Raw genomic sequence first — 57,381 nt, forward strand, 5'->3', positions numbered from 1 at the left:
CCCATCGCGGCGCGCACGCGCTCGGGTTCCGCGTCGATGCTCGCGAGGCGGTGGGCGTGATCCGGCTGGGCCGGCGAGACGATGGTCATGAGGGGATCTCCTGGAGGTGCGGTGCGGATCGGGATGGTGGTCAGGCCCGGGCGAGCCCGGTGGTCGACGCGACGGCCGCGCGCCAGCGGTCGAGCCACGCGTCGAGCGCGCCCTCATCCGCGTATGTCCGGTCGGAGAGGTACAGCCCCTGCACCGGCACGACGGCGCCGAGCTCGACGAGCAGCGGCTTGAGCAGCAGGTCGGGAGCCATGAAGTGGGCGGGGCCCGCGCCCAGCATGAGCGGGATCGCGGTGACCCCGGCCATCCCGGTGCCCGTCTCGAACTGGTCGAGGAAGAGCTTCAGGATCCCCGAGTACGTCGCCTTGAAGGTGGGCGATGCGACGATGACGAGGTCGCTCTCCGCGACCGTCGTCACGGCCGCGGCGACCGCCTCGTCGCCCCAGCCGAAAAGCCCGGCGCCGAGGCCGACGACGTCGACCTCCTGCCACTCGGCCGTGAACTCGCGCGCGAGGATCCGTCCGGCCTCCAGCGTGCGCGAGCCGGGCTTGGGGTTTCCGGCGACAACCGTGACGTTCATGGGGTCCTCTCGGTTCGTGACGTCCCCCAGGACACCAGACGCGGGTTGCCCCGGCATATCTGCGGATTTGCGCGTCCATTACGCCGCAGGCGTCGCGGGAGCGCAGGAAAGCGCCCCCGACGATGTCCTGGTCGGGGGCGCTTTCAGAGAGACCGGCGGCGTGTGCAGCTGCGATAACGCCGCGGACAGGCGGGCCGGCCTACGCGTAGTCGCGCAGGTTGTCCCGGAGATGCGCGTGCTTGAATCCGGTGCGGATGAGTCCTCGCCGACGGAGCGCCGGCGACAGCGCGTCGGTGATGGACGCGATGTAGTGCCGGCTCATGGGCTGGTTGTAGATGAGGAACCCGTCGCCGCCGACCTCCTCCATGACCTCGCCCATCCGCTCCGCGACCTGATCGGCCGTGCCCACGAGCGGGATCGAGGAGATCCGGCTGCTCTCGGACGCGGCCTCGCGGATCGTCTTGTCGCCCCACGCCCGCTTGGTGTTCGCGAGCGTCGACTGGTGGCCGTTCGTCGAGACGTCGGCAGGCAGCGGCTGATCGGGGTCGAAGACCGACATGTCGATCTCCTGCGTGGCCTCGAAGTGGGCCATGTTCACTTCGAAGTTGTAGTCCTTCGCGTCCGCCCACGCCTGCTCGATCGCCTTCGCCTCCGCCTCGGTCTCGCCGATGATCGGGAGCACGACGAAGAACACCTTGATGTCGTCGGGGTCGCGCCCGAAGCCCTCCGCACGACGGCGGATGTCGTCGCGGAACTCCTTCATGCCCTGGACGCCGTGGGGGATGTTCAGGATGAGATCGGTGTTCTTCGCCGCGAAATCGCGTCCCTTGGGCGATCCGCCGGCCTGGCAGTAGACGGGAGTGCCCTGCGGGCTGCGAGGGACGTTGAGCGGCCCCCGCGACTTGAAGAACCTGCCCTCGAAGTCCGCGCGCTTGACCTTCGTGTAGTCGGCGTAGTAGCCCGTCCTCGGGTCGGCGACGATCGCGTCCTCATCCCACGAGTTCCACAGCGCCTCGACGCACTGCTTGAACTCGTCCGCCATCTCGTAGCGCAGATCGTGCTCCGGCAGCTTGTCCATCCCGAAGTTCTGGGCCGCGCGGTCCTCGGAGCTCGTCACCATGTTCCAGCCGATGCGTCCGCGCGTGATGTGGTCGAGCGTCGCGAACTGGCGCGCCAGCTGGTAGGGGTTGTAGAACGTCGTGGAAGCCGTGCAGATGATCCCGATGTGCTCCGTCGCGTACGCGAGCATCGACGCCGTCACGACGGGGTCGAGCTTGGGCGCGTACCGCGCATGCTTGAGCGCCATCTCAGACGTGCCCTGGTACATGTCGGGCACCATGAGCGAGTCCTCGAGCATGAGGAAGTCGAATCCCGCGCGCTCGAGATTTCGCACCTGGTCGATGTAGAAGCGGCCGTCCATCCACGTCGTCGCGTCGTCGGTCACGTAGGGGGCCGTGGGCGCCGGGGCCCACTCGGGAGCCGTCAGGTTGCCGAACCAGCCGAGCTGAAACATGCGAGTACCTCTTTCATAGGGGGCGAGGCGCCGCGCGGGCGCCTCGCCGGAAGGATGGACGATCAGTCCGCGAGCGTGAGGTTGGAGTAGTCCATCCACTGGTCGGAGCGGATCGCGTAGCCCGTCACGTCGGCGCTCAGCAGGACCGGGGGCTGCGTCTGCCCGATGAACACGATGGGCGAGGACTCGATCCAGTACGCCTCGGCCGCGGCCCACGCCTGCCCCGCCTCGTCGGAGAACGAGTCCGCGTAGTCGTACCCCGCGAGCTTGAGTTCCTGGAAGGTCTCGTCGTTCCAGTCGGCGAGGTTGTTGGCTCCGTCGATCACCGTGTAGACGTTGAGCTCGTAGCCCGGCGCCATCGTGATCGCGTAGTCGCGCAGGAGGAACGCCTCCCCCGAGTGGTCGACACGCTGCGCGTTGAACTGCGACTGGTTCTGCTCGTCGATCGTCACCGCGAAGCCGGCGTCGGCCGCGGCGGACTGGATCTGGATGGCCGTGTTGGCGAGGTCGGCGTCGGACGCGCTGACGGTCAGCGTGACCTCGACCGGCGTCGAGATGCCCGCGCTCTCCAGCAGCTCGAGCGCGGCCTCGGGATCGTAGGAGTACTCGGGGATGCCCGCGTCGGAGTAGCCGGGGGCCTCCCGGTCGAGGAAGCCGGATCCGTTGCGCACGGCACGCCCGTGGAAGACGTTCTCGATGATCTGGTCGTACGGCACGGCATAGGCGAACGCCTGCCGGACCGTCGCGTCGTCGAAGGGCGCCTTGTTGGTGACGAGGGGCATCATGACGTAGGTGTTCGAGTTGGTCACCGTCGGGACGACGACGTCGGGGTTCTCGGCCGCCTCGGCGAGCGCCGCGGGGTCGACGTTCTCCGCGATGTCGGCGCTGCCGCTCTCGACGGCGGTCACCCGCGCACCGCTGTCGGGCACGATCCGCACGATGACGGTGTCGACGTCGGGCACGACCGGGAGCCCCGTGTCCTCGCGAGCGACGAGCGTGGCGCCGGTGGCCGGATCCCAGTCGGTGACCTCGTACGGCCCGAACCCGAAGTTCGGGTTCTGCGCGGAGAACTCGACGGCGTACGGGTCGTCGTCGGTGGCGTTCTCGGTGAGCCAGACCGAGTCGTACACCTCGCCGAGCACATCGGAGAGGAGCGCCTGGAACTCGGTGCCGTAGCCGGCGTCCGTCAGGGTGAACGACACGGTGCGCTCGTCAATCACCTCGATCATCTCGTCGGGGTCGTACCAGACCGGCCCTGCCGCGCCGTACGCCACCGAGGTCGGCGTCTCGAACTTCCGCTCCCAGGACCACCGCACGTCCTCGGCCGTGAGCGGATTGCCGTGCGCGCTCGTGACCTCGCGCAGCGTGAAGGTGTAGACGAGGCCGTCGTCGCTCACCTCGAGGGATTCGGCGAGGTAGGGCTCGAACGTCGCCATGTCCTGCGCCTGGACGCCGGCCTGGTCGGTGTCGACGTACGGCTTCTTGAGCAGCGTCGCCTGCGTGTTGACCGACTGCTCCATGCCGCTGAACGTGTAGTCGAGCGACCATCCCATGTTGTTGTCGGGCTGCACGATCGTCACGACCGTGCCGTCGGCGGACTCGTCGGCGGTCGTGGCGGCGCCGCACGCCGCGAGCGCGAGCACCCCGGCGGCTGCGGCGGCAGCGGTGGCGAGGCGCATGAGGCGCCTGCCACAGAGAGAGGCGGTGGGGAGGGAAGAAGGCATGGCTGTACTCCTCGGGTGGGGTGGAGTGATGCGGGATGCTCCGGGACGGAGCGAGGGGAAAGTCAGCGGGTGAGGCGCATGAGGCGCCGGTTGAGTGCGACGAAGAAGACGGTGACGAGCAGCATGGCGAGGGCGGGGAAGAGCACCGGCCACCACTTGCCGGTGAGCACTCCCGACACCTCGGTCGAGATCATCGATCCCCATTCGGGGGCCGGCGGCGCGAGCCCCACGCCCAGGAATCCGAGGCCCGCGACGAGGGCGATGGACGACGCGAACACGAGCGTGGTGTTCTCGAGCGCCGGCCAGGCGGCGTTCGGGAGGATGTACCGGAACGCCGTCGACGTCGCCGATTCCCCCGATACGCGCGCGTTCTCGACGAACACCTCGCCGCCGACCTGGAGCGCCTCAGCGCGGACGAGGCGCGCCTGATTCGGCGTGAGAGCGACCACCATGGCGAGCGTGAGAGTGACCATGCTGACGCCGAAGAAGGCGACGAGCACGAGACCGACGATGACCGCGGGAAGCGCCTGCAGCAGGTCGAGGATGCGGAAGGCCACCTGGCCGAGGACGCGCAGCGGGCGCGATCGGGAGCGCTCGAACAGCGCGGCGGCGAGCCCGATCACCATCCCGAGCACGGTGCTGACGACCGCCGTGGCCAGGCCGATGACGACGTCGATGCGGAACCCCGCGAGAGTGCGCGAGAACACGTCCATGCCAGCCGAATCGGTACCGAACGGATGGGCGGCGCCCGGCAGGAGGTAGGGCTCGGCGACGACGCGGATCGCCGAGTAGGGCGCGAGCGCCTCGCCGAAGAGGCACAGCGCGACGATGATCGCGATGCCGCCGAGGGAGAGGATGCCCGTGATGCGGGACGCAGGGGATGCGCGCTTCGCGCGTGCTCCTGTCGCCGGTGTCGTGGGGCCGGCCGGCGGCGCGGCCCTCTCGGACGTCCGGGGCGAATCGACGAGCGCGGTCATGAGATCTCCAGACTCCAGGCGGGTCACGATGCGATGGTCGAGACGCGACGGCGGGGGTCGATGATCCCCGTCACGATGTCGACGGCGAAGAAGACGAGCAGCGAGATGAAGGCGATGGCGAGCAGGATCCCCTGCAGCGCGACGTAGTCGGAGCGGTTCACGGCGTTGACCGCGTACTGCGCGCTCCCCTGGAGCGCGAACAGCTGCTCGATGACGACGGCACCGCCGAGCAGGAAGCCGAAGATCGTGCCGAACATCGCGAGCGCCGCGGGGAGCGCCCGCCGCCACACGGATCGCAGCACGGCACCCGTGCGCTGCCCGGTCGAGACCGCGAACTTGGTCGAGTTCGCCTCGGCCGCCTCCTGCAGCGCGGGGATGAGGACCTTGAGGAGCATCGGGCCGTAGGCGGCAGCGAGCGTGAGGGTGGGGAGCCACAGATGCGCCCAGATCGAGGCTTCGACATCCCACCGGCCGGCGAGTGCGGCATCGACGATCGCGAAGCCGGTGACCACGGGAGGGGGCGCGAGCGTGACGTCGTAGAGGCCGATCGGCGCCGGCGCCACGCCCAGGACGACGAAGAACACGAGGATCCCGAAGATGCCGAGGACGAAGTCGGGCACGGCGCCTGCGGTCCGCGCGACGAACGCGCAGACGCGCGCGACGGCGCCCCCCGGCCGGATCAGGACGGCCATCCCTGCGCCGAAGGCGAGGAGCAGGATCGCCGCCGCGGCGACGACGGCGTTCTGCACCGTCCCGGGGATCACCCGCAGGAGGTCCTCCGCGACGGGTGCGCCCGAGCTGAACGAGGTGCCGAGATCTCCCTGCACGAGCCGCGCGAGGTACGCGCCGAGCTGTTCGGGGAGGGAGCCGCTGAGTCCCATCGCCTCCTGCATGTCGAGGTACTGCTCCTCGGTGATGTTCTGCCCTCCGGCGGCGTTGACGACGGGATCGCCGGGGATGACGCGGACGAGGAAAAACACGAGGATGACGAAGACGAAGAGGTAGACGGGGATGAGCGCCAGCCGCTGGATCCACCACAGGTGCGTGCGGCGCAGGGAGATCGTCCAGGACATCAGGCCACCTCTTCGTATCGGTAGGCGCCGACGAGGGCGCGCGTGTAGTCGTCCTGCGGGTCGCCGAGCACGTCGGCCGTCGGCCCCCGCTCGACGACGCGCCCCGACTTCATGACGAGGACCCGCGAGGTCATGAACGCGGTGGTCGGCAGCCCGTGCGAGACGAACATGAGGGCGCACCCGGCCTGGTCGCAGTAGTCGCGGAGGAGGTTCAGCACCACGCCCTGCACGGAGACGTCGAGGGCGGAGACCGCTTCGTCGGCGAGGAGGAGGCGCGGTTGCGGCAGCACGGCGCGCACGATGGAGAAGCGCTGCCGCTGTCCGCCGGACAGTGCGGAGGGCCGGCGGTCGAGGAGCACGGGGTCGAGGCCCATCTGCCGGGTGAGCTCCTCGATGCGCGCCGTCGCGGCGCGGCGGTCGAGGCCGCCGAGCTTCGCGTTGACGCGCATCATCGTGGCGCGGATCGTCCAGCGCGGGTTGAACGCTCCCCCCGTGTCCTGGCCGATCCACTGCACGGCGCGGCGGAACGCGAGCCGCGCCTTCGGGTCGTGACCGTCGACGGGCGCTCCGTCATAGAGCACCTCGCCGGAATCGGGGCGGTCCAGCCCGAGCGCGAGGCGGACGAGGGTCGACTTCCCGGAGCCGGACTCCCCGATGATCCCGACGCGCTCGCTGCTGCCGACGGCGAAGCTCACGCCGACGAGCGCGGGATGGTCCTCTCCGGCGACCCGGAAGGTGCGGGTGACGTCGCGGAACTCAAGCACGGACGGCCTCCTGCTCGATCGTGGCCAGACGGGCGGTGTCCCAGTTCTCGAGCGTGGGGATCGCGTCGAGGAGCCCGCGTGCGTACGAGGAACCCGGCTCGCGGGCGGCGAGCTCCGCGGGTGTCAGCCGGTCGACGACCGCGCCGCCTCGCATGACGACGAGATGGTCGACGTAGTGCCGGCACAGGGCGATGTCGTGCGACACGATGAGCAGCGCCGCTCCCGTCTCGACGGTGAGCCGGCTGAGGACCTCCATGGTCTCGCGGGCGACCGACGCATCGAGGGCGCTCGTCGGCTCGTCGGCGATGATGAGGCGGGGCTCCGCGGCGAGCGCGAGCGCGATCATGACCCGTTGGCGCATGCCCCCGGAGAGCTTCTGCGGAGTGGATCCCCAGACCCGGTCGACATCGAGGAGGCCGACCGAGCGGAGGAGGCCGGCTGCCCGCTGACGAGCGCCCTCGCGCGAGAACCGTCGGACGCCGGTGAGGACGGCTCGGAACTGCCGGCCGACCGTCGCGACGGGGTCGAGAGACGACATGGCGTCCTGGAAGATGGTGACCACGCCCGGGACCCGGGGCGCGATGAGGGTCTTCTGGCGCGCGGCCCCGATGGGGATGCCTTCGAAGCTGCGCTCGTCCGCGATGATCGTCGCGGATCGCGGGAGGAACCCGGCGGCGGCCATGCAGACCGTCGTCTTACCGGATCCGGATTCGCCGATGAGCGCGACCCGCTGGCCCCGGGGGACGTCGAGCACGACGTCGCGCACGGCGAAGGCGCCGTCGTAGGCGACCGACAGATTGCGGAGGACGAGCCCGGGGGCCGGGACGGGTGCGCTCATGATCAGAAGGACCTCAGGTTGTCGCGGAGGGTCGTGTGGTCGTATCCGTCGCGGATGAGCCCGCGGCGGCGCAGCGCGGGGCTCAGGCCGTCGGCGTACTCGGCGATCGAGCGCCGGGTCACCTCGGGGTAGAGCAGGAAGCCGTCGCCGCCGACGGCGTCCATGAGCTCGCCCATCTTGACCGCGACCGTGTCGGGCGAGCCGATCAGGCCGAGATCGTCGATCTGGCGGATGGTGGTGACCACTTCGCGCAGCGTCTTGTCCTCGTTCCCGACGACGTACTGCCGCATCGAGCTCTGCTCGCCGTTGCCGACGATGTCGGGCATCTTCGCGTCGAGGTCGAAGGAACTGAAGTCGACCTCTCCCCCGCTGATGTACGACATCTGCCAGAGGATGTGCTCGATGGAGGCGTCGGACGCCGCGTAGGCGAGACGCTGCGCCTCGCGCTCCCGTGCATGCGCATCGGTCTCGCCGAGCATGGGCGTCACGAGGAACATGACCTTGAGGTCGTCGGGGTTGCGGCCGTGCGCCGCAGCACGGGCGCGCATGTCGTCGCGGAACGCCTTCATCTGCTCGACGCTCTTCCCCATCGCGAGCATTGTGTCGGCGTGCTGTGCGGCGAGCTCTCGACCGGGGATGGAGTTGCCGGCCTGCGCGACGACAGGGCGACGCTGCGGACCCGGGATCGTGTTGAGCGGCCCGCGCACGGAGAAGTGCTCGCCGCGGTGGTCGATCGTGTGCACCTTGGACGCATCGGCGTAGCGCGGCGTCGCCTGGTCGAGGACGAGGGCGTCGTCGTCCCAGGAGTTCCAGAGCTTGCCGACGACGTCGAGCCACTCGGCGGCGCGGGCATATCGCTCGTCGTGGGGAGGGAGCTTACCGTAGCCGAAGTTCTGCCCGACCCGGTGCGTGACGCTCGTGACGACGTTCATCCCGTAGCGGCCCTCGGTGAGGTGGTCCAGCGTGACGGCCTGCCGGGCGGCGAGATACGGCGGGTACTGCGTCGTCGATGCGGTGGCGATCACGCCGATGTGCTTCGAGTGCTGCGTCATGAGCGGGACGAGGGGCATCGGATCGTTCTTGGGCGCCATGAAGCCGCGGGCGAGGGTGAGATCCGCCGATCCGCCGTAGGTGTCCTCGATCATCGAGGTGTCCTCGATGAAGACGAAGTCGAACCCGCCGCGTTCGAGGGCGCTCGTCATGTCCCGGTACATGTCGGGCTTCATCCACTCGGTCATGCCCCGGCCCGTGAAGGGGCCATGCCAGGGCTGAATGCCGAAGCCGTTTCCGAGAAACCAACCGAGGTGGAACATCGTGACTCTTTCTGCGGTGCGGGAGGGTGTGGCATCCAGTGTCGACGGCAGAGGGCACGGTCGGTTTTCCGTGGATTTACGCGTCGTTTACGCGGTGACGCCCCCCGGATTTCCGCGGCGGCGGCGGCCATAACGCGGCGGATGCGGTCGAGCGGAGACCGCGGGCGAGCGCGCGGACAGTCGGCCTGCGCGCGTGTCAGGAGGCGGCGCGGTCGTGCGTGCGGTGCGAGGAGAGATCGGGCGTGTCCGCGCGGTCGGCGAGGAGGGACGACAGCCGCCCGTCGCGATCGCGGAGCGGGAACGACACGCGATCCGCCCGGTAGTGGGCGAAGCTGTACTCGTGGACGACGCCGTGCACGTCGCGGAGGCGCTGCTCGCGCATGAGCACGGGCGCGCCCGGCGCGATGTGGAGGATGCGGGCCGTGTGCTCGTCGGCTGCGGCCGCGTCGATGACGGTCTCGACCTCGCCGAGCGGCACTCCGAAGACGAACTCGAAGGCGAACTGGAGGCTCGGGCAGGTCGGCCAGGAGGCGGGCTGCCGGACGGACGTGCGGTAGTACGCGGTCCGCAGGCCGACCGGCTCGGCGCCGTCGGCGGTGACGTGCTCGAAGATCTGCTCGCACATGCCGATCTCGTCGTCGTCGGTGCCCATGGCTGTGCGGACAAAGGCGACCATCGGCACGCGGCGGTCGACGAGCTTGCGGTACATGAAGCCGGGCGGCGTGTGATTCGGGAGGATGTCGTCGACGGGGATGCGGTACTGGTGCCCGACGACGTGCGTGCCGATGTGACGCTGGCGGGCCACGAGTCCCTCGTCGGCCAACCGCGCGAGGGCGTCGCGGATGCTCGCGCGCGGCAGCCCGGTGAGGGTGACGAGATCGCCCTCGATGAGCGAGCCGTCGCTCTCGACCCAGCCGGAGCGGATCTGGGAGCGGATCAGCTCGTACGCCCGCCGGTTCTGGCCGTCGACGGCGCGGCGTGCGGCAGTGGTCGTGGTGAGACTCCGGGGTTCGGGCATGCTGTCTCCGCTCGCGCGTGGCATCCGTGTGATGTGCTGTCGCTCTCGTCCAGCATCACGCGCGGGTGTTTCGCCCGGATTTCACCCGGACGGTGCGTTGATTTCGACGCATGTCGCGCAAACGGCCACCGGGGAGACGACAGAGGCCCGGATCTCCTGGGGAAATCCGGGCCTCATCTGGAGCCACCTGTCGGAATCGAACCGACGACCTATTCATTACGAGTGAATCGCTCTGCCGACTGAGCTAAGGTGGCGTTCCCGTGCCGCCGGAGCGGCACAAGAGACAAGCATAGCCGTTCGCGACGCGTGCGGCGAACCGGCGGAGACGGCCGGGCGTTTCGCCCGGGCCCCCGCATCAGGAGCAGACGCGGTCGTCCTCCGGCACCGTGCCATCCAGGAAGAACGCCTCGACGGTCTCGTTGATGCAGTCGCTCACGCCGTTGTAGGCCGTGTGCCCCTCGCCCTCGTAGGTGAGCAGCACGCCCGACGTCAGCTGGTCGGCGAGCGAGACGGCCCACTCGTAGGGCGTGGCGGGGTCGCCCGTCGTGCCGATGACGAGGATGGGCGCTGCACCGTCCGCCGCGATCTCCCCGCGCGTGCCCGTGGGTTCGAACGGCCAGTACGCGCAGACCGACGCTCCCGACCAGTACGGCGCGATGGTCGGCGCCTCCTCGGCGATGCGCTGCTCGACCGCGGCCGACGCCTCCTCCGACTCGGCGGGGTAGTCCATGCAGTTGTAGGCGTTGAAGGCCTCGGTCGAGTTGTCGGCGTAGCCGCCGCCCGCGTCGCGGCCGTTGTAGAAGTCGGCGAGGAAGAGCGCCGTCGCCGGATCGCCCTCGAGGGCCTCGGCGAGCGCCTGAGTGAGGTACATCCAGTTGGCCTCGTTGTAGAGCGCCGCGATGATGCCCGTCATGACCGTGTCGGCGCCGACGACCCGGCCGTCCGCCGCCGCGAGCGGGTTGGCGTCGACCGCGGCGAGGAGCGCGGAGAGGTCGCCCATGGCGTCGTCGACCGTGCCCGTGAAGGGGCAGTCGGCGCCCGTCGTGCCGTCGACGCACGCCTGCATATAGGTGCGCAGGGCCGTTTCGAAGCCGATCGCCTGCGTGAGGCCGACGTCCTCCCCCGACGCCGACGGGTCGATGGCGCCGTCGAGCACGAGGCGGCCCGTGCGCTCGGGGAAGTTCTTCGCGTACGTGGCGCCGAGGAAGGTGCCGTAGGAGTAGCCGATGTAGTCGAGCTCGGTCTCGCCGAGCACCGCGCGGATGAGGTCGAGGTCGCGCGAGGACTGCTCCGTGGTGACGAACTCGAGGATGCCGTCGCTGTTCGCGTCGCACGCGTTCGCGAAGCCCTCCGCGCGCGCCTCGAGGTCGGCCTGCCACTCGTCGGAGCCGCGCGCGCCCGCCGGCACGTCGTAGAGATAGGCGTCCATCTCGTCGGCGTCGAAGCAGCGCACGGCCGTCGAGTCGCCCACGCCGCGCGGGTCCCATCCGACGATGTCGAAGTCCTCCTGCAGCGGGGTGCCGGCCGCGTACCCCTGCAGCACGGGGTCGATCCCGCTCGCCCCCGGCCCGCCGGGGTTCGTCACGATCGACCCCTGCGACGTCCCCGAGAGCGCGGGCTGGCGGATGATCGCGAGGTCGATCTCCCCCGCGTCGGGGTCGTCCCAGTCGAGGGGCGCCGTGACGGTGGAGCACTCGAACCCGCTTCCGCACGCCTCCCACTCCAGCCGCTGGTCGTAGATCGGCAGCAGCTCGTCGGGAACGCCGTCGAGGACGGGCTCGGTGCCCGTCGTCGTCGTGCCGTCGGGGATGAGCGCGCTCACGCAGCCGGACAGCGCGGTCGCCGCGACGGCGACGCCGGCGACCGCCACGGCGAGACGTCGGACGAGGGATGTGCGGGCGATCATGGCTTCCTTCCGCTGACGATGGTGACGAGCAGGCTCTCGAGCGCGAGCGTGGGCTGGACGTTCTGCTCGAGGGCGTCGCGGGTCTCGGCGATGTGGTCGAGGACACGCAGCGTGCGCTGCGGTCTCCAGGCCGCGGCCAGCGCGCGGAGGTCGTCGACCAGCTCGACGTTGATGAGCCCGCCGTCACGGCCGAGCTGGAGGAGGACGAGGTCGCGGTACAGCGACTGCAGGTCGGTGAGCACGCGGTCGATGCCGTCGCGGAGGCTGCGCGTCGCGCGCTTGCGCTGCTCGTCCTCGAGCGCCGAGAGCTGCGACCGCACGGCCGGCGGGATCTTCGCGCCGTCGGCGAAGCCGATCGTGCGCAGGAGGGCGCTGCGCTCCGCCTCGTCGCGTTCGGCCGTCAGCGCCTTCGCGTCGTCGGTCGCGGCCTGCACGATCTCGCCCGCGACCTCGACGACGTCGCCGATGCCGCGCACCCGCAGGACGGCGCGCAGCGTCTCGTCTCGGCGGCGGCGAGCGGCCTCGTCGGTCGCGAGCCGCTGGGCCATCCCGATGTGGCGCTGCGCATGGCGCGCCGACTGCTCCGCGACGTCGGCCGAGACGCCCGTGCGGGCCTGGATGAGCCGTGCGACGTCGTCGACCTCGGGTTCGCGCAGGCGCAGCAGCCGCACGCGCGAGCGGATGGTCGGGAGGAGATCGGCGTCGCTCGGCGCGCACAGCACCCAGATCGTCTCGGGAGGCGGCTCCTCGAGCGCCTTCAGCAGCACGTTCGACGTGCGCTCGGTCATCCGGTCGGCGTCCTCCACGACGATGACGCGATAGCGCCCCGTAGACGGCGAGAAGTACGACCGCTCGACGAGCGCCCGCGCCTGCGCGATCGTGATGATGACGCCCTCCGTGCGCAGCGCGGTGAGGTCGGGATGGGAGCCCGCGAGCACCTGGCGCATGGTGTGGACGTCGTCCGGGCCCTGCGCGATGAGGGCCGCGGCGAACGCGTAGGCGAGCGTCGACCGGCCGGAGCCGGGGGGACCCGTGACGAGCCATGCATGCGCGAGGCTGCCGCCGTCGGCCGCCTGCCGGAGGATCGACACCGCCTCGTCCTGCCCCCAGACGTCGCCCCACGGGAGCGCGGGTGCGGCGACGGAGGTCATACTGCCAGCCTAACGACCGCCGCCGACGTCTCCGCCCGGCGCGTCGAGAGCGGGGGCGTCGAGAGCGGTGGCGTGGAGAGCGGCGGCGACGCGCGCGCGGACGGCGCCCGCCAGCTCGGCCACGGGTCGCGAGGCGTCGAGCACGAGGAAGCGGGCGGGCTCGTCCGCGGCGAGCGCGAGGAAGGCGTCGCGCACGCGAGTGTGGAACTCCTCCTTCTCCGCCTCGAGGCGGTCGAAGGGCTTGTCGTCGGCGTCGAGGCGCCGTCGTGCGGCGGCGGGGTCGAGGTCGAGCAGCACCGTCACGTCGGGAAGGGCGCCCTCCGCCGCCCACAGCGACAGCGCGCGCACCTCGCCCGCGTCGAGGACGCGCCCCGCGCCCTGGTACGCGACGGACGAGTCGAGGTAACGGTCCTGGATCACGACCTCGCCGCGCCCGATCGCGGGGCGCACGACGGTCGCGACGTGATGCGCGCGGTCGGCCGCGTAGAGCAGCGCCTCCGCTCGGGGCGCGATGTCGCCCCGGTGGTGGAGGACGATGTCGCGGACGAGCCGCCCGACGTCGCTGCCCCCGGGCTCGCGCGTGCGCACGACCGTCCGCCCCTCGGCCTCGAGCGCCTCTTGGAGGAGGCGCGCCTGCGTCGTCTTGCCGACGCCGTCTCCGCCCTCGAACGTGACCCAGAGGCCGCGGGCGGCGCTCACTGGCCTTCCGCGGCCTTCTTCGCCCGGTTCGCCGCGCGCGTCGCCGCGGCCTTCTTGGCCGCCTCCGAGCGAGACGACGACACGGTCTTCGCCGCCGTCGCCGCGGAGGTCTTCGCGGACGCGGACTTCGTCGACGCGCTCTTCGATGCCGAGCTCTTCGACGCCGAGCTCTTCGACGCCGCGCTCTTCGATGCGGTGGCACGGCCGCGCTTCGGGGCGGGGCCCTTGGCGCGCTTGTCGGCGAGCAGCTGCTTCGCCCGCTCGAAGTCGACGTCGTCGACCGACTCGCCGCGCGGGATGGTCGCGTTCGTCTCACCGTCGGTCACGTACGGCCCGAACCGGCCGTCGCGCACGCGGATGGGCTTGCCGCTGACGGGGTCGGCGTCGAACTCCTTGAGGGCGCTCGATGCGCGGCGCGCGCCGTACTTCGGCTGCGCGTACAGCTCGAGCGCCTTCTCGAGCGTGACGTCGAAGATCTGGCTCTCGGTCTCGAGCGACCGTGAGTCGGCGCCCTTCTTGAGGTACGGCCCGAACCGGCCGTTCTGCGCGGTGATCTCGTCGCCCGACTCGGGGTCGACGCCGACGACGCGCGGCAGCGACAGCAGCTGCAGCGCCGTGGCGAGGTCGACCGTCTCGGGCGACATGCTCTTGAACAGCGAGGCGGTGCGCGGCTTCGGGGCGGCGTCCTTCTTCGCGCCGCGCTTCTTCGGCGCCTCGACGACCTCGCCCGTCGCGGCGTCGGCGGCGTCGGCGGCGTCCGCGGATGGCGGGTCCTGCTCCTGCACGTAGGGGCCGAACCGGCCGTCCTTGACGACGATGACCTTGCCGTTCTCGGGGTTCTCGCCGAGCACGCGGTCGCCCGCGACGGGCGCCTCGATGAGCTCGACGGCCTTCTCGGCCGTCAGCTCGTCGGGCGCGAGCTCCTCCGGGACGTTGACGATGCGCGGTTTGGCGTCGGGGTTCTCGGGATCGGCGACCTCGAGGTAGGGGCCGTACTTGCCCACGCGGAGGGTCGCGGTGTCGGTGATCGGGATCGAGTTGATCGCGCGCGCGTCGATCTCGCCGAGGTTGTCGACGATGTTGCGGAGCCCGGGATGCCCCTCGCCGCCGAAGTAGAACGACTTCAACCAGTCGACGCGCTTCTGCTCGCCGCGGGCGATGGCATCGAGGTCGTCCTCGAGCTCGGCGGTGAAGTCGTAGTCGACGAGCTCGGTGAAGTGGTCCTCGAGCAGGCGGATGACGCTGAACGCGATCCAGGTCGGCACGAGCGCCTGACCGCGCTTCACGACGTAGCCGCGGTCGAGGATGACGCCGATGATGCTCGCGAACGTCGAGGGGCGGCCGATGCCGCGCTCTTCGAGGGCCTTCACGAGGCTCGCCTCCGTGTACCGGGGCGGCGGCGACGTCTCGTGGCCCTTGGCGATCGCGTCGGCAAGCGAGAGCTGGTCGCCCTCGGCCACCTGCGGGAGCGACTGGTCCTTCGCGGCGTCGGCGTCGCCGCGCTTCTCGTCGCGGCCCTCCTCGTAGGCCTCGAGGAAGCCCTTGAAGGTGTACACGGTGCCCGAGGCGGTGAACTCGACCGCACGCCCCTCGGCGTCGGCCTCGATCGTGACGGTGGTCGTCTCGAACTTGGCGTCGGCCATCTGGCTCGCGACCGTGCGCTTCCAGATGAGGTCGTACATCCGCTGCTCGTCGCGGCCGAGCTGGCCGGCGACCTCCTTCGGCGTGCGGAAGCGGTCGCCGGAGGGGCGGATGGCCTCGTGGGCCTCCTGCGCGTTCTTGCTCTTGGACGCGTAGGAGCGGGGCTTGAGGGGCACGGCGTCGGGACCGTAGAGCGAGACCGCCTGCTCGCGCGCGGCGCTGATGGCCTGCGACGACAGGTTCGTCGAGTCGGTGCGCATATAGGTGATGTATCCGCGCTCGTAGAGGCTCTGCGCGACCGACATCGTCACCTTGGCCGACATGCCGAGCTTGCGGCCCGCCTCCTGCTGCAGCGTCGACGTCGTGAACGGCGCGTAGGGCCGGCGCGTGCCGGGCTTCGCCTCGACCTTGGCGACGCGCCCCGCGCCCGCCCGCTCGATGGCGGCGGAGAGCTCGCGGGCGGCCGCCTCGTCGAGGACGACGACGGCGCGCTTGAGCGCTCCCTTGTCGTCGAAGTCGCGCCCGACGGCGAGCGGCGCGCCGTCGACGCGGACGAGACGCACGGAGAAGCCCTCCGTGCCGCGCGCGGCGGTCGCCTCGATGCCCCAGTACGCGGCCGAGACGAACGCCATCCGCTCGCGCTCGCGCTCGACGACCATGCGCGTCGCAGCCGACTGCACGCGGCCCGCGCTCAGCGCGCTGCCCGACGAGCCGGAGCCGATCTTGCGCCACAGCACCGGGGAGACGTCCCAGCCGTAGAGGCGGTCGAGGATGCGGCGGGTCTCCTGCGCGTCGACGAGGGCGAGGTCGAGCTCGCGGGTCTTGTCGACGGCGGCGCGGATGGCGTCGGGCGTGATCTCGTGGAAGACCATGCGCTTGACGGGGACCTTCGGCTTCAGCGTCTCGAGGAGGTGCCACGCGATGGCCTCGCCCTCGCGGTCCTCATCGGTGGCGAGCAGGAGCTGGTCGGCATCCTTGAGCGCCCGCTTCAGCTCCGTGACGGTCTTCGTCTTCCGGTCGCTCACGACGTAGTACGGCTCGAAGCCGTGCTCGATGTCGATGGAGTACTTGCCGTACGCGGCGCGGTCCTTCTCGGGGATGTCGCGCTTGTCGGCGAGATCGCGGATGTGCCCGACCGAGCTCAGCACCTCGTAGCCGTCGCCGAGATACCCCTGGATCGAGCGCATCTTCGTCGGCGACTCGACGATGACGAGCGTCTTGCCTGCTGCCGTCTTGCCTCTTGCCAAGGGGCGTCCTTTCCTCGAAGCACACCATACACAGGGCGCACCGTCCGTCGGCTCGGAGCCCGGATCATCCGCGCGCATGCCGGATCGGCCGCCCTGCGGCGTCCGGAGCGCGGCCGCTTCGGGTGCGGCGGCGCGGTGCGCCCCTCCACGGTACCCGACGGCCGGAGCACGACGGCCACCGCGGGAGCCGGCCGGCCGCCGTCGCACATCCGCGTCTGCGCCGTCGTCCACCCCGCGTCATCCTGCGTCCGCCGGAGGCGGCCCCGCGCGCGCCGTCGCCGAGACGGGGAGGGCACCGAAGGCGGCCGAGACCGACACCGTCGCGACGAGGCCGTCGAGGGCGCATGACGACACCGACGCGCCTCCGGCCGCCGCGACGTCGGCGGCGAGGGCGCACGGATCTCCCGTCACGGCGCCGCTCACGCCGTCCGCCGCGGCGAGCGCCGCGGCATCCGCGATGCTCGCGACCCGCTGGCTCTCCGCGGCCGCTCCACCGGCGAGCACGAGGCCGGCGACGAGCGCTCCGGCCGCCGCGACGACGCCCGCGGCGAGCGCGGTCCCCGCCATCAGAGGCCGCCCGCGAGGGCGCAGCTGGTGGCGGCGAGGGGCACCGCCAGCGATCCGATGCGCGCGTCGGCGCGGGCGGTCGCGCACACGAGGTCGCCCTGGTGCGCGATGGAGAGCGCTCCGCCCGCCGTCGCCACCACGCCAGCCGCGCGCCCCTCGTCCTCGCCGCGCGCGATGAGGCGCGCGGCGTCGGCTGCGGCATCCTGCAGGCGCACCTGCAGCGACGCAGCACCGAGTCCGGCGATGCCGAGGGCCGTGACGAGCACGACTGCCGGGAGCGCGACGGCGAGCTCGGCGGTCACCGACCCGCGTTCGTCGGCGGCGCGGCCGCCCGCCCGCCGTCGCACCCTCATCACGGAACCGTCAGGGCCTTGCGGACGAGGTCGGTGAGGATCTGCTGCACCTCGCCCGACCGCATGATCGCGACGAGCAGGCCCGCGAACGCGACGGCCGCCATCGTGACGATCGCATACTCGGCGGTCGACGCTCCGGACTCGTCGTGCAGCAGCTCGTCGAGCGGCGGAGGGACGGGGATGGATGGGGACATGGCACTCCTTCTCTCTGTGTGGTGTCGTCCTGGGGTCGTGATCACCCGCCGAGGGCGGGCAGGGGCGTCGCGACGAGGACGCCGAGCATCATGGGTGCGACGCCGAGGCAGAGGAACGCCGGCAGGGTGCAGACGCCGAGCGGCAGCAGGAGGCGGGACGCGAGCCGGGCCGCCCGTGTGCGCCCCGAGGTGCGCGCGTCGTGGCGGTCGTGCGCCGCCGACGCACGCAGCAGCTCGACGGCGGGCACGCCTGCCGCCCGCGACAGCGCGAGCACTCCGTCGACCTCGTCGGCACCGCGCGGACCGCCCGGGGCGGTGTCGACGAGGTCGTGGGCGCGTTCGATCGACACGCCGCCCGCGAGGGCGATGGCGAGCAGCTCGGCCGCCATGCCCGGTGTGCCGGGCGGGGGCTGCGCGGAGCGCACGAGCCGGCCCGTCCACAGCCGCGCGCCGGCGAGGAGGACGAGCCCCGCGACGAGGCACCCGATGCCGGCGGGGTGGGTGAAGAGGATCACGAGGGTGTCGAAGCCGAGCGCCCCGCCGATGACGAGGCCGAAGAGCGGCAGCCACCCCATCAGCCGCGCCGTGCCCGCGGGCTCCGCGAGCGCGACCTGCACGTCGTCGGCGCTCTCCTGCGCGTCGCGCAGGGCAGACGCCATGCCCCGCAGGCTGTCGGCGAGCGGAGCGCCCACCGCGATCGACACCTCCCAGGCCGCGGCGACGTCGAGCCATGCCGCGGAGAGGCGTGCCGACGCGGGAGTGCAGGCCGCCGATGCGGCGGACTGCGCCTCGATCGCCTCGACGAGCGGCATCCCGCCGGCGACGCGCTCGACGATCGTGCCCGCCGCCGCGTCGCCCGCTTCGGCGAGATGCCGCCAGGCAGCCGCCGGCGCGGCGCCCGCCTGCAGCAGCACGGCCAGCCGGAGGACCGTCTCCGCGACGGCAGCGGGGCCGCCGTCCGTCCGGCGGCGCCTCATTCCCACGGGCGCACCTCCTCGATCGCGAGGCGGCCGCCGCCATCCGCGAACCGCCCCACGCGCGCGAGCGTGCGCCGCCCCGCCGAGTCGCGCTCGACGTGCAGCACGAAGCCGATCGCGCTCGTCACCTGGCGCGCGACGGCGTGGTCGTCCATCCCCGCGAGCGCGCCGAGCGCTTCGAGCCGGGCCGGCACGTCGTCGAGCCCGGACGCGTGCAGCGTTCCGGCCCCGCCGTCGTGGCCCGTGTTGAGCGCCGTCAGCAGCTCGCGCACCTCCTCGCCGCGGCACTCCCCCACGACGATGCGGTCGGGGCGCATCCGCAGCGACTCGCGCACGAGGCGCGCGAGGCCGATCGCGCCGGCGCCCTCGAGGTTCGGCTGGCGCGCCTCCAGCGCGACGTGATGGGGATGGGCGATGCGCAGCTCGGCGACGTCTTCGATCGTGACGATGCGCTCGTTCGGCGGCGTGTGCGCGAGGAGGGCGGCCAGCAGCGTCGTCTTGCCCGTTCCGGCGGCGCCCGTGACGAGCACGTTCTCGCGGTCGCGCACGATGCGCTCGAGCCATCCGCGGACGGGAGCGGCGAACGCGCCGCCGCGGTGGAGATCGTCGAGGCCCGCCCGCGCGAGGCGCGGGACCCGGACCGACAGCGCCGTGCCCGTCGAGCTGACCGGCGGCAGCACGGCGTGGATGCGCACGCCGCCGGAGAGCCGCACGTCGACGCACGGCGTCGCATCGTCGATGTGCCGGCCGCCGCGGGCGATGAGCGCCGTGGCGAGATCGCGCACCTCGCGTTCGGAGGCGCGCCAGGTGGCGTCGTGCCGCGGGCCGTCTCCCCGGTCGACGAAGAGCCCCGCGGTGCCGTTGACGAAGAGGTCGGTGACGGCGGCGTCGGCGAGGTACGGCGCGAGCGGCCCCAGGTCCGCCCGCGCCGCCTGGTCGCCCTCGCGCGGGGCCCGCGCCTCATCCCCGGCCGCACGGCGGGGGATTCCGCGCGGCTGGACGATGAAGGGAGCGGCCATGCTCCGACGCTACGGACGCGCGCCGTCCCCGCGAGGGGCCGGCGGCCATCCGTGGAGAGACGCGCGGGACGGACGGGCCTGTGGACGGGGCGACCCCCTCCTTTCGGAGGTAGCCGCCCCCGCGACGGCGGGCGTAGCGTCGTCGTGACGGCGATGCCGCCGCAGGACCGCACGCGAAGGAGCGCCCCGAATGTCCAGCCAGATCGACAACCTGCTCACCGAGAACCGGCGGTTCGCGCCGTCGGCCGACTTCGCGGCCGCTGCCGTCGCCGGCCCCGACCTGTACGAGCGCGCCGAGGAGGATCGCGAGGGCTTCTGGGCCGCGCAGTCGCGGGAGCTGCTGCGCTGGCAGAAGCCCTTCACGCAGGTGCTCGACTGGTCGACGCCGCCGTTCGCGAAGTGGTTCGCCGACGGCGAGCTCAACGTCGCCTACAACTGCCTCGACCGGCACGTCGAGGCCGGCAACGGCGACCGCGTCGCCCTGCTGTGGGAGGGCGAGCCCGGCGACGAGCGGCGCGTCACGTACGCCGAGCTGACCGAGGAGGTGAAGCGCCTCGCGAACGTGCTCACGGAGCTCGGCATCGGCGAGGGCGACCGCGTCGCGCTGTACCTGCCGATGATCCCGGAGGCGATCGCGTCGATGCTCGCGGTCGCGCGCATCGGGGCCATCCACTCGGTCGTGTTCGGCGGGTTCAGCGCCGACAGCCTGCGCTCCCGCATCGACGACGCGGGCGCCAAGCTCGTCATCACGGCCGACGGCGGATGGCGCAAGGGCAAGGTCTCGCCCCTCAAGCCCGCGGTCGACCAGGCGCTCTCCGACCGGGGCGACGGCGTGCAGGCGACCGTCGAGCACGTGCTCGTCGTGCGCCGCGGCGAGAACGACGTCGCGTGGACGGAGGGCCGCGACCTGTGGTGGCACGACGTCGTCCCTGCCGCGTCGCCCGAGCACGAGGCGCGCGCCTTCCCCGCCGAGAACCCGCTGTTCATCCTCTACACGTCGGGGACGACGGGGAAGCCGAAGGGCATCCTCCACACCTCCGGCGGATACCTCACGCAGGCGGCGTACACGCATCGCAACGTCTTCGACCTCAAGCCCGAGACCGACGTCTACTGGTGCACGGCCGACATCGGATGGATCACGGGGCACTCGTACGTCGCCTACGGCCCGCTCGCCAACGGCGCGACGCAGGTGCTCTACGAGGGGACGCCGGAGCACCCCGAGCCGGGCCGCTGGTGGGACATCATCGAGAAGTACGGCGTGACGATCTTCTACACGGCGCCCACGGCCATCCGCGGGTTCATGAAGCAGGGGCGGGTCATCCCGCAGGCGCGCGACCTGTCGAGCCTGCGCGTGCTCGGGTCGGTCGGCGAGCCGATCAATCCCGAGGCGTGGGTCTGGTACCGCGACGTCATCGGCGCGGGCACGACGCCCATCGTCGACACGTGGTGGCAGACCGAGACGGGCGCCATCATGATCTCGGCGCTCCCGGGCGTGACGGAGACGAAGCCCGGGTCGGCGCAGGTGGCGCTCCCGGGGATCTCCATCGACGTCGTCGACGAGCAGGGCTCGCACGTCGGGGCGGGCGGCGGCGGGCTGCTCGTCATCACGGAGCCGTGGCCGAGCATGCTCCGCGGCATCTGGGGCGACCCGGAGCGCTACAAGGAGACCTACTGGGACAAGTTCGGCGCGCAGGGCTGGTACTTCGCGGGGGATGGCGCGCGCCTCGACGAGGACGGCGACATCTGGCTGCTCGGCCGCGTCGACGACGTCATGAACGTGTCGGGCCACCGCCTGTCGACGGCCGAGATCGAGTCGTCGCTCGTCGCGCACGAGGCGACGGCCGAGGCCGCGGTCGTGGGGGCGTCGGACGAGACGACGGGGCAGGCGGTCGTCGCGTTCGTCATCCTCAAGGAGAGCTACCTGAAGCAGCACGGCCCGGATGGCCTCGCCCAGCAGCTGCGCGGATGGGTCGGCGAGCAGATCGGGCCGATCGCCCGGCCCCGCGACGTCTACATCGTCGGCGAGCTGCCGAAGACCCGCTCCGGGAAGATCATGCGGCGCCTGCTGCGCGACGTGGCCGAGGGCCGCGAGGTCGGCGACACGACGACCCTCGCCGACACCGCCGTGATGAGCGTCATCTCGGCGCAGGTGCGGTAGCCGGGCGCGCCGGCGGCACCGGGCGTCGCGCCCGGTGCCGCTCGGCAGTCAGCCGACCGCGTCAGGCGAAGAGGAAGGCGACCTCGACCTCGACGGGCGAGTCGAGCGGCAGCACGGGCACGCCCACGGCCGACCGCGAGTGGCGGCCGGCCTCGCCGAAGATCTCGCCGAGCACCTCGCTCGCGCCGTTGATGACGCCGGGCTGACCCGTGAAGGCCGGGTCGGACGCGACGAAGCCGGTGAGCTTCAGGACGCCCGTGATGCGGTCGACGCCGCCGACGGCATCCGCCGCCGCCGCGAGCGCGTTCAGGGCCGACGTGCGTGCGAGGTCCTTTGCGACGTCGGCGGGCACGAACGCGTCGCCATCGCCGACCTTGCCCGTGCGGGGCAGCGCGCCCGCGATCATGGGCAGCTGCCCCGACGTCTGCACGACGTCGCCATGCACCTTGGCGGGGATGTACGCCGCGACGGGCGGCACGACGGCGGGCAGCTCGATGCCGAGCTCGGCGAGACGGGCGGAGACGGTCACTGCGCGCCTCCCTCGAACTGCTTCGCCGCCTCGGCGGCGGCGCCGAGGCCCGCGTTCGCCGCGGCCCCGTCGCTCACGGGCCGCTTGAGGTAGGCGACGAGGCCGCCCTCCGGCCCCTGCACGACCTGCACGAGCTCCCACCCCTGCTTGCCCCAGTTGTTGAGGATGGCCGCGGTGTTGTGGATGAGCAGCGGCGTGGTGAGGTACTCCCACGTGTTCATGGAACTCCTGTCGTCGTGGCCGGGACGGCACTGGGAATGCGGCGAGAGCGCGCCGCGATCGCCGGGACGTTCAGGGAACTCCCTTACGATCAAGCCTATGCCCGGAGGAAAAAGGACTGCGAGCGGTGTCGTCGGTGGGGTCTTGGGACTCGTCGGACTGAGCGCCGTCGCCGGTGTGCTGGTGACCGCCACCGTGACCCCCGCTATCGCCATCGCGGGGAACTCGGCGTCGACCGCGATCGAGCTGTTCGACAGCCTGCCGTCGTACCTCGAGGTCGACACCCCCATGCAGCCGACGACGATCTACGCGACCGACTACGACGGCAGCGACTTCGTCCTCACCTCGTTCTACGACCAGAACCGCATCCCGGTCACGTACGACGAGGTCTCGCAGACCATGTACGACGCCCTCCTCTCCAGCGAGGACCCGCGCTACTACGAGCACGGCGGCATCGACCTCATCGGCACGACCCGAGCCCTGCTGAACAACTTCCAGGGCGGCGATACTCAGGGCGGGTCATCCATCAGCCAGCAGTACGTCAAGAACGTGCTCATCCAGCGCTGCGAGCAGCAGGCCGAGTCGGGTTCGGAAGAGCAGCAGGCCTGCTACTACGAGGCCATCGAGGCCGAGGGCGCAGAGGGATACGAGCGCAAGCTGCAGGAGATGCGCTACGCGATCTCGATCGAGCAGGAGTACTCGAAGGACGAGATCCTCATCGGGTACCTCAACATCGCCAACTTCGGCGGTCAGACCTACGGCATCGAGGCCGCGGCCGAGTACTACTTCAACACACGCGCGTCGGATCTGACGCTCAGCCAGGCCGCGACGCTCGCCGGAATGGTGCAGAACCCGAACCGGTACCGCATCGATCTTCCGGAGGGCTCGTACACCGACAGCGAGGGTACTCCGCGCAACAGCGCCGACGACGGCTATGCGGCGACGAAGGACCGTCGCGACTACGTGCTCGGACGGATGCTTGACGACGGCAAGATCACCCAGGAGCAGTACGACGCTGCACTCGCCGAGGCGATCGAACCGAGCATCAACCCGCGCGAAACCGGATGCGGCGCTGCAGGCGGCTCGGCGTACTTCTGCAAGTACGTCCAGCAGACCATCCTCAACGACACCACCGGAACGTTCGGCGACACGTGGGACGAGCGGTGGGAGCTCCTGCGCCGCGGTGGCCTCAGCATCTACACGACGCTCGACTTCAACGTGCAGATGCCCGCAGAGACGGCCATGAAGACGTATGCCGCGTCGACGATCGAGGGCATCGCGTTCGGCTCGACGGCCGTCACGGTCGAGGCGAGCACGGGACGCATCCTCGCGATGGCCCAGAACACGACGTTCTCCGAGGACGAGGCGATGGCGAACACGCCGGGTTACTCATCGCTCGTCTACGCGGGCGACTACGCGCACGGCTCGTCGATCGGCTTCAACGTGGGGTCGACATACAAGCTGTTCACGCTCATCGACTGGCTCGAGAACGGCCGATCGATCAACGAGGTGCTGAACGGCAACAACCGCGTCTTCAACTGGACGTGCAACGGCGTACAGCAGTACAACTCCACGAAGATCGGCAACTTCGCGAACGGCAACGGATACACCGGCACCGTCACGAGCTTCACGCGGGACTCTCTGAACTCAGGATTCCTCGCGATGGCCGAGCAGCTCGATGTGTGTGAGATCAACGCCGTCGCGGAGCGCTTCGGGCTCACGTGGGGCGACGGCGATTCGATCACGGACCCGCAGGAGCTCCCGCAGCACGCTCAGGTGCTCTACGACATCCTCGGCTCCAAGAACATCGCTCCGGTCGACATGGCATCCGCGTACGCGACCATCGCGAACGATGGCGTGCGCTGCGAGCCCCACGCGATCGACCGCATCGTCGACGCGGAGGGGTCGGAGATCCCGGTTCCCGAGACCGGATGCGAGCGCGTCATCGACTCGAACATCGCCGCCACTGCCGCGGAGGCGCTCAAGTCCGTCATGAACAGCGGCGGAACCGGCTCGGGGGCGAACCCGTTCGATGGGACCGAGCTGATCGGCAAGACCGGCACGCACGAGAACATCTCGACGATGATGATCGAGTCGTCGACCGCGGCGACGACGGCCGTCTGGGTCGGCCAGTCGTCCGGATCCGTCGACCTCCGCACCATCTACAGCAACGGCGTTCTCGGCAACAACGTCCGGTACTCCCTCGCACGCGACATCCAGGCGGCGGCGAACGCCCACTACCCGGGTGGGGCCTTCCCCGACCCCGACCCGAACCTCATCCGCCAGATCAAGAAGGACGTCCCCGACGTCACGGGCATGTCGATCGATGAGGCCACGAGCACCCTGACCGGCGCCGGCTTCCAGGTGAGCGTCGGCGACTCCGTGACAGGAGACCAGGCCGAGGGCCTCATCCAGTCGTACGAGCCGGGCGGGCAGGCCGCCGTCGGATCGGTCATCACGATCCACCCGAGCGACGGCAAGGGCGCGGCGGTCCCCGATGTGTCCGGCCTGTCGGTGCAGGCGGCCTTCGCCGCGATCACAGGGGCCGGATTCGACAACGTCGAACGCGGCAGCTGCACGCAGAAGGACAGCGCGGGCAGCGGCAAGGCGACGGCCACTGACCCCGCTGCGGGCACCGTGACCGACCCGAACACCACCGTGACGGTCGACTACGAGGCGAAGAACTGCAACAGCCAGCGCAGCGAGGGGGACGACGACTAGTGGCGTCGTCTCGCCCGGGCCTCGCGGCCCTCGGCGCCGTCGCGGGCGCCGGGGCCGCGGCCGCTGTGTGGGGCATCGGCATCGAGCGGTACCTGTTCACGGTGCGCCACCACACGGTGCGCGTGCTCGAGCCGGGGGCCGCTCCCCTGCGCGTGCTGCACGTCTCCGACGCGCACATGGCGCCGTGGCAGCACCGAAAGCAGGAGTGGATGGCGCGGCTCGCGTCGCTCCGCCCCGACCTCGTCGTCAACACGGGCGACAACCTCGGTCACCGCGACGGGCTGGACGGCGTCAAGCGCGCGTTCGAGCCCTTCGCGGGCGTCCCCGGCGTCTTCGTGCACGGCTCGAACGACCTCTACGAGCCGTCGCCCCGCAATCCGCTCCGGTACATCCTCGGCCCGTCGAAGCGCGCGCAGTCCGCGCCGCGGCTCGACACCGACGCCCTCGACCGGTTCTTCGTCGACGAGCTCGGATGGACGGGACTCGACAACGTCGCGGCGACGCTCGACGTGCGCGGGACATCCGTCAACCTCGTCGGAGTCAACGATGCGCATCACGGGCTCGACGACCTCGAGGCGCTCCCCCCGCTCGTCGAGGCGCTCCCCCCGGCATCCGTCACGCTGGGCGTCACGCACGCTCCGTACGTGAGGGTGCTCGACGCGTTCAGCGACCTCGGCGCCGACGTGCTCATCGCCGGCCACACGCACGGCGGTCAGGTACGCGTGCCGTTCTACGGCGCCCTCGTGTCGAACTGCGACCTCCCGCCGAAGCAGGCGCGCGGGCTCTCGACCTGGACGCACGACGGCCGCGCCGTGCCGCTCAACGTCAGCGCGGGCCTCGGCCACTCGATCTACTCCCCCGTGCGCTTCGCATGCCCGCCCGAGGTCTCGCTCCTGACGCTGGCGCCGCGGCTCGGCTGACGGCCGCGGCACCCGCCGCCTGGTTCCGGCTCGCTGTCGGCGGCGGGGCTCTCGGTGTGCTCGGATGGGCCTACGGCCTCCGCATCGCCGCCGGCGACGCGAGCCCGATCGACTTCTTCGGCTACTTCACGAACCTCACGACTCTGCTCACCGGGGCGGTGCTCATCGCGACGGGAGCGCTGTCGCTCGGCGGCTTCACGTCTCCGCGCGCGCTCGTCACGGCCCGCGCGGTCGGCGTCACGTGCCTCATGGTCGTCGGCGTCGTCTACAACGTGCTCGTGCCCGGCACCGGCTCGGCGCCGCCGTGGGTGAGCGCCGCGCTGCACGTCGTGGTTCCGCTGCTCGTGCTGGCCGACTGGGTGTGCGTGGGCGACCGTCCGGCGCTGCCGTGGCGCATGCTGTGGGCGGTGCTCCCCTACCCCGTCATATGGCTCGCCATCGTGTTGGCGCGCGGAGTGACGGATGGCTGGGTGCCGTACGGCTTCCTGTTCCCCTCTCGCGGCACAGCGTCGCTCGCCCTGCATGTGACAGGCCTGCTCGCCGCGCTCCTGGCCGCGGGTGCACTCGTCTGGGCGCTCAGCCGCGGACCCGGGGTCGTGCTGCGCCGCAGCGCGTGACCCACGGCGCTCCCGGGGACACGCCGATTCGTCGGATGGCGGGCCGTCGGGTAGACTGGACGGGTTGCCACGGGGTGTGGCGCAGCTTGGTAGCGCGCGTCGTTCGGGACGACGAGGCCGCAGGTTCAAATCCTGTCACCCCGACCAGCAGAAGAAGAGGGATCCGCAAGTGCGGGTCCCTCTTCTTCTTGTCTCTCCTCCACTCCCAGGCCGCGTCCAGAACCGGCATAGGCGGGCCACGTAGCCTCGCCGACGATGTCCGACGCCACACCCCCGCGCCCCACCCGTTCGGCAGCCCGACGCGCAGCACGTCGACGCGCCCGGCTGCGCGGAGCCGCCATCCTCGGCGGCGGCGCCCTGCTCATCGCAGGAGGCGCGGTCGCCCTCGGCATCGCCGTCGCGGACGACGGGACCGGCACGGCCATCCGCTCGGCGCGGGCGGCGCCCGACACCGTCGACGTCCGCATCTCCGGCTCGGCCGCCGACCCCGCCGAGAAGGCCGGCGACGGCGCATCCGACGACGGAGCATCCGACGGGCAGGCCGCGTCCGCCGACCCGACGCCGCACGTCGACGCCCTGAGCGCCACGGAGGGCTCTCTCGTCGCCGGCGAGACGGTCACGATCTCGGGAGCCCGCCTCGGCGGGGTCACCCGCGTCGCCTTCGGCGACGTCGACGCGCAGATCGCCCGCGTCGCCGACGACGGTGTCGACGTCGTCGTGCCGACCGCCGTGGACTACGTCGCCGGCGACGTCCCCGTGACCGTCGAGGCCGACGGCGCCGCACTCGCCGAGACATCCGACCTCGTGTACACCTACGCCGCGCAGTCGGGCGTGGACGCGCAGCTCGCCTACGCGCTCGCCCACTGGGACGACTACAACGTCGCCGAGTTCGGCGACCTCAACTCCATCGGCGGCGACTGCATGAACTTCGCGAGCCAGACGCTGCTCGCACGCGGCTGGACGCAGAACGACGAGTGGTACAACGACGGCACCACCTCGAGCGAGGCATGGCGGTACGTCCCGACGTTCCAGACCTGGATGACCGAGAACGCGGCGACCATCGGCGCGACGGAGCTGTCGCTCGACGAACGCGACCAGGTCGAGGTCGGCGACCTCGTCGTGTTCGACTGGGACGTCTCGGGCGTGCCCGACCACATCCAGGTCGTCTCGGACGTGGTCCGGAACGCCGACGGCAGCACGAGCATCCTCATGGTCGGCCACAACGAGGACTCCGACTACCGCGACCTCGACGAGGCGCTCACCGTCGACCATCCCGGCGGGACGGCCGTCTTCTGGAGCCTCCCCGCGGCGTAGGCGTCGTCAGGCTCCGCGCCGCCGACGCCGAGGCACGGCCTCGCGACGGTGGGCGCGACTCGCGATGAGCGCGCTCACGGCGACGAGCACGCCGCCCGCGAGCGACGCCCCGAGCGCGACGGCCGTCGCGAGCTGCGCCATCTCCTCCGGTGCCATGTCGACCTCCGCAATCTCCCTCTGACCATGAGACGCTCCGCGCGGCCGTTCGTTACGCGAGACGGCCCGGCGACATCCGCACGACCCGCCCCGCACACGGGCTGTTGACGCGGATCGCATAGGCTGGACCGGTTCGCGCCCCTCGGCCACCCGGAGAGACATGCCCGCCACGCCTCGCCTCGTCGCATTCGACCTCGACGACACCCTGGCTCCCTCGAAGTCGCCCATCGAATCGCCCATCGGCGACCTGCTCATCGCGCTCGCCGAGCGCGTGGAGGTGGCGATCATCTCGGGCGGCCAGATCCAGCAGTTCCGCATGCAGGTCGTCGACCGCCTGCCCGCAGCACCCGAGGCGCTCTCGCACATCCACCTGCTGCCGACGTGCGGCACGCAGTACTTCCGCCACTCCGGCGACGACTTCGCGGCCGTGTACGCACGCGAGCTGACCGCCGACGAGAAGAGCCGCGCCCTCGCGGCCGTCGAGGAGGAGGCGAAGCGCCTCGGCTTCTGGGAGGCCGAGACGTGGGGCCCGATCCTCGAGGACCGCGGCTCGCAGATCACCTTCTCGGCGCTCGGCCAGGAGGCCCCCGTCGACGCCAAGAAGGCCTGGGACCCGACGAGCGCGAAGAAGTCGGCGCTGCGCGACGCCGTCGCCGCGCGCGTGCCCGACCTCGAGGTGCGCTCGGGCGGCTCGACGTCGGTCGACATCACCCGCAAGGGCATCGACAAGGCCTACGGCATGCGCCAGCTCGCCGAGGAGACCGGCATCGCCCTCGACGACATGCTCTTCTACGGCGACCGCCTCGACGCCGACGGCAACGACTACCCCGTGCTCGCGATCGGCGTCCCCTGCGTCGCCGTCGAGGGCTGGGAGGACACCGCCGAGAAGCTGCGCGCGCTCATCCCGACCCTCCCCGCGCGCGGCTGAGCCGCCGCTGACGCAGAACGGCCTCCGGATCGCTCCGGAGGCCGTTCTGCATCAGGGCCGCGTCACTCGGCGTAGCCGCGCGGGTTCTTCGACTGCCAATTCCAGACGCTCGCCGTCATGTCGTCGATGCCGTAGCGCGCCGACCATCCCAGCTCCTGCTCGGCCTTCGCCGGCGTGCAGTACGTCGCGGCCAGGTCGCCCGCGCGACGGGGGGCGATGACCTTCGGCAGCTCCTTGCCGACGGCCTTCTCGAACGACGCGATGAGCTCGAGCACGCTGACGGGGCGTCCCGTGCCGAGGTTGTAGGAGGCGAGCCCCGGCTGGGCCTTCTCCAGGGCGGCGACGTGGCCCTCCGCGAGATCGACGACGTGGATGTAGTCGCGCAGGCCCGTGCCATCCGGGGTGTCGTAGTCATCGCCGAAGACGCTGATCTCGGGCAGCGAGCCGACGGCCACGCGCGCGACGAACGGCATGAGGTTGTTGGGGATGCCCTGCGGGTCCTCCCCGATGAGGCCCGACTCGTGCGCGCCGACCGGGTTGAAGTAGCGCAGCAGCGTCACGTTGAGCTCGGGGTTCACGCGCTGCACGTCGGCGAGGATGACCTCGTTCATGAGCTTCGTCTTCGAGTACGGGTTCGACAGCTCGACGAGGTCGCGCGTCCCCGTCTCGGGGAACGGCAGGTCGGCCGGGTTCGAGTACACCGTGCCCGTGCTCGAGAAGACGAACGAGCGGATGCCGTGGGCGAGGCCCACGCGCAGGAGCGCGAACGTCGAGTCGAGGTTGTTGGCGTAGTAGTCGAGCGGCTTCTGCGTCGACTCGCCGACGGCCTTGTGCGCGGCGAAGTGGATGATCGCCTCGAACGGGCCGTGCTCCGCGAACGCACCCTCCACGACCTCGTCGTCCGCCGCGTCGCCGACGACGAGCGCGACGGGCGTGCCCGTGATCTGCTCGATGCGTGCGGCGACCACGTCGCTCGTGTTGGCAAGGTTGTCGAGGAGGACGACCTCGTGACCCGCGTCGAGGAGCGCGACGGCCGTGTGGGCACCGATGTATCCGGCTCCGCCGGCAAGGAGTACTCGCATGCCCTCAGGCTACGCGGCGGGGCATGTTGACGTCAACATGCCCTCACGCGGGCGTGAGCACGTCGCCCGACTCCTCCAGGTAGCAGACGCCGCACAGCGACTCGTAGGTGACGAAGTGCTCGTCGCGCACCGCCGCGCCCTCGGCGTCGATCGCGACCTGGTCGCCGTCGAACACGAACCGGCCGGCGATGCGCCTGCCGTTGAAGAGCGCCTTGCGGCCGCACCGGCAGATGGTCTTCAGCTCCTCGAGCGAGTGCGCGATCTCGAGCAGCCGCCGCGACCCCGGAAACGCCAGCGTGCGGAAGTCGGTGCGGATGCCGTAGGCCATCACGGGGATGCCGTCGAGCACCGCGATGCGGAACACATCGTCGACCTGCCGCGGCGTGAGGAATTGCGCCTCGTCGATGAGCAGGCACGCGACGTCGGCCGGCCGGTCGCCGGGGATGAGGGCATCCGACGCCTCGCGGCGCACGCGCGCACGGTGCGCCTCGAAGAGGTCTCGGACATCGCCATCCGCCGGCACGAGGAAGTCGACCGTGCGCGTGACGCCGAGCCGCGACGCGATCTGGTCTGCGCCCTTCGTGTCGATCTCGGGCTTCGCGAGGAGCACGGCCTGCCCGCGCTCCTCGTAGTTGTACGCGGCCTGGAGCAGCGCCGTGGACTTGCCCGAGTTCATCGCGCCGTAGCGGAAGTACAGTTTGGCCACCGGTCGAGTGTAGTCCGCGCGGGGCGCCGGCCCCGTCCGCCGAGACTACCCGTCGTCGCCGAAGACCCTGCAACGAGCACGGGTGTCGACGACGACGGCTAGTCTCCGCGGGGTGCGGTGCGGGCCGCGAGTAGGGGGAAGACGTGCTCGCGGTTGAGAGGGGCGTGCGACGCGTCGCGGATGGCCGTGGCCGGTGCGACCCAGCGGGCCTCCTCGATCTCCGCCTGCACGGCGGGCTCGACGTCCGCCTCCGTCTCGAACACGGTCGCGTGCAGCGCGTGCCCCGCCTCGTTCGCGGCGTGCGTCGCGAACGCGCCGACCAGGCGCAGATCGGATGGCCGCAGCTCGATCCCGAGTTCCTCGCGCACCTCGCGCAGCGCCGTGTCGACGGCGCTCTCCCCCGCCTCCGGCTTCCCGCCGGGCAGCATGAACGCCTCCGTGCCGCGCTTCCGCACCGTCAGCACCGTGCCATCCGCGCGGTGGAATGCGATGGCCGCGACGACGATCGTGGGCGCCGACGTCACGCCAGGACGCCGAGCGCCTCGGCGGTGCGCGTCGTCGTGCTCTTCGCCTTGGCCGCGTCGTCGTTGAGCGTCTCCCCGTAGGTGGGGATGAGCGCCTTCAGCTGCGGCTCCCAGCCGGCGATGCGATCGGGGAAGCACGAGGTCAGCACGTTCAGCATGATCGTCGCCGCCGTCGAGGCGCCGGGCGACGCTCCCAGGAGACCCGCGATCGAGCCGTCGGCAGCCGAGACCACCTCGGTGCCGAACTGCAGCTTCCCGCCCTTCATCACCTGGGCGCGCTGACCGGCCTGGATGAGCTCCCAGTCCTCGGCCTTCGCGGTCGGCATGAAGACGCGCAGGCTGTCGAGCTTCTTCGCGGGGCTCTTCAGCAGCTCGGTCACGAGGTACTTCACGAGGTCGAGGTTCGTCGCGCCGACCTTCAGCATCGAGCCGATGTTGTGCAGCCGCACCTGCGACACGATGTCGAAGAGCGACCCCTTCTTGAGGAACTTGGGGCTGAACGTCGCGAACGGGCCGAACATGAGCGACCCCTCGCCCTCGACCATGCGCGCGTCGAGGTGCGGCACCGACATCGGCGGCGCGCCGACGGCGGCCTGCGAGTAGACCTTGGCCTGGTGCTTCGCGACGAGCGCGGGGTTGCTCGTCTTGAGGAACTGCCCGCCGATCGGGAAGACGCCGTACCCCTTGATCTCGGGGATGCCCGATCCCTGCAGGAGCTTGATCGCCCATCCGCCCGCCCCGACGAAGACGAAACGCGCGTTGAGCTGCAGGGGCGCCTTGCCGATGCGGTTGCGGAAGCGGACGAGCCACGTGCCGTCCTTCTGCTTCGACAGCTTCTTCACCTCGTGGTTCAGCAGCACCTCGGCGCCGCTGTCCTTGAGGTGGTCGAAGAGCTGGCGCGTGAGCGCGCCGAAGTCGACGTCGGTTCCGGCCGGAACGCGCGTCGCGGCGAACGGCTCGTCGGTCTTCCGCCGCTTCTCCATGAGCAGGGGCGCCCACTGGTGGATGACCCGGGAGTCCTCGGAGTACTCGATGCCGGCGAACAGGGGCTGCGTCTTGAGGGTCTCGTACCGCTCACGGAGGTACGCGACATCGCTCTTCCCTGTCACGAACGTCATGTGCGGCGTCGCGTTGATGAACGTCGACGGCGCGTCGAGGATGCCCTTCTCGACGAGCGACGTCCACAGCTGCCGGCTCTGCTGGAACTGCTCGTTGATGCCGACCGCCTTCGAGGGATCCTCGGGGTCGGGCATGTAGTTCAGCTCGCACAGGGCGGCATGGCCCGTGCCGGCGTTGTTCCAGGCGTTGGAGCTCTCCTGCGCGACCTGGCCGTCGCGCTCGAGGGCGACGATCTTCCAGTCGGGCTGCAGTTCCTTGAGCAGGGTGCCGAGCGTGGCGGACATGATCCCGCCGCCGATCAGCACGACATCGACGGTTTCACTCACCCGTCAATCCTATTCCCGCCTTTCGGACACCCCAGACCATCCCGGCTCGAAAGAACGCGCGAACTTGCCGTGCGCGCATCCCCCGAGCCGGGCGGCCGTGGCGTCAGACCGCGGCGCGCGCAGACAGCTTGGCGGCGACGAGCTCGGCGATCTGCACGGCGTTGAGCGCCGCGCCCTTGCGCAGGTTGTCGTTCGAGATGAAGAGCACGAGTCCCTTGCCCTCGGGCGCCGACTGGTCGGCGCGGATCCGGCCGACGTAGCTGGGGTCGGAGCCGGCGGCCTGGAGGGGCGTCGGCACCTCCTCGAGCGCGACGCCGGGGGCGTCGGCGAGGATGGCGCGGGCGCGGTCGGGCGTGATGTCCGACGCGAACTCGGCGTGGATGGAGAGCGAGTGGCCCGTGAAGACGGGGACGCGCACGCACGTGCCCGCGACCCGCAGGTCGGGGAGCTCGAGGATCTTGCGGCTCTCGTTGCGGAGCTTCTTCTCCTCGTCGGTCTCGTTCAGGCCGTCGTCGACGATGCTGCCGGCGAGCGGGATGACGTCGAACGCGATGGGCGCGACGTACTTCTCGGGCTGCGGGAAGTCGACCGCGGAGCCGTCGTGGACGAGACGGAGGGTGTCGCCCTGCGCGAGGACGCCCTCGACCTGCCCGAGGAGCTCCTGCGCGCCCGCGAGACCCGAGCCCGACACCGCCTGGTAGGTGGAGACGAGGAGGCGCTCGAGGCCCGCCTCCGCGTGCAGCGGCTTGAGCACGGGCATGGCGGCCATGGTCGTGCAGTTCGGGTTCGCGATGATGCCCTTGACGGCCTCGTCGATCGCGTGCGGGTTCACCTCGCTGACGACGAGCGGCACCTCGGGGTCCATGCGCCACGCGCTGGAGTTGTCGATGACGACCGCGCCGGCCGCGGCGAAGCGCGGCGCGTGCGCGCGCGACGCCGTCGCACCGGCGGAGAACAGCGCGATGTCGATGCCCGCGAGGTCGTCGGTCTCGACGTCCTCGACGATGACGGTCTCCCCGCCGAACTCGATCGCCGTGCCGGCCGAGCGGGCGGAGGCGAACAGACGCAGCTCGCGGATCGGGAACGACCGCTCCCCGAGAATCTCGCGCATCACGGCGCCGACCTGGCCGGTGGCGCCGACGACGGCGACGGAGAGTCCTGAATCAGAGATGCGGGTCATGGTGTTCCTCGGAAGACGCGTGAAGGGTTGCTCGATTCTACCGGGGCCGCGACGCGCCCGGCGCCGACGGCGAAGGCCCCCGCTCCGGCATGGAGCGGGGGCCTTCGCGGTCGCGGATGTCAGCGGCCGGTTCCGGCGTAGACCGTCGCCTCGATCTCGCCGTCGAGCCCGTACGCCGTGTGCACGGCACGCGCGGCCTCGTCGAGCTCGGTGTCGCGGAGGATGACGGAGATGCGGATCTCGCTCGTGGAGATCATCTCGATGTTGATGCCGGCCGCGCTCAGCGCCTCGAACAGCGTGAGCGAGACGCCGGAGTGGGTGCGCATGCCCGCGCCCACGACGGAGAGCTTGCCGACCTGGTCGTCGTAGACGAGGCTCTCGAAGCCGCTCTCCCCCTGGGCGGCCGACAGCGCCTTCGCGACCTCGGCGGCGGACTGCTTGGGCAGGGTGAACGAGATGTCGGTGCGTCCGGGCTTCGCCGACTGCACGTTCTGCACGATCATGTCGATGTTCGCGCCCGTCTTCGCGACGAGGGTGAAGATCTCCGCGGCGGAGCCGGGGACGTCGGGGACCCCGAGCACCGAGATCTTCGCCTGGCTGCGGTCGATCGCGACGCCGGCGACGACCGGCTCTTCCTTGCCGATGGCCTCGTCGGACATGTTCTCTCCCTTTGCGACGCGAGGGGACGCCATCCCCTCGCCCAGAACGTAGGTACCCTCGTTCGACGTGAACGTCGACCGGGCGTGGATGAGCACGCCGTGGCGACGGGCGTACTCGACGGCGCGGATGTAGAGGACCTTGGCGCCGTTGGCGGCGAGCTCGAGCATCTCCTCGGCCGTGACCGTGTCGAGCTTGCGGGCGAGCGGGATGACGCGCGGATCGGCCGTGAAGATGCCGTCGACGTCGCTGTAGATCTCGCACACGTCCGCGTCGAGTGCGGCCGCGAGGGCGACCGCCGTGGTGTCGGAGCCGCCGCGGCCGAGCGTCGTGATGTCCTTGGTGTCGCGGTTGAACCCCTGGAAGCCCGCGACGATCACGATCGCCCCGTCGTCGAGCGCCTCGCGCAGCCGCACGGGCGTGACGTCGACGATGCGGGCGGAGCCGTGGTCGGCCGTCGTGATCATGCCCGCCTGGCTGCCCGTGAACGAACGCGCCTCGAAGCCCATCGAATGGATGGCCATCGCCAGCAGGGCCATCGAGATGCGCTCGCCGCTGGAGAGCAGCATGTCGAGCTCGCGCGGCGCCGGCACGGGCGCGACCTGTCCGGCCAGGTCGAGCAGCTCGTCCGTGGTGTCGCCCATGGCGCTCACGGCGACGACGACGTCGTTGCCGGCGCGTCGGGTGTCGACGATGCGCTTGGCGACGCGCTTGATGCTCTCGGCGTCGGCGACGGACGATCCGCCGAACTTCTGGACGATCAACGCCAAGGTGGGGCTCCTCGATGCGTGCGGGATGCGGCAGGCGCAGGGCGCGCCTCCCCCGATCTTAGAGGGCGCACCGCCGATGCCTCGACGCGGGTCAGAGTCGCCGGCGCCCCTCGAAGGCGCGGCCGAGCGTGACCTCGTCGGCGTACTCGAGGTCGCCGCCGACGGGCAGCCCGGAGGCGAGCCGCGACACGGCGATCTCGAGCGTCGTCAGCAGCCGGCTGAGGTAGGCGGCGGTCGCCTCGCCCTCCAGGTTCGGGTTCGTCGCGAGGATGACCTCCTGCACGGTGCCGTCGGCGAGGCGCGACATGAGCTGGGCGATGCGCAGGTCGTCGGGGCCGACGCCGGCGATCGGGCTGATGGCGCCGCCGAGCACGTGGTAGCGGCCCCGGAACTCGCGCGTGCGCTCGATCGCGGCGACGTCCTTCGCGTCCTCCACGACGCAGATGACGGTGAGGTCGCGCCGGGGGTCGCGGCAGATGGCGCACGTCTCGCTCTCGGAGACGTTGCCGCAGATCTCGCAGAAGCGCACGCGCTCGCGGACCTCCCGCAGCAGCTCGGACAGCCGCGACACGTCGAACGCGGGGGTCTGCAGGATGTGGAAGGCGATGCGCTGCGCCGACTTGGGGCCGATTCCGGGGAGCCGGCCGAGCTCGTCGATCAGCTCCTGGACGATGCCGTCGTACATGGCTGGATGGTGTCCTCTGTCGGGGGTGTCACAGGAAGCGGGTCACGGGCTCGTACGGCTCCTCATGCAGGAAGGTCGCACCGAGCACCTGCCGGACGACGGCCTCGCCGTACCGCTGGATGCCGTCGCCGCCGACCTGCCGCCGCTGCACCGTGGGCGCGGGCGGCGCCTGCGGGGCGATGGCCTCCGCCGGTTCCGGCGGGATGTCGCCGGGGTCGATGTCGTCGTCCTCCGGTTCGGGCGTCGGCACGGGGTACGGCGCCGCTGCGGCCGCAGGCGCTGCGGCCGCGGGCGCTGCGGGAGCGGCCGGCGCCGGTGCGTGAGCGGGGAGGTGCTCCGGTGCCTGCCGAGGGATGGGCGCGGACGTGGCCGGCGCCGAGGGGACCGGCGCCGAAGGGGCCGGCGCCTGCGCGATCCGATGCGTCTGCGGGGCGGGATCGGCGTCCCCGTCCGGAGAGGACGGTTCCTCCGCCTCGACGGCGACGGCCGCCGCGCCGGGGATCGGCGCGACGGCCCACTCCGTCACCGCGGCGTTCGACGCCGCCGTCGCGCCGCCCGGCTGACCGCCGGAACCGGCGCGCGGCGCCTCGCTCGATGGACGGGCGGGCGAACCTGTCTGGTTGCCAGCGGGCTGCGGCGCGGAGGGTCGTCCGCCTCCCCCGCCGGGTCCGCCCTGGCCTCCGGGTCCGCCCTGGCCTCCGGGACCACCGGAGCCGGGGTCGAGCCGGGCGAGGTACTTCACGCGGATGCCGAGCTCCGCCGCGATGGCGCCGCGCAGATCCTCGCTCGGCCCGCCGCCCTGCGGTGTGCGCTGCTTGAAGGACGCCAGGTCGCTCGCGTTCGTGAACGCGAGCGTGAGGACGTCGCCCTCGGCCGCGACAGGGCGTGCGCTCTGGAGCACGAGCCAGGTCGAGCGGCTCCGCTGCTCGAGCGTCTGGAGGACCGACGACCACGCTCCGCGGACAGCGGGAAGCGTGAGCACGGCGGCCGGCTCGGGCCGCCGCGGTACCGGCTCCGGCTCGTAGGCCGGCTCGTACGGCGGTTCGTCCTCGTCGGTCGGGAGCGGGCCGTCGTCGATCGGGACGCCCGCCGCAGGAGCGCCGGCACGGGAGCCGGGCCGAGGCGGCTCCGCGCGTGCGGCAGGCTCCGCGCGTGCGGCCGGCTCCGCGCGTGCGGCCGGCTCCGCCGTGCGCACGGGCCCGTCGGCACCGGGCGGGATGGTCGCCCATCCGGCGGCGGGGACCGTGCCGTCGTCGACGTGGCTCCCCGATGCGGCATCGGAGGGCCGCTCTGCGATGTCGGGCTCGTCGGTGCGCGGCGCGGCAGCGGGAGGAGCGGCGTCCGCGGGTACGGCGTCCGGCGACGGCGTCGCGGGGGCTGCGGGTGCCGCCGCGGGCGCGACCGGAGCCGCGACGGGCGGAGCGGCAGGGGCCGGAGCCGCGACCGGAGCCGCCGCGGGCGCGACCGGAGCCGCGGCAGGCGCGGCCACCGGAGGCGCCGCAGGTGCGGCCACCGGCGCAGCAACAGCAGGAGCGGCAGGCGCGGCCACCGCCGCAGGCGCGGCCACCGGAGCCGCCACCGGGCCGCCCGCGCCGGCGCGCGCCGTCGCGGCCGGGCTCGTCGCGGCCGGGGGGGCGGCCTGCGCGCCCTGGGTGAGCACACGGGCGATCATCAGCTCGAGCTGCAGACGGGGCGACGTGGCGCCCGACATGGCGTCGAGGGCGGCGCTCACGACGTCGGCCGTGCGCGAGAGCCTGTCGGCCCCGAAGCGCTGCGCCTGCTGACCCATGCGGTCGAGCTCGTCGGCGGGGATGCCACGCAGCACGGCGGAGGCGCCGGCGCCCGTCGCGGCGATGACGATGAGGTCTCGCAGGCGCTCGAGCAGGTCGTCGACGAAGCGGCGCGGGTCCTGCCCCGTCTGCACGACGCGATCGACGGCGCCGAACGCCGACCCCGCGTCGGCGAGCGCGAAGGCGTCGACGACCTCGTCGAGGAGCTCGCCGTGGGTGTAGCCGAGCAGGGCGACGGCGCGCTCGTATCCGACGTTGCCGCCTTCCGACCCCGCGATGAGCTGGTCGAGGATCGACAGGGTGTCGCGGGGCGACCCCCCGCCCGCCCGCACGACGAGCGGCAGCACGCCGGGCGCGACGGCCACGCCCTCCTCGGCGCAGAGCTTCTCGACGTAGCCGAGCATGGCCGCAGGCGGCACGAGGCGGAACGGGTAGTGGTGCGTGCGCGAGCGGATCGTCCCGATGACCTTGTCGGGCTCGGTCGTCGCGAAGATGAACTTCACGTGCGCCGGAGGCTCCTCGACGAGCTTGAGCAGCGCGTTGAAGCCCTGCGGCGTCACCATGTGCGCCTCGTCGAGGATGAAGATCTTGAAGCGGTCGCGGGCGGGCGCGAAGATCGCGCGCTCGCGCAGGTCGCGCGCATCGTCGACGCCGTTGTGGCTCGCGGCGTCGATCTCGACGACGTCGAGCGAGCCGCCGCCCGTGCGGGAGAGCTCGACGCAGCTGTCGCACGTCCCGCAAGGGGTGTCCGTGGGCCCCTCCGCGCAGTTCAGGCAGCGCGCGAGGATGCGGGCGGAGGTGGTCTTGCCGCAGCCGCGCGGGCCCGAGAACAGGTAGGCGTGCCCGATGCGGTCGCCCCGCAGGGCGGTCATGAGCGGTTCCGTGACCTGCGCCTGGCCGATCATCTCCCCGAAGGTCTCCGGCCGGTAGCGGCGATACAGTGCGGTGGTCACGGATCCAGCCTACGGCTCGCCGCCGACATCGCGCCGCGCGGTGCGGGCGCTCGTCTCGCGCGACGGCGGATGGTCACGCGGCCAGCGCCTCCGCCATCCGCGCGACGCCCTCGCCGCGTGCGAGGAGCTCGGCGACGAGGATGCGCGCCTGCCCCGCCCGCAGGGTCCGGGCGAGCACGGCACCGGACGACACGAGATCGTGTCCTCCGCCTCCGCCTCCGTAGACGGCCGCGAGCGAGCCGCGCGGCACGCGGCTCGAGACGACGACGGCGACGCCCGCGTCGACGCACCGGCGCACCCCCGCGACGACGTCGGCCGACGCGTTGCCCGTTCCGAGGGCCAAGAGCACGATGCCGCGTGCGCCGGCGGCGAGGCTCGCGTCGAGGTGGACGTCGTCGCCGCCCGGCACGACGGCGACGAGGTCGACGCGCACGGCGGCGACCCCGTCGTGCGCCCGTCGGGCCGTCGCGAGCGCGGGGGCGAGCGCGTCGTCGTTGCGCCGGAAGGCGTCGGGATGGTCGGTGCGGGCCTTGTACGCGCCCCAGGCGGGCAGCACGCGCCCTCCGAAGGCGATGACGACGCCGCCCGTCGCGGGATGGCGCGGCGCCGGCTCCCTCCCCGACGCGATCGCGAGCGCATGCGCGAGGTTGGCCGGTCCGTCCGCACGCGGGTCGTCCGGCAGGAACTGCGCACCCGTGACGACGATGGGGCGCGGATCGGCGCCGCACTGCAGCCCGACGAGCAGAGCGGTCTCCTCCATCGAGTCGGTGCCGTGGGAGACGACGACACCGCGCACCGCGGGGTCGGCGAGCGCGTCGACGACCGCATCGGCGATGGACTGCATGTCGGCCAGTCGGAGGGCCGACGAGTCCAGCGCCATCAGCTCGACGACGCGCAGCGGCACGTCGGCGCCGGCGGCGAGCTCCTGGCCCGACAGCACGGGCACCGCGGCGCCGTGCGCGGACAGGCGGCCGGCGATCGTCCCGCCCGTGGCGATCACGACGACGTGGGGCGTGCTCGACACGGTCTCCGCCTTCGGCTCGGGCGGTTGCTCACCGCGCAGATCTGGCAAGCTGCCAGACAGGTCAGAGCAGAAGGATACGCCAGACCGGAGCCGAGCGCACTCAGCCCAGGGCGGCCGACCTCGTCAGCGGGATGACGACGCGCTCGACCTCGCCGAGGTGCTGCCTCATCGCCTCGCGGGCCTCGATGGGCGACCCCACCCCGATCGCCTGGGCGATGTGCCGGTGCTCCCGGCTCGAGGGCTCCCTGCGCGCCGCGACGCGGTTGACGAGCTCCGACTGCCGGGCCAGCGCATCGCGGATGTCGGCCACCGCCTTGGCGAAGACGGCGTTGCCCGAGGCCTGCGCGATGAGCGAGTGGAACCGCGAGTCGAGGAGAACCCACTCGTGGGGGTCGTCGCACGCGTCCATCTCGTCGCACAGCGCCGTGAGCGCGTCGCGCTGCTCGTCGGTGCGGCGCTCGGCCGCGAGGCCCGCTGCCGGCACCTCGATGTGCGGCCGCGCCTCCATGAGATCGCGCGCGGAGAACTCGCCGTAGGCGAGCTCCACCTCGGCGCGATCGGCGATGACGTACGTCCCGCTGCCCGTCCGCGTGCGGGTCAGGCCGAGCGTCTGCAGCGAGCGCAGCGCCTCCCGGATGATGGGTCGGCTGACGGCGTACCGCTCGGCGAGGAGCGCCTCGGACGGCAGGCGGGTGCCCACGGGGAGGGCTCCGCGCGCGATGGCGGAGCGGAGGTCCTCGATCACGGACTCGGCCACGCTGCGCCGGGAGACGGGCGCGACGCTCGCGGTCCATTCATCGGGCATGGAGTCAACTGTCGGCATCCGGGCCCGCGATGTCAAACCGCGGGCCCGGTCGCATCACTCGCCCGCACGGTCGACGAGGTCGTCCGCCACGATCGGGATGGCCGTCGTGACGGGCGGCAGCGTGGGCTCGAGCGGCGTGCCGTCCTCGCGACGCAGCGACGAGTGCCGGCGCATCGTGGGGCGTCCGGGGATGACAGGCCCCTGGTCGGCGAGCGGGACGACGGCATCGGCCGCCGCGCTCGCGACGTACTCGGCCCCGCGCACGCCGAACGTCACCGGCTCGCCCGCCGTGACGTGCACGCGCAGCTCGGAGCGGCGGATGGTGACCTCGAGCTGCGACCCCTGCCAGGTCAGCGCGAACTGCAGCTGCGGCCATCCCTCCGGCAGGCGCGGATCGAAGGTGAGCGCGCCGTCGTGGTCGCGCATCCCGCCGAAGCCCGAGACCAGCGCCGTCCACACGCCGCCCGCGGACGCGACGTGCACGCCATCCGAGGTGTTGCGGTGCATGTTCGCGAGGTCGACGAAGAGCGCGTGCTCGAAGTACTCCAGGGCGAGGTCCTGGTAGCCGACCTCGGCCGCGAGGATCGACTGCACGACGGCCGACAGGGTCGAGTCGCCCGTCGTGAGCGGGTCGTAGTAGTCGAAGTCGGCCTTCTTCTCCGCCGCCGTGAACTGGTCGCCCTGCAGGAACAGCGCGAGCACGACGTCTGCCTGCTTGAGCACCTGGAACCGGTAGATGACGAGCGGATGGAAGTGGAGCAGGAGCGGCCGCTGCTCGTCGGGCGTGTGCTCCAGATCCCAGACCTCCCGCTCGAGGAACAGGGCGTCCTGCGGATTGATTCCGAGGTTCTCGTTGTAGGGGATGTACATGGCGTCGGCCGCGCGCTCCCACACCTCCGGCTCCCCCGCGTCCAGCTGGACCCGGTCGACGAGGTCGCGGTAGGCGCGCCCCGACCGCTCGGCCAGCTGCCGGACGACCTCGGCCGCCGCCCGCAGGTTGAAGCGCGCCATGACGTTCGTGAAGAGGTTGTCGTTGACGACCGTCGTGTACTCGTCGGGACCCGTGACGCCGTGGATGTGGAAGCTCTCCTCGCCGTCGGTCTGGCGCCAGAACCCGAGGGTCGTCCAGAGCCGCGCGGTCTCCACGAGCACGTCGGCGCCCTCGCGCGCCATGAACTCGACGTCGCCCGTCGCCCGCACGTACCGGACGAGGGCGAAGGCGATGTCGGCGTTGATGTGGTACTGCGCCGTGCCGGCGGCGTAGTACGCCGACGCCTCCTCGCCGTTGATCGTGCGCCAGGGGAAGAGCGCTCCGGCCTCGCTCATCTGCGCCGCGCGGCGCCGCGCGGCGGGCAGCATCTTCGTCCGCATGCGCATGGCGTTGCGCGCCCACAGCGGCGTCGTGTACGCGAGGAACGGGAGGATGTAGATCTCGGTGTCCCAGAAGTAGTGCCCGGAGTACCCCGACCCCGTGACGCCCTTCGCCGGGACGCCCCAGCCGTCTGCGCGTGCCGAGGCCATCGCGAGCTGCAGGAGGCACCACCGGGTGGCCTGCTGCAGGTCGTCGTGGCCCGCGATGCGCACGTCGGACCGCCCCCAGAAGCCGTCCATCCAGGCCCGCTGCGCCGTGTGCAGGGCCGCGGCCCCCACGAGCATGGTGCGGTCGAGGGTGCGCCGGCAGCGGTCGACGAGCTCGGACGGCGGCACGCTGCGCGAGGTGTGGTACGACACGAACTTCGTGATGGTGACGGGCACGCCGGCGCGCGCGTCGATGCGGAAGACGTTCTTCGCGATGTCGGGGTCGATGAGGGCCCGGTGGGTGTAGGGGTTCGTCGTCTCCACCACATGGTCGGCCACGACCGCGAGCGTCATGCCCGACGACGCGGCGCGGTACGACAGCGCGGACCGGGTGCCGTCCTGCCAGTGCTCGTCGGGGACGAGGACGCGGTCGGCCTCGATGCGCTCGGCCCTGCGCGGATCGAACGATCCCGTCGCCGCGGCGGGCCGACCCCCGTAGACGTCCTGCCCGTCCTGGCGGTTGATGAGCTGGCAGTTGACGACCACGGGCGCGTCGGCATTGAGCACCGTGACGGTCATCCGCTCGACGGCGAGGTGGCGCTCCTCGAACGGCACGAGCCGGTCGGACTCGAGCAGCACCTCCTTGCCCGACGGCGTCACCCACAGCAGGCGGCGGCGCAGCACCCCGTCGCGGAAGTCGAGCACGCGCTCGTACTCCCGCACGTCGGCGAGGTCGAGCGAGAGCGGCTCGTCGTCGACGTACACGCGCATGACCTTCGGGTCTGGCACGTTGACGATGGTCTGGCCCACCTCGGCGAAGCCGTAGGCGCTCTCGGCGTGGCGGATGGGCCAGGTCTCGTGGAACCCGTTGATGAACGTGCCGTGCTCATGCGCGTGGCGTCCCTCGGGGTAGTTGCCGCGCAGGCCGAGGAAGCCGTTGCCGACGGCGAAGTTCGTCTCCGTCACGCCCGCATCGTCCTCGGAGTAGCGCGTCTCGACGAGACGCCAGGGGTCGACGGGAAAGCGGTCGCGGTCGATCATGCGGATGCTCCGGATGTCGGGGGCGGATGCCCGGGCGGGGGTGGGCGGACGGCCCGTGCTGCTCAGTGCCGCTGCTCGGTGCGGCTGCTCGGTACGGCAGATGGTGCTGCGGATCGGTGCTGCGGATCGGCGCTGTTCAGCGCGATGCGGGTCCGACGAGCTCGGCGAGGTCGTCGACGACGATATGCGCTCCTGCCGCGGCGAGGGTCGCCGCCCCGGCGCCGCGGTCGACGCCGACGACGAGGCCGAACCCGCCGGCCGCCGCCGAGGCCACGCCGCTGAGGGCGTCCTCCACGGCCGCCGACCTCGCGGGCGAGACGCCGAGGAGCCGTGCACCCGCGAGGAACACGTCGGGCGCGGGCTTCGACGGCAGGTGGTCGCGCTCGGCGAGGAGGCCGTCGACGATCACGGGGAACCGGCCGCGGATGCCGGCTGCATCGAGGACGTCCCCGGCGTTCTTCGAGCTCGACACGACCGCGACGGGCACGCCGGCCGCGTCGAGGGCGTCGAGGAGCGCGAGCGAACCGGGGTACGCCGCGATGCCCTCCGCCTCGAGCACCGCGGAGAAGACGGTGTTCTTGCGGTTGCCGATGGCGCAGACCGTGTCGACGGAGGGATCGTCCGAGGGGTCGCCCCACGGGATCTCGACGTCGCGACTGCGCAGCAGCGCCGCGACGCCGTCATAGCGCTTCTTGCCGTCGAGGTGGTCGAAGTAGTCCTGGTCGGCGTAGGGCGGCTCGATCTCCCACTGGGCGAACAGCTGCTCGAACATCGTGCGCCAGGCGTGCATGTGCAGGTCGGCGGTCGGCGTGAGGACGCCGTCGAGATCGAACAGCACGGCGTCGTACCGGGTGAGGTCGGGAAGTGTCGCGTCGGGCAGTGAGGTCACAGATCCTCCGTCACGCAGGATGTCCGGGTCGACCCCAGCGTAGTGCGTCAGGCGGCCGTCGCCGCCAGGGCTTGACGGGCGATCTCGAGCTCCTCGTCCGTCGGGACGACGAGCACGGCGACGCGCGCGCCATCGGGCGAGATCACGCTGACCTCGCCGCGGCGCACCGACGCGTTGCGCTCGGCGTCGACCTCGACCCCCGCGAACGCGAGCGTCGCGAGCGCGCCGGCGCGGACATCCGCCACGTTCTCGCCGACCCCGGCCGTGAAGGAGACGACGTCCACGCCGCCGAGCTGGGCGATGTAGGCGCCCGCGTATGCGCGCAGGCGGTGGATGTACACGTCGAACGCGAGCTGCGCGCCGGCATCTCCCGCCGCCCGCCGCTCCTGGATGTCGCGCATGTCGGAGACGCCGGCGAGACCGAGCAGGCCGCTGCGCTTGTTGAGGAGCGTGTCGAGGTCGCCTGTCGTCATGTCGGCTCGGCGGGCGAGCTGGAACAGCACGGCGGGATCGAGGTCGCCCGACCGCGTGCCCATGACGAGACCCTCGAGCGGGGTCATCCCCATCGACGTCTCGACCGACCGACCGCCGTCCACGGCCGTGACGGACGCGCCGTTTCCGAGGTGGAAGACGAGCTGGCGCAGCTCCTCGAGGGGGCGCCCGAGGAATCGCGCGGCGGTCTCCGAGACGTACTTGTGGCTCGTGCCGTGGAACCCGTAGCGGCGCACGCGGTGGGCGGCGGCGACCTCGCGGTCGATCGCGTACGTGTAGGCCGCGGGAGGCAGCGTCTGGTGGAAGGCCGTGTCGAACACGGCCACGTGGGCGACGTCGGGGAACGCCGCCCGCGCCGCGCGGATGCCCTGCAGCGCTCCGGGGTTGTGGAGCGGCGCGAGCACCGACAGCTCGTCGATGTTGATCTCGACGAGGTCGGTGACCACGGTGGGCTCGAAGAACCGCGCACCGCCGTGGACGACGCGGTGCCCGACCGCGGCGAGCGCCGCGGGATCGAGCGCGGGCCCGTGCGCGGCGAAGGCGTCGAGCATGACGCGGAACCCGGCCGTGTGGTCGGGGATGGCCGTCTCTCGGCGGTGGGTGGCGTCGGCGATGGCGGGCGACGGCTCGCCCGCGCCGGCCGCGAAGCGCACGGTGTGGCTCGCCGAGCCGAGCTCCTCGCCGATCCGCTCGACGAGGCCCGAGGCGAGCACGCGCTCGTCCGCCATGTCGATCAGCTGGTACTTGAACGACGAGGAGCCGCTGTTGACGACGAGGACCGGCTGCGCGCTCATGCGCTCTCCCCCTGGGCCTGGATGGCGGTGATGGCGACGGTGTTGACGATGTCGTCGACGAGGGCGCCGCGCGAGAGGTCGTTGATGGGCTTGTTCAGCCCCTGCAGGACGGGGCCGATCGCGACGGCGCCGGCCGACCGCTGCACGGCCTTGTAGGTATTGTTTCCCGTGTTGAGGTCGGGGAAGACGAACACCGTCGCGCGGCCGGCGACGGCGGAGCCGGGCAGCTTGGCCTTCGCGACGGCCGCGTCGGCGGCGGCGTCGTACTGGATCGGCCCCTCGATCGGCAGCTCGGGAGCGCGCTCACGCGCGATGCGGGTCGCCTCCCGCACCTTGTCGACGTCGGCGCCCGAGCCCGACTCGCCCGTGGAGTACGACAGCATCGCGACGCGCGGGTCCACGCCGAACTGCCGTGCCGTGGCGGCGGACGACACCGCGATGTCGGCGAGCTGCTCGCTCGTGGGGTCGGGGATGACGGCGCAGTCGCCGTAGACGAGCACGCGGTCGGCGAGCGCCATGAGGAAGACGCTCGACACGACAGAGACGCCGGGCTTCGTCTTGATGATCTCGAACGCCGGGCGGATGGTGTGGGCCGTCGTGTGCGCGGCGCCCGAGACCATCCCGTCGGCGAGGCCCAGGTGCACCATCATCGTGCCGAAGTAGCTGACGTCCGTGACGGTGTCGGCGGCGCGCTCGTAGGTCATGCCCTTGTGCGCGCGCAGCCGTGCGTACTCGGTCGCGAACTTGTCGACGTGCACGGGGTCGAAGGGGCTCAGCACGGTCGCCTGCGAGATGTCGACGCCCAGCTCGATCGCGCGGGCGCGCACCTCGAAGGGCTCGCCGAGGATCGTGAGGTCGGCGACGCCGCGCTGCAGCAGGATGCCCGCCGCCCGCAGCACGCGGTCGTCGTCGCCCTCGGGCAGGACGATGCGGCGGCGGTCCGACCGCGCCCTCTCGAGGAGCGCGTACTCGAACATGAGCGGCGTCACGACGGTCGACTCGGCGACGCCGAGCACGAGCGTGAGGTCGGCGATGTCGACGTGCTTCTCGAAGAGCGACAGCGCGAGGTTGTAGCGCTGCGGCGACGACGCGGCGAGCCGGCCGCGGGCGCCCATGACGCGCACGGCGGTGGCGTAGGTGTCGCCGTCGGCGCGGATGATCGGCAGGTGCGATCCGAGCCCGTCGAGGAGCCGCGACACCGACTCCGGCACCTCGAAGGGGCCGTTGAGGATGATGCCGGCGATCGAGGGGAACGTGCCGGAGGCGTTGGCGAGGAGGGCCGCGAGCAGCACCTCGCTGCGGTCGCCGGGGACGATGAGGCAGGCGCCCTCGGTGATGCGGGGCAGCACGTTCTCCATCGACATGGCCGCCACGACGACCCCGAGCGCCTCGCGCGTGAGGAGCGCCTCGTCGCCGCCCACGAGGCGGCCGTCGACGGCCCGCATGACGTCACGCATCGACGGGGCCACGAGCATGCGGTCCTCCGGGATGGCCCAGACCGGGATCCCCGGGACGGCGCCGCGCACATCGTCGACGGTCTCGTCGAGGCGGTCGCCGTCCGCGCGGTTGACGACCACGGCGAGCAGCTCGGCCCGTTCGCGCACGACCTCGGGCACCGCGAGCGCGGCGATCTGCGCCATCTCGCCGGGAGTGCGCGCGGCGGTCGTGCCGAGCTGCTCGGTGTGCCCCTGGTGCGCGCGCCCGCCGAGAACGAGCAGGACCGGGATGCCGAGGTTGGCGGCGACCCGCGCGTTGTAGGCGAGCTCGGCGGGGCTGCCCACATCGGTGTAGTCGCTGCCGAGCACGACGACCGCGTCGCACGTCGCCTCGACGGCCTTGAACCGAGCGACGATCGTCGCGAGCGCGACATCGGGATCGGCGCGCACGTCGTCGTAGGTCACCCCCACGCACTCGTCGTACGCGAGGTCGGTGCCATCGTGGTCGAGCAGCATCTCGAGGACGTAGTCGCGCTCGTCCGCCGAGCGCGCGATGGGGCGGAACACGCCGACGCGGGGCGTCGCCCTGCTGAGGGCGTCGAGCATCCCGAGCGCGATCGTCGACTTGCCGGAGTGACCCTCCGCTGACGTGATGTAGATGCTTCTCGCCACGATTTCTACCCTATGTCGAAGAAGGGCGATGCGACGGGCTCCACAGCGGATTCTCCGCGGGGAATGAAAAGACTCTCCGCGTACCCGGCAGAGCCCGGTTACCCTTGCTACGTTTCCGTCCTGGGGGAGTTGGCCTGGATGCCGCCACGCGGAGAGCTGACATCAGTCTAACCCGGATTGCGAGGTGCCCCGTGACAGAGACCATGTCGGCCGAGGTGTTCCAGGAGTCGGCGGGCGGCATCGCGCGCGCCGTGTCGAGCGTCATCGACGGCAAGCCGGAGGCCGTCGACAGCGCCGTCATCACGCTCCTCGCCGAGGGGCACCTGCTCATCGAGGACGTTCCCGGCGTCGGCAAGACCCAGCTCGCCCGCGCGCTCGGCGCCTCGATCGCCGCGAGCGTGCGCCGCATCCAGTTCACCCCCGATCTCCTCCCGAGCGACGTCACGGGCGTGTCGGTGTTCGATCCCGCCCGGCGGGAGTTCGAGTTCAAGCCGGGGGCGGTGTTCGCGAACGTGGTCATCGCCGACGAGATCAACCGCTCGTCGCCGAAGACCCAGTCGGCGCTCCTCGAGGCCATGGAGGAGGTGCAGGTGACGGTCGACGGCCGCACCCATCCGCTCCCCTCCCCGTTCCTCGTCGTCGCCACCCAGAACCCGCTCGAGATGGAGGGGACCTACGCGCTGCCCGAGGCGCAGCGCGACCGCTTCATGATGCGCATCTCGATGGGCTACCCCGACGCGGAGGCGGAGGAGCTCATGCTGCGCCAGCGCGACACCGCGAACCCCCTCGACGCCCTGCGCCCCGTCGTCGACGTGGACAGGGTCGCCGCGCTCATCGCCTGGGCGCGCGCCGTGCACGTCGCGCCCGTGGTCGCGCAGTACGCCGTCGCGCTCGCTCAGGCGACGCGGCGCCATCCCGATCTGCGGCTCGGGGCGAGCCCGCGCGCGACCATCCAGCTCGTGCGCGCCGCGAAGGTGCGCGCGGCGCTCGACGGACGCGACTACGTCATCCCCGACGACGTCTCGACGCTCCTCGTCCCGGTGTTCGCGCACCGCCTCATCCCGACCAGGGCGGCGTCCGCGCACCGCGGGGAGCACGAGGCCGTGCCGACGGTCCTCGCCCGCATCGTGCAGTCGATCCGCGTGCCGCTCGCGACGGCGCGCTGAGCGCATGTCGCCGTGGCCGCTCACCGCCAGGGGCACGGGAGCCGTGCTGCTGGGCGCCGGCCTGTGCGTCGCCGCGCACCTGCTGGGCTCCGCCGAGGCGCTCGCGTTCGGCGTGCTCCTGTTCGCGCTCGTCGCCGCGTGCCTGCTGTCGCTGTTCCTGCGCACGCGCCCTGAGCGCGTCGTCCGCACACTGCGGCCGGAGTCGGTGTCGATCGGCGATGAGGCCCTCGTCGAGCTGCGCGTCTCGGGACGCTCGGCGCTGCCGACCCCCGGTGGGCGCTGGGCCGACGGACTGCCCGCCGGGTTCTCGGGCGATCCGACCGGCGCGTTCCCCGCGATGCTCCTTCCCCGGCGCGGTGCCAACGACACGCTGAGGCTCGAGTATGCCGTCACGGGCATGCGTCGCGGCACGTGGACCCTGGGGCCGCTGTCGGTCGTCGAGCACGACCCCTTCGGGATCGCCCGCCGCAGCCGACGACTCGGCGAGCGCACGGCGGCGACCGTGACGCCGTGCATCGTGCCGCTCGCCCCGCTCCCGCGCACGGCGGGCGATTCGGGGCTCGCGCTCGCGACCGCCGAGCGTCGCGGCCAGGGAAGCGACAACCTCATCCCCCGCCCCTATGCGCCCGGCGACTCCATGCGCCGCATCCACTGGCGCGCCTCCGCTCGGCTGGGCGACTTCATGGTGCGCGAGGAGGAGCAGGAGGCGTCGCCGCACGCCGTCGTCGTGCTCGACCGCAGCACGGCGCGCTGGTCGGACGATGCGGCCTCCCCGGGAGCCGACGCCGCCTTCGAGACTGCCGTCGCACTCGTCGTCTCTGCCGCGTGGCGGCTCGCCGGAGACGGCTATCTCGTGAGCGTGGTCGACGGCGACGGCGCGCTCCTCGCCGCACTCGGCGTGCAGGGCGCCTCGCACGTCGACGAGCGCGCCGATCTGCTGCGCGCGTTCGCCACCGTCGCGACGCGCTCGTCCGACACGCTGCCGAAGCTGGCGGACACGCTGGCGGGCGCCGCGACGGGGCCGCTCGTCGTCGTCGTCGGCCGGCTCGAGGTGGCCGACGTCCCCTCGCTCTCGCGGCTGTCGCGGCGGGGCGCCCTCCCCCTCCTCTTCTCGGCGGCGCCCGGCATCGAGGCGCTCGACGCGGCCAGGCGCTCGGGATGGCGCGCGCACGCGCTCGGCGACGACCCGGCTGCGGCATGGGCGCTGGCGACCGTGCCAGGGGGCTCCCGTGACGGCGCCTGAGCAGGACGGCATGCGCCGGCCGCGCAGGCGACGTGCCGACGCTGCGCTGGCCGTGTGGACCGGCGTCGCCGTCATCGCCGCCGTGCTGCCGCTCGCCCGCATCGTGACGCCGTCGTGGCTTCCCGGCACCGTGCTCGTGGTCGCGATCGTGCTCGCCGCCGGGTTCGCGGTGCGGCGCACACGCCGCCCCGGATGGGCCGTCGCGGCCGAGATCGCCGCATGGGTCGTCTGCGCGACGGTCGCGCTCCCCGGGTCCGTGCCGCGCGCCGTCATCGTGCCCGTGCCGGAGACCTTCCCCGCTCTCGACCGCCTCCTCGTCCGCGTCTCGGAGGAGATCCTCCAGGGCGTCGCCCCGCTCGACCCGTCGAGCGGCCTGTCGTGGGTGCTCGTCGCCGCGATCGGCCTGTTCGCGATCGCGATGGCGCACGTCGTCCTCACCGCTCGTCTGCCGCTCCTCGCCGCGGTCGGCTTCATCACGGTGTCGCTCATCCCCTCGTTCGTCGTGCCGCAGCGCGTCGAGCCGGTGTACTTCGTGCCCCTCGCGGTCGCCGTCCTCCTCCTGCTCCGCGCCGACACGCGGGCACGCGATCCGCGTCGCGGCGTCGGCTACGCCGTGTCGGCATCGGCCGTCGCCGCCGTGGTCGGGACCGTCGCCGTCGTCGCAGCCCTCGCCATCCCGCCGTTCCTGCCGCAGCCCGTCGCCAGGCCGGGATCGGGCCTCGGGCCCACGACGACGATCGATGCCGACCTCGACCTCGGGGCGAGCCTGCGCGAGCCCTCGCAGACCGAGGTGCTGCAGCTCACGACGGCCGTCGGCTCGGCGCCCTACCTCCGGGTCGCGACGCTGTCGTCGTTCGACGGCGACGTGTGGACGCCCGATACGGGCGCCCTCACGGGTGCGGGGGCCGCTCTCCCGGGGATCCCCGGCATCGAGGTCGCGACCGTGCCCGGATCGGCGCGCATCGAGGTCACGCGCCTCACCGGCGGGTTCCTGCCCGTCCCCTACGCCCTGACGGACCTCGACGCCGACGGCGCGTGGTCGATGCTGGAGGCCAACCGCACGATCGCGTCGAGCTCGGAGACGTCGCTCGGCGCCGAGTACGGCGTGCAGTGGCAGCGCGCCACGCCGACGCGCGAGCAGGCCCAGGCCGCGGCGGTCGGAGCCGACGCCCCCGCGCAGGCGCTCGCCCTGCCTGCGCTCCCCGACATCATCACCTCCCTCGCGCAGGAGGTCACGGCGGAGGCGTCGTCACCGTACGACCGGCTCCGCGCGCTGCAGACGTGGTTCCGCGGCGGAGCGTTCGCCTACTCGCTCGAGGCGCCCGTCGAGGAGGGCTTCGACGGCTCGGGAGTCGAGGCGATCGCCCGGTTCCTCGAGGTGCGCTCCGGCTACTGCGTGCACTTCGCGTCGGCGTTCGCGGTCATGGCCCGCTCGCTCGGGATCCCGACGAGGGTCGTCGTCGGGTACCTCCCCGGCACCTCGACGGGCACCGCCGAGGACGAGGACGGCGCCTTCGTGTACTCGTACACGAGCGCGCAGCTGCACGCATGGCCGGAGGCCTACCTCGACGGCATCGGATGGACGCCGTTCGAGCCGACCGCGTCGCTCGGCGTGCCGACGAACTTCCTGCCCGAGACGCCGGGGGAGGTCGGCTCGGAGGAGGAGGCGCCCCTGCTGCCGAGCAGCGCCCCGACGCCGACCGCGACGGCGGACGATGCGGCAAGGGCCCCCGAAGACGCCGGCGGCGGGGTCGCGCAGGGCGATGACGACGGCCTCGCGCGAGCCCTCGCCGCGACGGGCGCCGCCGTGCTGGTGCTCCTGGCGCTGCTGCTGCCCTTCCTCATCCGGACGGCGCGGCGGATGCGCCGGTTCGGCACGGGCGACGACGTGCGCCCCCGCGCGGTGTGGCGGGAGGTCGTCGACCTCGCGATCGACGCCGGCGTGCCGGTCGCCGCGAGCGACAGCCCCCGCGCGCTCGGAGCGCGCCTCGTCGCGGAGCACGGCGCACCGTCCGCCGACGTGGACCGGCTCGTCGGCGCCGTCGAGCGCTCCGCCTACGGCCGCGAGGGCGGCGCGCTCACCCAGGAGGCCGCCGCGGCCTCGGTCGAGCGCATCCGCCTCGGCCTCCTGCCCACCCGCGGCTCCCGCGCCCGTGCGGCCCTGCTGCCGCGGTCGCTCGCCGTCCGGCCGACCGTGGTCGACCCGGTCTGAGCGCCCGAAGCCCGAGGGCTCACGCCACGGGGACGACGGCGTTCTTGCCGACGAGTGTGATGCCGCTCGGCGTCACGGCGAACCCGCGCGCCATGTCGGCCTCCCGTGAGATCCCGATCGACGCGCCCGCCTCGACGACGACGTTCTTGTCGAGGATGGCACGGCGCACGGTCGCGCCCGGCTTGATGCGGGCGTTCTCGAAGATGATCGAGTCGCTCACGTGCGCGCCCGATTCCACGATGCCCCCCGTCCCGAGCACGCTGCGCTCGATGTGCGCACCCGACACGACGGTGCCGCCCGCCACGAGCGAATCGATGACGGTGCTCAGCGTGCCGCGCGCGTCGCGCGTGAACTTCGCCGGCGGCATGTTCACCTGCTGCGTGAAGATCGGCCACTCCTGGTTGTACAGGTTGAACACGGGCAGCACCGAGATGAGATCCTGGTGCGCCTCGAAGTACGAGTCGATCGTCCCCACGTCGCGCCAGTAGTACCGGTCGCGCGGCGACGCGCCGGGCACGGTGTTGCGCTTCATGTCGTACACGCCCGCCGTGCCGCGCTCGACGAACGCCGGGATGATGTCGCCGCCCATGTCGTGGTTCGAGTCGGGCCGGTCGCCGTCGCGGAGCACCTCGTCGATGAGCGCCTGGGCCGTGAAGACGTAGTTCCCCATGGACGCGAGCACCTCGCCGGGCGAATCGGGCAGTCCCTCCGGATCCTGCGGCTTCTCGAGGAACTCCCTGATCCGCGTGGGCTCATCGGGGTCGATGTCGATGACGCCGAACTGGTTGGCGAGCGAGATGGGCTGGCGGATGGCCGCGACCGTGGCGTCGGCACCCGACGCGATGTGCGCCTCGATCATCTGGTCGAAGTCCATGCGGTACACGTGGTCGGCGCCGACGACGACGATGTAGTCGGGATGCTCGTCGTACACGAGGTTGAGGCTCTGCAGGATGGCGTCGGCGGACCCCTGGAACCACCTCTTGCCGAGGCGCTGCTGAGCGGGCACCGACGCGATGTACGACCCGAGGAGGCCGTTCATGCGCCACAGCTGCGAGATGTGGCGGTCGAGGCTGTGCGACTTGTACTGCGTGAGCACGACGATCTGACGCAGACCGGAGTTGATGAGGTTCGACAGCGCGAAGTCGATGAGACGGTACTGGCCCCCGAACGGCACAGCGGGTTTCGCCCGGTCCTCGGTGAGCGGCATGAGCCGCTTGCCTTCGCCGCCTGCGAGAACGATGCCGAAGATCTTGGCCATGGCCTCAACCTAGTGGGCGCCGCGCCCCAGCGACAGGCTCGAATCGCCGTTCGTCATCCGCAATTCAGGGGCCGATCCCTGAGGACGTCTTTCGGGCGCTAGGTTGGGCGCATGCGAGTCGATCTCCTCTCCCGCGAATACCCGCCGGAGGTCTACGGCGGCGCCGGCGTGCACGTCGCCGAGCTGGTCACGGCGCTGCGGCGGGATGTGGACGTCGTCGTGCGCGCATTCGGCGCGCCCCGCGACGAGCCGGGCGTGTTCTCGTACGCTGCGCCGGCCGATCTCGCGGGCGCGAACGGCGCGCTGCAGACCATGGGCACCGACCTCGCGATCGCGCGCGACGTCGCGGGCGCCGATCTCGTGCACTCGCACACGTGGTACGCGAACTTCGCGGGGCGCGTCGCGCAGCTGCTGCACGGCATCCCCCACGTCGCGACGGCGCACAGCCTCGAGCCGCTGCGCCCGTGGAAGGCCGAGCAGCTGGGCGGCGGCTACCGGCTGTCGAGCTGGATCGAGAGGGAGGCGCTGACCTCGGCCGACGCCGTCGTCGCCGTGAGCGAGGGCATGCGCCGCGACCTGCTGCGCGTGTACCCGGAGCTCGAGCCCGACCGCGTCCGGGTCGTCTACAACGGCATCGATCTCGACGGATGGCGCCGTGTCGACGACGGCGAGGCGGTGCGTGCCCTCGGCGTCGACCCCGATCGGCCGTCGATCGTGTTCGTCGGGCGCATCACCCGGCAGAAGGGCCTGCCCTATCTGCTGCGCGCGGCGCGGTCGCTGCCCGCCGGAGTGCAGCTCGTGCTGTGCGCCGGCGCCCCGGACACCCCCGAGATCATGGCCGAGGTCGAGGGGCTCGTCGCCGAGCTGCGTGCGGAGCGCGACGGCGTCGTCTGGATCGACCGGCACCTGCCGCGCCCCGAGCTGTGCGCCCTCCTCAGCGCCGCGACGACGTTCGTCTGCCCGTCGGTGTACGAGCCGCTCGGCATCGTCAACCTCGAGGCGATGGCCTGCGGCGCCCCCGTCGTCGGGACCGGCACGGGCGGCATCCCCGAGGTCGTCGCCGACGGCGTGACGGGTGCGATCGTGCCGATCGAGCAGGTCGACGACGGCACGGGCACCCCCCTCGACCCCGACCGGTTCGTCGCCGACCTCGCGGCCGCCCTCACCGAGATGGTGTCGGACCCCGACCGTGCGAGGGCGCTGGGCGCCGCGGGCCGCGAGCGCGCGGAGCGCGAGTTCTCGTGGGGCGCGATCGCCGACCGCACGCGGGCGCTGTACGCCTCGCTGCTCGCCTGAACCCGTTCCGGGCGCCGTCCGGAACGGGCGAAGCCCCGTCCGGATCGGACGGGGCTTCGAGAGCGGAAGCGACAGGATTTGAACCTGCGATGCGAGTTACCCCGCATACTTGGATTCCAGCCAAGCTCCTTAGGCCTCTCGGACACGCTTCCAGAGGAAGAGCCTAGCACGGGCATGGCGGTCGCCCCGATCCGCCGGTCCCCTGCGGCGCCGTTATCCGCGCCCGCCGCCGGCGCCCCGGCACCCGGGGCCGACCTCGGCGGATCAGGCCGCGCAGTTCGCGCAGATGCCCGTCGCCGGCAGCACCATGAAGCACGTGGGGCAGATCTCGGGAGCCTTCTCCGGGGCGGCGGCACGGCGCGGCGCGGCGGCCCCTGACGCCTTCGCGGCGGACGACCGGCGTGCGGCCGGCGCGGTGCGACGGCCCGTCTCGGGGTGTGTGACGCCCCATGCGCCATGGAAGCGGCGGCTCGGCCAGCGCTCGGCGCCGCCCGCGAGCCGGGCGGCATCCGCCTCCGACCGGAATCCGTTCGTGAAGCCGGCGTGCACCTCGAGCGCAGCGCTGCCGCGCCGCTCGATGCGGAAGTACGTGCGGTACCCGACGAATCCCGTGACATCGAGCCCGTCGACGATCGCGCGCACGAGGGCCTGGTTGAGCGGCGGGGTGCCGTAGGAGAGGAACGCCTCCTCCAGCGAGTCGAACCGCCTGGCCCGCCCCTCCCTGCCCTGGTCGACGGTGGTCTCCGGCGTTGCGCCCATGATCGCGTGCTCCTCCGCGCGGCGGATCGGGACGGCCGCGCCCTCCCATTGTCCCCCGGGAGCGCGGATCCCGCCCGCGACGCTGTTTGAACTGATCAGTTAACACGATCGTTCGATTGGCGGGCCGATCCGCAACGCCCGGGTAACAGCGCGGGCGCAGAGTGGTCTGCGACAGGAGGAGAACCATGACGCACACCACCAGCGCCCCATCCCCCATCGACGCGCGATGCTTCCGCGACGCCCTGGGCCACTACGCCTCGGGCATCACGATCGTGACGGGACACGACGGGGCAGAGCCCATCGGGTTCACGTGCCAGTCGTTCTACAGCGTCTCGGTCGACCCGCCCCTCGTCTCCTTCAGCGTCATGAAGACGTCCACCACATGGCCCCGCATCCGCGAGACCGGCCGCTTCGCGGTCAACGTCCTCTCCGGAGGGCAGAGCCACGTGTCGGGGCAGTTCGCGCGCAAGGGCACGGACAAGTGGGCCGGCATCGACTGGAACGCCGCCGCATCGGGCGACCCCGTCATCACCGGAACCCTCATGTGGGTCGACTGCGAGACCTGGGCCGAGTACGACGCGGGCGACCACTGGATCGTCGTCGGACACGTCGTCGAGCTCAGCCCGGAAGGGTGGCACACGGGAGAGCCGCTTCTCTTCTTCAAGGGACGGTATCGCGAGCTGCTCGCCATCGACGCCGCCTGACCCCCGCCGATCCGCCATCCCGCCGTGGCGGATCTGCTGGATCACCGGGGGAAAGAAGAACGTAACAGGAGTCGCCAGACGGCGACATCCCGGCGAAACAGACCACGCCTAGCGTGGTGAACCAATCGATTCACTCCGAGACGGAGCCTCACGCGTCGCGGCCCCCTGACCAGGAACGCCCATCCAGAGACCGGAGCAGCCCGATGACCCCAGCGCTCACCCTCACCGCCCCCGTCGCCGTCTCCGGCGCGCAGCCTCCCGTCCGTCCCGCTGTCGCGATCGCGGGCGCCGACAAGGTGTTCTCCCTCGGCCGAGGCAAGAGCCTGCAGGCGCTCGCCGCCGTCGACATCGAGATCGCGGAGGGCGAGTTCACCGCCGTGATCGGCCCGTCCGGGTGCGGCAAGTCCACCGTCCTCCGCCTCGCCGCGGGGCTCGACACCCCGACCAACGGCACCGTCGAGGTCTTCGGCGACACCCCGCACGCGCTCGCGGCGCAGCATCGTCTCGGCGTCGCGTTCCAGGAGCACGCCCTGCTTCCCTGGGCCTCCGTCCGCCAGAACATCGCGCTGCCGTTCCGCGTCGCGGGCCGCCCCGTCGACGACGACCGCGTCGACGGGCTCATCGAGCTCGTCGGCCTCGCCGGATTCGAGAAGGCGCGGCCGAAGCAGCTGTCCGGCGGTATGCGCCAGCGCGTGTCGATCGCCCGCGCGCTCGCGCTCAGCCCCGACCTGCTCCTCCTCGACGAGCCGTTCGGAGCCCTCGACGCCGTCACCCGCCGGCGCATGAACGCCGAGCTCGCCCGCATCTGGGCGGAGGAGCGCATCACGACCATCCTCGTCACGCACGACGTCGACGAGGCGCTCATCCTCGCCGACCGCGTGGTCGTGATGACAGGCAGGCCGGGGCACGTCCGCGACGTCGTCGAGGTCGATTTCCCCCGCCCGCGCGATGCCTCCGTGACCCGCAGCGCCGAGTTCCACGCGCTCGTCGACCGCCTCACCGCCATGCTCGACGGCGCGGACGCGACGTGAACGCCGTCGTCCGCCCCGGCACGCGGGTCGCCTACGCCGCCGCGGGCGCCGTTCTCCTCGTCGTCGCCGCGCAGCTGATCGGGCA

General features: G+C 72.0%; 51 protein-coding genes, 3 tRNA genes and 1 other RNA gene (2 of these 55 running past the window's edge). 14 read left to right on the forward strand and 41 right to left on the reverse strand.

Translation table 11 applies throughout. From position 1 onward, the window contains the following. The 20 genes from ACWGPF_RS04790 to ACWGPF_RS04885 form a co-directional block, all read right to left on the reverse strand. Positions 1–89, reverse strand: partial view of a flavin reductase family protein gene (locus ACWGPF_RS04790; protein WP_452331739.1) — the start only. The gene continues 448 nt to the left of window position 1, outside the view; the window shows 89 of its 537 coding nt (coding positions 1–89); the start codon lies at positions 87–89; its stop codon lies off the left edge, out of view. A gap of 41 nt (positions 90–130) precedes the next feature. Then, a complete protein-coding gene (locus ACWGPF_RS04795; protein WP_452331740.1) occupies positions 131–628 on the reverse strand; it encodes an NADPH-dependent FMN reductase in 498 nt (165 codons plus the stop codon). A 199-nt stretch (positions 629–827) separates the two neighbouring features. Further along, positions 828–2,141, reverse strand: coding sequence for an NtaA/DmoA family FMN-dependent monooxygenase (locus tag ACWGPF_RS04800; RefSeq protein WP_452331741.1), 1,314 nt, complete (start codon positions 2,139–2,141; stop codon positions 828–830). A 62-nt stretch (positions 2,142–2,203) separates the two neighbouring features. After that, the gene (locus tag ACWGPF_RS04805) at positions 2,204–3,820 is read right to left on the reverse strand and encodes an ABC transporter substrate-binding protein (protein WP_452331742.1); all 1,617 of its coding nucleotides are present in this window, start codon (positions 3,818–3,820) and stop codon (positions 2,204–2,206) included. A gap of 107 nt (positions 3,821–3,927) precedes the next feature. Then, entirely contained in the window at positions 3,928–4,869 is a 942-nt protein-coding gene (locus ACWGPF_RS04810) for an ABC transporter permease (protein ID WP_452331743.1), read from the reverse strand. Next, positions 4,866–5,915, reverse strand: a complete 1,050-nt coding sequence (locus tag ACWGPF_RS04815) for an ABC transporter permease (protein WP_452331744.1) — start codon at positions 5,913–5,915, stop codon at positions 4,866–4,868. The genes ACWGPF_RS04810 and ACWGPF_RS04815 overlap by 4 nt, the downstream gene beginning before the upstream one ends. Further along, a complete protein-coding gene (locus ACWGPF_RS04820) occupies positions 5,915–6,679 on the reverse strand; it encodes an ABC transporter ATP-binding protein (protein WP_452331745.1) in 765 nt (254 codons plus the stop codon). Before ACWGPF_RS04820 ends, ACWGPF_RS04815 begins: the two co-directional genes overlap by 1 nt. Next, positions 6,672–7,517: an ATP-binding cassette domain-containing protein gene (locus tag ACWGPF_RS04825; protein ID WP_452331746.1), complete on the reverse strand. Its 846-nt coding sequence runs from the start codon at positions 7,515–7,517 to the stop codon at positions 6,672–6,674. The genes ACWGPF_RS04820 and ACWGPF_RS04825 overlap by 8 nt, the downstream gene beginning before the upstream one ends. Positions 7,518–7,519: 2 nt before the next feature. Further along, a complete protein-coding gene (locus tag ACWGPF_RS04830) occupies positions 7,520–8,755 on the reverse strand; it encodes an NtaA/DmoA family FMN-dependent monooxygenase (RefSeq protein ID WP_452331747.1) in 1,236 nt (411 codons plus the stop codon). Positions 8,756–9,026: 271 nt separating this feature from the next. Beyond that, entirely contained in the window at positions 9,027–9,848 is an 822-nt protein-coding gene (locus ACWGPF_RS04835) for a GntR family transcriptional regulator (protein ID WP_452331748.1), read from the reverse strand. A 178-nt stretch (positions 9,849–10,026) separates the two neighbouring features. Then, positions 10,027–10,102 (reverse strand) — tRNA-Thr (locus ACWGPF_RS04840). Positions 10,103–10,203: 101 nt separating this feature from the next. Then, positions 10,204–11,754 carry an alpha/beta hydrolase gene (locus tag ACWGPF_RS04845; protein ID WP_452331749.1) on the reverse strand — a complete coding sequence of 517 codons (1,551 nt, stop codon included), beginning with the start codon at positions 11,752–11,754 and terminating at the stop codon, positions 10,204–10,206. Then, entirely contained in the window at positions 11,751–12,905 is a 1,155-nt protein-coding gene (locus tag ACWGPF_RS04850) for a DNA polymerase III subunit delta' (RefSeq protein ID WP_452331750.1), read from the reverse strand. The genes ACWGPF_RS04845 and ACWGPF_RS04850 overlap by 4 nt, the downstream gene beginning before the upstream one ends. A 9-nt stretch (positions 12,906–12,914) precedes the next feature. Then, positions 12,915–13,604 carry a dTMP kinase gene (gene tmk, locus ACWGPF_RS04855; protein WP_452331751.1) on the reverse strand — a complete coding sequence of 230 codons (690 nt, stop codon included), beginning with the start codon at positions 13,602–13,604 and terminating at the stop codon, positions 12,915–12,917. Next, complete coding sequence (gene topA / locus ACWGPF_RS04860) at positions 13,601–16,432, reverse strand: type I DNA topoisomerase (protein WP_452331789.1); 2,832 nt, start codon at positions 16,430–16,432, stop codon at positions 13,601–13,603. The genes tmk and topA overlap by 4 nt, the downstream gene beginning before the upstream one ends. A 297-nt stretch (positions 16,433–16,729) precedes the next feature. Next, positions 16,730–17,059, reverse strand: coding sequence for a helicase (locus ACWGPF_RS04865; protein ID WP_452331752.1), 330 nt, complete (start codon positions 17,057–17,059; stop codon positions 16,730–16,732). Next, positions 17,059–17,412, reverse strand: a complete 354-nt coding sequence (locus ACWGPF_RS04870; protein WP_452331753.1) for a TadE family type IV pilus minor pilin — start codon at positions 17,410–17,412, stop codon at positions 17,059–17,061. The genes ACWGPF_RS04865 and ACWGPF_RS04870 overlap by 1 nt, the downstream gene beginning before the upstream one ends. After that, complete coding sequence (locus tag ACWGPF_RS04875) at positions 17,412–17,606, reverse strand: DUF4244 domain-containing protein (protein WP_345441955.1); 195 nt, start codon at positions 17,604–17,606, stop codon at positions 17,412–17,414. The genes ACWGPF_RS04870 and ACWGPF_RS04875 overlap by 1 nt, the downstream gene beginning before the upstream one ends. A gap of 41 nt (positions 17,607–17,647) precedes the next feature. Next, positions 17,648–18,583, reverse strand: a complete 936-nt coding sequence (locus ACWGPF_RS04880) for a type II secretion system F family protein (protein ID WP_452331754.1) — start codon at positions 18,581–18,583, stop codon at positions 17,648–17,650. After that, positions 18,580–19,602 (reverse strand): TadA family conjugal transfer-associated ATPase, encoded by a 1,023-nt coding sequence (locus tag ACWGPF_RS04885; RefSeq protein ID WP_452331755.1) that lies wholly within the window; start codon positions 19,600–19,602, stop codon positions 18,580–18,582. Before ACWGPF_RS04885 ends, ACWGPF_RS04880 begins: the two co-directional genes overlap by 4 nt. A gap of 190 nt (positions 19,603–19,792) precedes the next feature. Here ACWGPF_RS04885 and acs point away from each other — a divergent pair, with 190 nt between their 5' ends. After that, positions 19,793–21,760 (forward strand): acetate--CoA ligase, encoded by a 1,968-nt coding sequence (gene acs / locus ACWGPF_RS04890; protein WP_452331756.1) that lies wholly within the window; start codon positions 19,793–19,795, stop codon positions 21,758–21,760. Between the two features lie 61 nt (positions 21,761–21,821). On the opposite strand, the gene ACWGPF_RS04895 is transcribed toward acs, so the two are convergent. Together ACWGPF_RS04895 and ACWGPF_RS04900 are read right to left on the reverse strand one after the other, a co-directional pair. After that, positions 21,822–22,289: a RidA family protein gene (locus ACWGPF_RS04895; protein ID WP_452331757.1), complete on the reverse strand. Its 468-nt coding sequence runs from the start codon at positions 22,287–22,289 to the stop codon at positions 21,822–21,824. Further along, positions 22,286–22,510, reverse strand: coding sequence for a hypothetical protein (locus ACWGPF_RS04900; RefSeq protein ID WP_452331758.1), 225 nt, complete (start codon positions 22,508–22,510; stop codon positions 22,286–22,288). The genes ACWGPF_RS04895 and ACWGPF_RS04900 overlap by 4 nt, the downstream gene beginning before the upstream one ends. A gap of 181 nt (positions 22,511–22,691) precedes the next feature. On the opposite strand from ACWGPF_RS04900, the gene ACWGPF_RS04905 reads away from it, so the two are divergent. The 5 genes from ACWGPF_RS04905 (at position 22,692) to ACWGPF_RS04925 (ending at position 28,080) form a co-directional block, all read left to right on the forward strand. Beyond that, on the forward strand, positions 22,692–25,229 hold the full coding sequence (locus tag ACWGPF_RS04905; protein ID WP_452331759.1) for a transglycosylase domain-containing protein: 2,538 nt from the start codon (positions 22,692–22,694) through the stop codon (positions 25,227–25,229). Beyond that, entirely contained in the window at positions 25,229–26,149 is a 921-nt protein-coding gene (locus tag ACWGPF_RS04910; protein WP_452331760.1) for a metallophosphoesterase, read from the forward strand. Before ACWGPF_RS04905 ends, ACWGPF_RS04910 begins: the two co-directional genes overlap by 1 nt. Beyond that, positions 26,101–26,766, forward strand: a complete 666-nt coding sequence (locus ACWGPF_RS04915) for a Pr6Pr family membrane protein (protein ID WP_452331761.1) — start codon at positions 26,101–26,103, stop codon at positions 26,764–26,766. The genes ACWGPF_RS04910 and ACWGPF_RS04915 overlap by 49 nt, the downstream gene beginning before the upstream one ends. Positions 26,767–26,836: 70 nt before the next feature. Continuing rightward, positions 26,837–26,913, forward strand: a tRNA-Pro gene (locus ACWGPF_RS04920). Between the two features lie 108 nt (positions 26,914–27,021). Continuing rightward, the gene (locus ACWGPF_RS04925) at positions 27,022–28,080 is read left to right on the forward strand and encodes an amidase domain-containing protein (protein ID WP_452331762.1); all 1,059 of its coding nucleotides are present in this window, start codon (positions 27,022–27,024) and stop codon (positions 28,078–28,080) included. Between the two features lie 6 nt (positions 28,081–28,086). Here the strand turns inward: ACWGPF_RS04925 and ACWGPF_RS04930 are convergent, their stop codons facing one another. Next, positions 28,087–28,236 (reverse strand): hypothetical protein, encoded by a 150-nt coding sequence (locus tag ACWGPF_RS04930; RefSeq protein WP_452331763.1) that lies wholly within the window; start codon positions 28,234–28,236, stop codon positions 28,087–28,089. 160 nt (positions 28,237–28,396) lie between these two features. On the opposite strand from ACWGPF_RS04930, the gene ACWGPF_RS04935 reads away from it, so the two are divergent. Beyond that, positions 28,397–29,164, forward strand: coding sequence for an HAD-IIB family hydrolase (locus ACWGPF_RS04935; protein ID WP_452331764.1), 768 nt, complete (start codon positions 28,397–28,399; stop codon positions 29,162–29,164). A gap of 62 nt (positions 29,165–29,226) precedes the next feature. On the opposite strand, the gene galE is transcribed toward ACWGPF_RS04935, so the two are convergent. The 15 genes from galE to ffs all read right to left on the reverse strand — a co-directional run bounded on the left by galE (position 29,227) and on the right by ffs (position 47,788). After that, a complete protein-coding gene (gene galE, locus ACWGPF_RS04940; protein ID WP_452331765.1) occupies positions 29,227–30,246 on the reverse strand; it encodes a UDP-glucose 4-epimerase GalE in 1,020 nt (339 codons plus the stop codon). Positions 30,247–30,289: 43 nt separating this feature from the next. Next, complete coding sequence (locus ACWGPF_RS04945) at positions 30,290–30,952, reverse strand: thymidine kinase (protein ID WP_452331766.1); 663 nt, start codon at positions 30,950–30,952, stop codon at positions 30,290–30,292. 98 nt (positions 30,953–31,050) lie between these two features. Next, on the reverse strand, positions 31,051–31,476 hold the full coding sequence (locus ACWGPF_RS04950; RefSeq protein WP_452331767.1) for an NUDIX hydrolase: 426 nt from the start codon (positions 31,474–31,476) through the stop codon (positions 31,051–31,053). After that, entirely contained in the window at positions 31,473–32,921 is a 1,449-nt protein-coding gene (gene mqo, locus ACWGPF_RS04955; RefSeq protein ID WP_452331768.1) for a malate dehydrogenase (quinone), read from the reverse strand. The genes ACWGPF_RS04950 and mqo overlap by 4 nt, the downstream gene beginning before the upstream one ends. 103 nt (positions 32,922–33,024) lie before the next feature. Then, positions 33,025–34,101 carry an aspartate-semialdehyde dehydrogenase gene (locus ACWGPF_RS04960; RefSeq protein WP_452331769.1) on the reverse strand — a complete coding sequence of 359 codons (1,077 nt, stop codon included), beginning with the start codon at positions 34,099–34,101 and terminating at the stop codon, positions 33,025–33,027. A 119-nt stretch (positions 34,102–34,220) separates the two neighbouring features. Beyond that, on the reverse strand, positions 34,221–35,528 hold the full coding sequence (locus tag ACWGPF_RS04965; protein ID WP_345441908.1) for an aspartate kinase: 1,308 nt from the start codon (positions 35,526–35,528) through the stop codon (positions 34,221–34,223). 91 nt (positions 35,529–35,619) lie between these two features. After that, on the reverse strand, positions 35,620–36,213 hold the full coding sequence (gene recR, locus ACWGPF_RS04970; RefSeq protein WP_345441905.1) for a recombination mediator RecR: 594 nt from the start codon (positions 36,211–36,213) through the stop codon (positions 35,620–35,622). Between the two features lie 28 nt (positions 36,214–36,241). Beyond that, positions 36,242–38,956, reverse strand: a complete 2,715-nt coding sequence (locus tag ACWGPF_RS04975) for a DNA polymerase III subunit gamma and tau (protein ID WP_452331770.1) — start codon at positions 38,954–38,956, stop codon at positions 36,242–36,244. 73 nt (positions 38,957–39,029) lie between these two features. Then, a complete protein-coding gene (locus ACWGPF_RS04980; RefSeq protein WP_452331771.1) occupies positions 39,030–39,980 on the reverse strand; it encodes an asparaginase in 951 nt (316 codons plus the stop codon). A gap of 100 nt (positions 39,981–40,080) precedes the next feature. Next, positions 40,081–40,785, reverse strand: a complete 705-nt coding sequence (locus tag ACWGPF_RS04985) for a FadR/GntR family transcriptional regulator (RefSeq protein ID WP_452331772.1) — start codon at positions 40,783–40,785, stop codon at positions 40,081–40,083. Between the two features lie 54 nt (positions 40,786–40,839). Then, positions 40,840–43,344, reverse strand: a complete 2,505-nt coding sequence (locus ACWGPF_RS04990) for a glycoside hydrolase family 65 protein (protein WP_452331773.1) — start codon at positions 43,342–43,344, stop codon at positions 40,840–40,842. Positions 43,345–43,480: 136 nt separating this feature from the next. Next, positions 43,481–44,224, reverse strand: coding sequence for an HAD family hydrolase (locus ACWGPF_RS04995; RefSeq protein WP_452331790.1), 744 nt, complete (start codon positions 44,222–44,224; stop codon positions 43,481–43,483). A 56-nt stretch (positions 44,225–44,280) separates the two neighbouring features. Beyond that, the gene (locus ACWGPF_RS05000; RefSeq protein ID WP_452331774.1) at positions 44,281–45,519 is read right to left on the reverse strand and encodes an acetate kinase; all 1,239 of its coding nucleotides are present in this window, start codon (positions 45,517–45,519) and stop codon (positions 44,281–44,283) included. Next, positions 45,516–47,627 (reverse strand): phosphate acetyltransferase, encoded by a 2,112-nt coding sequence (gene pta, locus ACWGPF_RS05005; RefSeq protein WP_452331775.1) that lies wholly within the window; start codon positions 47,625–47,627, stop codon positions 45,516–45,518. The genes ACWGPF_RS05000 and pta overlap by 4 nt, the downstream gene beginning before the upstream one ends. Positions 47,628–47,691: 64 nt before the next feature. After that, an RNA gene (ffs, locus tag ACWGPF_RS05010) (signal recognition particle sRNA small type) lies at positions 47,692–47,788 on the reverse strand. A gap of 42 nt (positions 47,789–47,830) precedes the next feature. Between ffs and ACWGPF_RS05015 the strand changes: the two genes are divergently transcribed. Genes ACWGPF_RS05015 through ACWGPF_RS05025 form a run of 3 tightly spaced genes read left to right on the forward strand, consistent with a single transcriptional unit; the run spans position 47,831 to position 52,248 of the window. Next, on the forward strand, positions 47,831–48,793 hold the full coding sequence (locus tag ACWGPF_RS05015) for an AAA family ATPase (protein WP_452331791.1): 963 nt from the start codon (positions 47,831–47,833) through the stop codon (positions 48,791–48,793). Positions 48,794–48,797: 4 nt separating this feature from the next. Further along, complete coding sequence (locus ACWGPF_RS05020; RefSeq protein WP_452331776.1) at positions 48,798–50,036, forward strand: DUF58 domain-containing protein; 1,239 nt, start codon at positions 48,798–48,800, stop codon at positions 50,034–50,036. Further along, positions 50,023–52,248, forward strand: coding sequence for a transglutaminase TgpA family protein (locus tag ACWGPF_RS05025; protein WP_452331777.1), 2,226 nt, complete (start codon positions 50,023–50,025; stop codon positions 52,246–52,248). The genes ACWGPF_RS05020 and ACWGPF_RS05025 overlap by 14 nt, the downstream gene beginning before the upstream one ends. 19 nt (positions 52,249–52,267) lie before the next feature. On the opposite strand, the gene glgC is transcribed toward ACWGPF_RS05025, so the two are convergent. Next, positions 52,268–53,506, reverse strand: a complete 1,239-nt coding sequence (gene glgC / locus ACWGPF_RS05030) for a glucose-1-phosphate adenylyltransferase (RefSeq protein WP_452331778.1) — start codon at positions 53,504–53,506, stop codon at positions 52,268–52,270. A 111-nt stretch (positions 53,507–53,617) separates the two neighbouring features. On the opposite strand from glgC, the gene glgA reads away from it, so the two are divergent. Further along, a complete protein-coding gene (glgA, locus tag ACWGPF_RS05035; RefSeq protein WP_452331779.1) occupies positions 53,618–54,802 on the forward strand; it encodes a glycogen synthase in 1,185 nt (394 codons plus the stop codon). 63 nt (positions 54,803–54,865) lie between these two features. Here glgA and ACWGPF_RS05040 read toward each other — a convergent pair. Continuing rightward, positions 54,866–54,954 (reverse strand) — tRNA-Ser (locus tag ACWGPF_RS05040). A 112-nt stretch (positions 54,955–55,066) separates the two neighbouring features. After that, complete coding sequence (locus ACWGPF_RS05045; RefSeq protein WP_452331780.1) at positions 55,067–55,561, reverse strand: hypothetical protein; 495 nt, start codon at positions 55,559–55,561, stop codon at positions 55,067–55,069. A 185-nt stretch (positions 55,562–55,746) separates the two neighbouring features. On the opposite strand from ACWGPF_RS05045, the gene ACWGPF_RS05050 reads away from it, so the two are divergent. The 3 genes from ACWGPF_RS05050 to ACWGPF_RS05060 form a co-directional block, all read left to right on the forward strand. Continuing rightward, a complete protein-coding gene (locus tag ACWGPF_RS05050) occupies positions 55,747–56,265 on the forward strand; it encodes a flavin reductase family protein (RefSeq protein ID WP_452331781.1) in 519 nt (172 codons plus the stop codon). 203 nt (positions 56,266–56,468) lie between these two features. After that, positions 56,469–57,296: an ABC transporter ATP-binding protein gene (locus tag ACWGPF_RS05055; RefSeq protein ID WP_452331782.1), complete on the forward strand. Its 828-nt coding sequence runs from the start codon at positions 56,469–56,471 to the stop codon at positions 57,294–57,296. After that, positions 57,293–57,381 carry the 5' portion of an ABC transporter permease gene (locus ACWGPF_RS05060; RefSeq protein ID WP_452331783.1) on the forward strand. It continues 670 nt past the right edge of the window, so only the first 89 of its 759 coding nucleotides appear in the window; it begins with the start codon at positions 57,293–57,295; the stop codon falls past the right edge of the window. Before ACWGPF_RS05055 ends, ACWGPF_RS05060 begins: the two co-directional genes overlap by 4 nt.

It is taken from the genome of Microbacterium sp. NPDC055683, assembly GCF_053617895.1.

Excerpts from the sequence above, each read along its gene's own strand:
- ACWGPF_RS05000 (WP_452331774.1), bottom strand. The coding sequence starts at position 45,519 with ATGAGCGCGCAGCCGGTCCTCGTCGTCAACAGCGGCTCCTCGTCGTTC.
- ACWGPF_RS04845 (WP_452331749.1), bottom strand. The coding sequence starts at position 11,754 with ATGATCGCCCGCACATCCCTCGTCCGACGTCTCGCCGTGGCGGTCGCC.
- glgC (WP_452331778.1), bottom strand. The coding sequence starts at position 53,506 with ATGGCCAAGATCTTCGGCATCGTTCTCGCAGGCGGCGAAGGCAAGCGG.
- ACWGPF_RS05055 (WP_452331782.1), top strand. The coding sequence starts at position 56,469 with ATGACCCCAGCGCTCACCCTCACCGCCCCCGTCGCCGTCTCCGGCGCG.
- ACWGPF_RS04875 (WP_345441955.1), bottom strand. The coding sequence starts at position 17,606 with ATGTCCCCATCCATCCCCGTCCCTCCGCCGCTCGACGAGCTGCTGCAC.
- ACWGPF_RS04900 (WP_452331758.1), bottom strand. The coding sequence starts at position 22,510 with ATGAACACGTGGGAGTACCTCACCACGCCGCTGCTCATCCACAACACC.
- ACWGPF_RS04985 (WP_452331772.1), bottom strand. The coding sequence starts at position 40,785 with ATGCCCGATGAATGGACCGCGAGCGTCGCGCCCGTCTCCCGGCGCAGC.
- ACWGPF_RS04815 (WP_452331744.1), bottom strand. The coding sequence starts at position 5,915 with ATGTCCTGGACGATCTCCCTGCGCCGCACGCACCTGTGGTGGATCCAG.
- ACWGPF_RS05020 (WP_452331776.1), top strand. The coding sequence starts at position 48,798 with ATGTCGCCGTGGCCGCTCACCGCCAGGGGCACGGGAGCCGTGCTGCTG.
- ACWGPF_RS04990 (WP_452331773.1), bottom strand. The coding sequence starts at position 43,344 with ATGATCGACCGCGACCGCTTTCCCGTCGACCCCTGGCGTCTCGTCGAG.
- ACWGPF_RS04870 (WP_452331753.1), bottom strand. The coding sequence starts at position 17,412 with ATGAGGGTGCGACGGCGGGCGGGCGGCCGCGCCGCCGACGAACGCGGG.
- acs (WP_452331756.1), top strand. The coding sequence starts at position 19,793 with ATGTCCAGCCAGATCGACAACCTGCTCACCGAGAACCGGCGGTTCGCG.
- glgA (WP_452331779.1), top strand. The coding sequence starts at position 53,618 with ATGCGAGTCGATCTCCTCTCCCGCGAATACCCGCCGGAGGTCTACGGC.
- ACWGPF_RS04800 (WP_452331741.1), bottom strand. The coding sequence starts at position 2,141 with ATGTTTCAGCTCGGCTGGTTCGGCAACCTGACGGCTCCCGAGTGGGCC.
- ACWGPF_RS04960 (WP_452331769.1), bottom strand. The coding sequence starts at position 34,101 with ATGACCCGCATCTCTGATTCAGGACTCTCCGTCGCCGTCGTCGGCGCC.
- ACWGPF_RS04830 (WP_452331747.1), bottom strand. The coding sequence starts at position 8,755 with ATGACCGAGTGGATGAAGCCCGACATGTACCGGGACATGACGAGCGCC.
- ACWGPF_RS04835 (WP_452331748.1), bottom strand. The coding sequence starts at position 9,848 with ATGCCCGAACCCCGGAGTCTCACCACGACCACTGCCGCACGCCGCGCC.
- topA (WP_452331789.1), bottom strand. The coding sequence starts at position 16,432 with ATGCGCTCGATCCAGGGGTATCTCGGCGACGGCTACGAGGTGCTGAGC.
- ACWGPF_RS04915 (WP_452331761.1), top strand. The coding sequence starts at position 26,101 with ATGCCCGCCCGAGGTCTCGCTCCTGACGCTGGCGCCGCGGCTCGGCTG.
- ACWGPF_RS05050 (WP_452331781.1), top strand. The coding sequence starts at position 55,747 with ATGACGCACACCACCAGCGCCCCATCCCCCATCGACGCGCGATGCTTC.
- ACWGPF_RS04805 (WP_452331742.1), bottom strand. The coding sequence starts at position 3,820 with ATGCGCCTCGCCACCGCTGCCGCCGCAGCCGCCGGGGTGCTCGCGCTC.
- recR (WP_345441905.1), bottom strand. The coding sequence starts at position 36,213 with ATGTACGACGGCATCGTCCAGGAGCTGATCGACGAGCTCGGCCGGCTC.
- ACWGPF_RS04885 (WP_452331755.1), bottom strand. The coding sequence starts at position 19,602 with ATGGCCGCTCCCTTCATCGTCCAGCCGCGCGGAATCCCCCGCCGTGCG.
- ACWGPF_RS04880 (WP_452331754.1), bottom strand. The coding sequence starts at position 18,583 with ATGAGGCGCCGCCGGACGGACGGCGGCCCCGCTGCCGTCGCGGAGACG.
- ACWGPF_RS05015 (WP_452331791.1), top strand. The coding sequence starts at position 47,831 with ATGTCGGCCGAGGTGTTCCAGGAGTCGGCGGGCGGCATCGCGCGCGCC.
- ACWGPF_RS05045 (WP_452331780.1), bottom strand. The coding sequence starts at position 55,561 with ATGGGCGCAACGCCGGAGACCACCGTCGACCAGGGCAGGGAGGGGCGG.
- ACWGPF_RS04935 (WP_452331764.1), top strand. The coding sequence starts at position 28,397 with ATGCCCGCCACGCCTCGCCTCGTCGCATTCGACCTCGACGACACCCTG.
- ACWGPF_RS04925 (WP_452331762.1), top strand. The coding sequence starts at position 27,022 with ATGTCCGACGCCACACCCCCGCGCCCCACCCGTTCGGCAGCCCGACGC.
- ACWGPF_RS04930 (WP_452331763.1), bottom strand. The coding sequence starts at position 28,236 with ATGGCACCGGAGGAGATGGCGCAGCTCGCGACGGCCGTCGCGCTCGGG.
- ACWGPF_RS04795 (WP_452331740.1), bottom strand. The coding sequence starts at position 628 with ATGAACGTCACGGTTGTCGCCGGAAACCCCAAGCCCGGCTCGCGCACG.
- ACWGPF_RS04865 (WP_452331752.1), bottom strand. The coding sequence starts at position 17,059 with ATGGCGGGGACCGCGCTCGCCGCGGGCGTCGTCGCGGCGGCCGGAGCG.
- galE (WP_452331765.1), bottom strand. The coding sequence starts at position 30,246 with ATGCGAGTACTCCTTGCCGGCGGAGCCGGATACATCGGTGCCCACACG.
- ACWGPF_RS04825 (WP_452331746.1), bottom strand. The coding sequence starts at position 7,517 with ATGAGCGCACCCGTCCCGGCCCCCGGGCTCGTCCTCCGCAATCTGTCG.
- ACWGPF_RS04850 (WP_452331750.1), bottom strand. The coding sequence starts at position 12,905 with ATGACCTCCGTCGCCGCACCCGCGCTCCCGTGGGGCGACGTCTGGGGG.